Consider the following 54,774-nt stretch of genomic DNA (forward strand, 5'->3'; position numbering starts at 1 on the left):
ACACCCCATCCGCCCCGAGGGGCCCGCGGACGAAGCCACGGAGTCACGGGCGGGCGGGTGGGAAAGCGCCCGGCGCAGCCGCCGGGGGCGGGGACGCCGGGGAGCACCCCATCCGCCCCAAGGGGCCCGCGGACGAAGCCACGGAGTCACGGGCGGGCGGGTGGGAGAGGGCCCGCCCCGGCTAGGGGGCACAGGGCTCAGCGGGGCGCACCCCTCGCGGGGGCCCGGGGGCGTTCACCGTCCGACCCGCACATCTCCCCGCTGAGCTCCGCCACGAGCCGCATCAGATCGGTCGGCCGCCCCGGGGCCCACCAGTCGCCAAGCAGCTCCGCCAGGGACTCCTCACGGGCCCGCGCCAGCCCCGCGGCGACCTCCCGGCCCTCGGGCGCGAGCCGCAGGCCAAGGCCTTCGCGCACGGCCAGGCGGCGCTCCTCCAGCTGCCGCGCGGCCTGCGTGACGACGGTCAGCGGCACCATGCTGCGCTCGGTGAGCGTGGCGGGCTCCACGTGCCCGTGGCGGGCGACCCGAAGGAGCAGCCAGCTGGCGGCGGGCAGCAGGTCGTACCCGGCCCGCCGGGTGATGTCCTCGTAGACCGCGCGCCGCCCCTCGCGGGTCCCGAGGACGGACAGGGCCCGCGCCACCTCGTCGTACGAGGAGCGCTCGACGGGGTTGCTGGCGAGCGTCTGCGTGGGGTCGGGCGCGGTGACCGCGCCGCGCAGCCTGTCCTCGCGCAGGAACCAGGCGAGGGCGAAGGCGACGACGGCGACCGGGGCCGCGTACAGGAAGACGTCGGTGATCGACGTCGCGTACGCCTCCACGACGCCGGGCCGCAGCGCGGCGGGCAGCTCCGCGATGCCGCGCGGGTCGGCCTTGAGGGAGTCGACGCTGACGCCGGGCGGCAGGTCCTGGCCGCCGAGGGACGCGGCGAGCTTGTCCCCGAGCCGGCTGGTGAAGACGGTGCCGAAGACGGCGACGCCGAACGACGCCCCGATGGAGCGGAAGAAGGTCGCGCCGGAGGTGGCGACGCCCAGGTCCTCGTACCCGACGGCGTTCTGCACGATCAGCACGAGCACCTGCATGACGAGGCCGAGCCCGAAGCCGAAGACGAAGAAGTACGCGCTCATCTCGAAGGTGGGGCTGTCCGGCTTCAGCTGGTGCAGGAGGAGCAGGCCGAGGGCGGTGACGCCGGTGCCCGCGATGGGGAACACCTTCCAGCGGCCGGTGCGGCTGACGATCTGGCCGGAGCCGGTGGACGAGATCAGCATGCCCGCGACCATGGGCAGCATGTGCACGCCCGACATGGTGGGCGACACGCCCTGGACGACCTGGAGGAACGTCGGCAGGTACGTCATCGCGCCGAACATCGCGAAGCCGACGACGAAGCTGATGACCGCTGACAGCGCGAAGGTCCGCACCCGGAACAGCCGCAGCGGGATCACCGGTTCCGCGGCCTTCCGCTCGACGGCGACGAAGCACACCGCGAGGACGGCGCCGAGCACCGCGAGCCCGATGAGCTGCGGCGAGCCCCAGTCCCAGGTGGTGCCGCCGAGGGAGGCGACGAGGACCAGGCAGGTGGCGACGGAGGCGATGAGGAAGGTGCCGAGGTAGTCGATGGTGTGCCGGGCGGAGCGGGCCGGGATGTGCAGCGCGGCGGCGATCACGACGAGCGCGACCACGCCGACGGGCAGGTTGACGTAGAAGACCCAGCGCCAGCTCAGGTGCTGGGTGAAGAGCCCGCCGAGCAGCGGCCCGAGCACGCTGGTGGCGCCGAAGACCGCGCCGAACAGGCCCTGGTACCTGCCGCGGTCGCGGGGCGGGACGAGGTCGCCGACGATCGCCATCGACAGGACCATGAGCCCGCCGCCGCCGAGTCCCTGCAGGGCGCGGAAGGCGATGAGCTCGGTCATGTTCTGGGCGAGCCCGCACAGTGCCGAGCCCGCCAGGAAGATCACGATCGCGGCCTGGAAGAGCTTCTTGCGCCCGTACTGGTCGCCGAGCTTGCCCCACAGCGGCGTGGCCGCCGTGGCGGCGAGCAGATACGCGGTGACGACCCACGACAGGTGCTCCATGCCGCCGAGGTCGCTGACGATCGTCGGCAGGGCGGTGGCGACGATGGTCTGGTCGAGGGCGGCGAGCAGCATGCCGAGCAGCAGCGCGCCGATGGAGACCAGTACGCCGCCGGACACCTGGCCCTCGGGCCCGCTTCCGCGCTCCGGACCTGCCGGGCGCGCGCTCACGTCCTGCGTCATGGACACCTCCCCGGGTGCTCCTCCTCTCCATCGTGGTCCGAGTCACTCGTTATGGCCTGTTGAGCCGCGACGGCTCGTCGCGCGTCATGGCCCCGCGCGCCGTGCGGCTGCATACTCCAGAGGAGCTCCATGGGGCCACCGAGGGAGGGAGCACCCAGTGAGCGAGGCGAGCGGGAGGCCCAGGAGGCCTGAGGAGCCTGTCTTACCTGAGGAGCCTGCCTTAGGGGCCGGGCCCGGATCAGGGCCCGGCGGGGCGGCGGGCGCGGGCCGCCGAAGGCCGGACGCGGCGGCCGCGGGAGCCGCCGCGCGGGCGCCGGAGGGGCTCTGCCCCGGCTGCGGCGCGGCGCGTACGCCCGAGGGCGCCCCCGCGTGCGGCTGCGCGCGGCGGACCGCGGCCGCGGTCCTGCGGACGCGCTCGGCGCAGGCGGCGGCAGCGGAGGACTTCGATCCGCTGCGCATCCGTCCGTACGTGACGCTGCCGGAGCCGCGCACCCCGCTCCCCGCGCTGTCGTCGGCGCCGCCGCCCGAGCCGCGGACCGCCGAAGCCGGGGGCGCGTCCCCGGCGGCTTCGGCGGCCGGGCCGCGCAGGCGGGCGGCGCGGCGGGGCAGGACGGCGCTGCTCGCGGGGGCGGGGGCGCTGGTCGCGTCGGCGGCGGTGTTCGCCACGGGGATGCTCTGGGGGCGCGACGGCGGCGACGGCTCCGACCGGGCGCTGCCGGACACGACGGCGAGCACGGACGACCCGCCGCCCGAGGAGCCGACCGCCCGGACGTCGGCCGAGCGGATGCCGGTCCCGACGGCCGAACGCGCGTACCCGGCGCGCTCCGCGTCGCCTTCGCCGCCGTCACCCTCGTCGTCGGGGTCGGCGTCGCGGCGGTCGGACCCGCGGCCCAAGCACGCGCCCGCGACCTCGCCGACGCGCACGACGGCCCGCGCCACCGGCTCCGTGCTGCTTCCGCCGTCGCCGCGCCCGTCGGCGCCGCGCGCGCTGCGCCCGGGCGACCGGGGCGGCGAGGTCACCGAACTCCAGCTCAGGCTGCGGCAGTTGTCCTTGTACGCGGGCCCGGCGGACGGGGTCTACTCCCCGGCCGTCACCGCGGCCGTGGCCCGCTTCCAGTGGGCCCGCGGAGTGTCAGGGGACGTGCCCGGCACATACGGAAAGGCCACGCGCGCGGCCCTTGAGGCGGAGACGGAGGCGCCCTGAAGCGGCGGCCGGTAGGCGGCGCGGGTTCAGTCGATGGCGAGCCGCAGCGTCCCGTCCGCGGCGGCGGTGACGCGCACCTGGGTGAGGTCGTCCACGCACACCGTCGGCTCGTACGCGGCGGCGCGGGGGCCGATGCCCACGACCCGCATGCCCGCGGCCAGCCCGGCGGCTATGCCCGCGCCGGAGTCCTCGAACACGACGCAGTCGGCGGGGTCGAAGCCGAGCTCCGCCGCGCCCTTGAGGAAGCCCTCGGGGTCGGGCTTGCTGGCGCCGACGCTCTCGGCGGTGACGCGGACCGCGGGCATCGGGAGCCCGGCCGCGGCCATCCGCCCGGTGGACAGGGGCACGTCGGCGGAGGTCACCAGGGCGTGCGGGAGTCCGGCGAGGGAGGTGAGGAAGGCGGGGGCGCCGGGCACGGGCACGACGCCGTCCATGTCGGCCGTCTCGCGGGCGAGCATCTCGCGGTTCTCCGCGTGGTTCTCCGCCATGGGCCGGTCGGGCAGGAGCAGCGCCATGGAGGCGTACCCCTGGCGGCCGTGCACGACGTTCATCACCTCGTCCGGGTCGAGCCCGTGCAGGGCCGCCCAGTCGCGCCAGCAGCGCTCGACGACGGCGTCGGAGTTGACGAGGGTGCCGTCCATGTCCAGGAGGAGGGCTCGGGCGGTCAGTTCGGTCACGGCCGTCATCGGCGTACTCCAAGCGGAAGGAGGCCCGCACCGGGACGAGGGAGCGGGAGCTGGGGAGCAGAAGGGTGGGAGACAGCGACGAAAGGACAAGGCGGCCCCGCCCGCCAGGTCAGGGATACGGGCGGAGCCACTTTGTTTCCCCACGGTACAAAACAAGTCGCCCAAGCGGCAACAACCCAGGTCAGAGCGGCAATGAACGCCACCGCACCCCTCCCGCCGCCCGGCCCACGCAGCCCGTACTCCCCGCACGGCCCGTACTCCCCGCACGGCCCGTATGCCCCGCACGGCCCGTATGCCCCGCGCGCCCCGCGCGCCCGGCACAGCCGACGCCGTTACGCGATCGCCTCGTACAGGCTCCACGCGCCGAGCCCCAGCATCAGCAGGGCCGCGATCCGCGTGATGAGGGCCAGCGGCACCCGCTTCATCAGCGCCTTGCCGCCGACGATGCCGAGTCCGGCGACGGCCCACAGGGCGAGCACCGCGCCGAGGCCGACCGACAGCGGGTCGTCGTAGCGCGCGGCCAGGTTCGCCGTCATGATCTGCGTCAGGTCGCCGAACTCGGCGACCAGGATGAGCATGAAGCCCGCGCCCGACACCCGCCAGAAGCTCTGGTCCTTGGGCGCCTTGACCTCCTCGTCGTCGTCGCCCTTCTTCATCAGGAGCATCGCGGCGCCGCCGAGGAACAGCACGCCGGTGAGGGCGTGCACGAGCCGCTGGGGCGCCAGGGTCAGGACGCTGCCCGCCGCCACGGCGAGCACCACGTGCACCGTGAACGCGGCGGCGACGCCCGCGAAGACGTAGCTGGCGCGGTAGCGGGTGCCGAGGACGAGTCCGGCGAGCGCGGTCTTGTCGGGCAGTTCGGCAAGGAAGACGACGCCGAAGACGAGCGCCGTCACACTCAAGCTGATCAAGGTTCCTCAATCGGTCGGGCCACCCCACCGAGAGCCTCGCAGCAGCCTTCGCGTACGACACCTCGGCACGGCAGCGCACACGCGCGTACACGGATGCGTACGCGGGCACTGCTTGCCGAAGGTCTCGCTGGCCGCCCACCTGGGTGGGCTGCCTCCGGGCGCCGGCCCAGCTTTCGCTGAGCAGTGTGTCGACGGTCCGGCGAAGAGCTACTCCCCTTCTGCTCCGGTCATCGTACGTGATCCCCCCGGGCCCGCGAACAGGGACTTTGGTCCGCTTGCTGGCGGTGCGCGAAGTGACCTGGGCCACTCGACGGCAACTCCCGTGGCCGCACGCAGATATGACAAGCCGTGACATACCGCGAGACCCCTTGCCCCGGCCACCCTTTTGACGCGACCCTGTCACCGCTCGGGCACCTGCTGGCAACCCCACACCGCCAGCCTGTCCACGCCCGAGTGGACAACGTCCCCCCACTGCAAGGGAGTTCGCATGCCCGGAATCTACGCGCGTCGGCGCCTCACGGCCCTGGCCGGCGCCGCCGCCCTCGCCTCCGCAGCCACCCTCCTGACCGGCTCCCCCGCCCAGGCCGCGCCGCCCACCCCGGTCAGCGCCGCCACCGCCCGCACCTACCTCGGCCAGCTCACCGTGCGCGCCGAGGGCTCCTCCGACGGCTACAGCCGGGACAAGTTCCCGCACTGGATCACCCAGTCCGGCACCTGCAACACCCGCGAGGTCGTCCTCAAGCGCGACGGCGAGAACGTCCAGCAGGACGGCAGCTGTGCCGCCGTCTCCGGCACCTGGCGGTCCGCGTACGACAACGCCACCTGGACCCAGGCCTCCGACCTCGACATCGACCACGTCGTGGCGCTGTCCGAGGCGTGGAAGTCCGGCGCCAGCACCTGGACCCAGTCCCAGCGCCAGGCCTTCGCCAACGACCTCGGCCAGCCCCAGCTCATCGCGGTCACCGACAACGTCAACCAGGCCAAGGGCGACAAGGACCCCGCCGAGTGGCTGCCGCCCCTCTCCTCGTACCACTGCTTCTACGCGCGCATGTGGGTGGACGTGAAGCAGCACTACAACCTCAGCGTCGACCCGGCCGAGAAGAGCGCGCTGTCCTCGGTCCTGAACGGCTGCTGACGCACCGCCCGTCCCTCTGATCCGCCCGGTCTCGCGGAACCGTCCCGCCCGCCTCCGTCGTTCCGTACCGTACGGGGCGACGGAGGAGGGTGATCACTGTGGCACGGCTGCGTCTGGGCCCACTGCTGAGACACGTCGACGAGCGGGCGGCGACGGTGTGGGTGGAGACCGACCGCCCCTGCACGGCCGAGGTCCGCTGCGCGGACGGCGCGGGCGGCTCGGCCCGCACGTTCCAGGTCGCCGGGCACCACTACGCGCTCGTCCCGGTGACGGGACTGCGCCCGGGCACTCAGACCGCGTACGAGGTGACGCTCGACAACGCCGCCGTCTGGCCGCTGACCGGGACGCCGTTCCCGCCGAGCACCATCCGCACGCCCGCCGAGGAGCGGGACACCGTCCGCGTCACCTTCGGCTCCTGCCGCTGGGCCGCGCCGCCCGCCGGGGAGCACGACCCCGTCGGCCCGGACGCCCTGGACGCGCTCGCCGCGCGGCTCGCCGCCGACCCGGCCGCCGCGCGCCCGGACGTCCTGCTCCTGCTCGGCGACCAGGTGTACGCCGACGAGACCTCCAAGGCCACGCGCGCCTGGCTCGCCGCCCGCCGCGACCTGTCCGAGCCGCCGGGCGACCAGGTCGCGGACTATGAGGAGTACACCCACCTCTACTACGAGTCCTGGCTCGACCCCGAGGTGCGCTGGCTGCTCTCCACCGTCCCCAGCTGCATGATCTTCGACGACCACGATGTCATCGACGACTGGAACACCAGCGCCTCCTGGCTCGCCGAGACGCGGGCCACGCCGTGGTGGCGCGAGCGCATCCTCAGCGGCCTGATGTCGTACTGGGTCTACCAGCACCTGGGCAACCTGCCGCCCGCCGAGCTCGCCCGCGACGAGCTGTACGCGGCCGTGCGGGCGGCGCCCGACGGCACGGACACCCTGCGCGCCTTCGCCGCCCGCGCCGACGCCGAGCCCACCGCCGTGCGCTGGAGCTACCGGCGCGACTTCGGCCGGGTGCGCCTGCTGATGGTCGACACCCGCGCCGCCCGCGTCCTGGAGGAGGACCGGCGCGCCATGCTCGACCCCGAGGAGGCGCGCTGGCTGCGCGAGCAGGCCCTGGCGGGCGACTGCGACCACCTCCTCATCGGCACGTCTCTGCCCTGGCTCCTGCCGCATCTGATCCACGACGCCGAGGGCTGGAACGCGGCGCTGTGCCGGGGCGAGCGCGGGGCCCGCTGGGCGCGCTTCGGCGAGAACCTGCGGCGGCGCGCGGACCTTGAGCACTGGGCGGCGTTCCCCGCCTCCTTCGACGCGCTCACCGCGCTGATCGCCGAGGCGGGCTCGGGCCCGGGCGCCCCCGCGACCGTGTGCGTGCTGTCCGGCGACGTCCACCACGCGTACGTGGCCGAGCCGTCCTGGCCGGACGGGACCGGGCCCGACGCGCGCGTCCTCCAGCTCACCTGCTCGCCGGTGCACAACTCCATCCCCGCGTCGATAAGGGCCGGGTTCCGCTTCGGCTGGAGCCGGGCCGGGCGGGCGCTCGGCCGCCTCTTCGCCCGCCACGGCCGGCTGCGGGGTGCCCGGGTGCGGTGGCGGCGCACGGGTGGGCCGTGGTTCGGCAACCAGCTGATGACGCTGACGCTGCGGTCCCGCGACGCGGAGCTCCGCCTGGACCAGACCCGGGGCAAGGCCCCCCTGACCCCGACCCACGAAGCCACCCTGAACGATTCCAGCCCGTCCGGCGTTTGAGGACGAGGCGCGGAGCGCCAATGGCTTTGAGCGGGGGAACGGGGGCGGCAGCCCCCGGAGTGGGAAGGGGCGCCCGCGCGCGAAGCGCGCTGATGGACACAGCGGGGCGCACCCGCGAGGGGCACAGCCTCATATCGATCCCCCCAACCACCAACGGCCCCCCACCCCCCACCGGCATGATGCGGACCGTCCGCTTCCCCCACCCCGCCGCCAAGGGAGCCCCGTTTGCCTGCCGCCCCCACCCCCTCCCCCACCGCCGCCATAGCCGTCGTCGGCGCGGGACCACGCGGCACCAGCGTCCTGGAGCGCCTCTGCGCCTCCGCCGCCGACCTGCTCACCCCCGGCACCCACCTCACGGTGCACGTCGTGGACCCCGCCCCGCCGGGCCCCGGCCGGGTGTGGCGCACCGCGCAGGCGCCGGAACTCCTGATGAACACCGTGGCCTCCCAGGTGACCCTGTTCACCGACGCGAGCGTCGACTGCGCGGGGCCGGTGCGGCCGGGCCCGAGCCTGTACGAGTGGGCGGCGCGCGGGCACATACCGGGGCTCGGCCCCGACGACTACCCGACGCGCGCCGACTACGGCCGCTACCTGGAGTGGGTGTTCGCCGAGACGATCCGCGCGGCCCCCGGCACCGTCCGCGTCGTCACGCACACGGCCCGAGCGGTGCGCCTGCGTGACGAACCCGCCGCGGACGTACCGCCCGAGAACAGGCGGACCGAAACCGACCCCGAGCCCCGCCCCACTCCCTTACAAACCCTCACCCTCGACGACTCCCGCACCCTGACCGGCCTCGCGGCCGTCGTCCTCGCGCAGGGCCATCTCCCCGCCGCCCCCGACCACCCCCTGGCCGGGCTCACCGCGTACGCCAGGCGCCACGGCCTGCGCCACATCCCGCCCGCGAACCCGGCGGACGTCGACCTGACGCCCCTCGCCCCCGGCGAGCCCGTGCTCCTTCGCGGGCTCGGCCTGAACTTCTTCGACCACGTGGCGCTGCTGACCGAGGGCCGCGGCGGCCGCTTCGTCCGCGCGGCACAGGGCGCGCTGCGCTACGTACCGTCGGGAGACGAGCCGCGCCTGTACGCCGGGTCGCGCCGCGGCGTGCCGTACCAAGCGCGCGGCGACAACGCGAAGGGCCCCTACGGGCGGCACGAGCCCGCCCTGCTCACCCCCGAGGTGATCGCCCGCTTCCGCAAGCGCGCGGACAGCGGCGAGGCGCCGGACTTCCTGGCGGAGGTCTGGCCGCTGATCGCGAAGGAGGTCGAGACGGTCTACTACGGGGCGCTGCTGAGCGCCCGCGGTACACCGGGGCGGGCCCGGGCCTTCCGTGACCGCTTCCTCGACCTGCCCCACCAGGGACCTCAAGAGGCCGCGCTCCTCGGCGAGTTCGGGATCGACACCGTCGACCGGTGGTCGTGGGAGCGCCTCGCCCGGCCGTACGCGGGGCGGCGCTTCCGCTCGCCGCGCGACTTCCGCGCCTGGCTGCTCGGGCATCTGCGCGCGGACGCCGCGCAGGCGGCGCTCGGCAATGTCGCGGGACCGCTGAAGGCCGCCCTGGACGTGCTGCGCGACCTGCGCAACGAGCTACGGCTCATCGTCGACCACGGCGGCATCGCGGGCGCCTCGCGCCGCGCGCACCTCGACGGCTGGTACACCCCGCTCAACGCGTTCCTGTCCATCGGACCGCCCCGGCGGCGCGTCGAGGAGCTGGTGGCGCTCGTCGACGCGGGCGTGGTGGAGGTGCTCGGGCCGCGCCTCGCCGTACGGACCGGGGGCGGGGCGTTCCACGCGCACTCGCCGGACGTGCCGGGTTCGGGGGTGCGGGTGACCACGCTCGTGGAGGCGCGGCTGCCGGAGCCGGACGTGCGGCGTACGGGGGACGCGCTGCTCGGGGACCTGCTGCGGACCGGCCGGTGCCGCGCGCACGCCGTGGGCGGCTACGAGACGGGCGGTCTCGACGTGACCCCGCGCCCCTATCGGCTGATTGACCGTCAGGGGTGCTTCCACGCGCGGCGGTTCGCGTTCGGGGTGCCGACGGAGGGCGTGCACTGGGTGACGGCAGCCGGGGCACGCCCCGGGGTGGACTCGGTGACGCTTTCGGACGCGGACGCGGTGGCGCGGGCCGCGCTGCGGGCGGTGGAACACGCCTCCGAGGGAACGAACTTGGTCCAGACCATCGACAGCACGCCGGGGCAGGGCGCACCATCGGAACCGGCCGAAAGCCGCGAGGCCAGGGGCCCGCGGGGCGGCCCGATACAGGGGATTCTCATGAAACCCTTAGATGTTGAAGTTGCAAGCACTACTTAGGCACACCTATCTTGAGGAGTCAGTCGGTTCCACGTCCCCGAACCGAATCAAGACCGAAGGAGTCCCCCACCATGACTGAGCGTTTGAACAGCGCCCAGCCCTACGTCCTCGGCCTCTTCCGCATCGTTGTAGGACTGCTCTTCTTCTGCCACGGCGCCTCCTCGCTCTTCGGGGCGTTCGGCGGCACGGACGGCAACGGCGCCACCGTCGACGCGGGCACCTGGCCGGGTTGGTACGCGGCCGTCATCCAGCTCGTCGGCGGCGCCCTGGTCGCGCTCGGCCTCGGCACCCGCGCGGCGGCGTTCCTGTCCTCCGGCTCGATGGCCTACGCGTACTTCAAGGTCCACCAGCCCGAGGAGCTGTGGCCGATACAGAACGGCGGCGAGGCCTCGGCCATGTTCTGCTGGGCCCTGCTGCTGCTCGTCTTCACCGGCTCCGGCGCGTTCGGCCTCGACCGCCTCATCGCGGCGGCGCGCGGCGAGCGCGAGCAGAAGGCGACGGACTCCGACCGCTCCCCGATCGCGGCCTGATCCACGACTGGTCCACGGCTGTTCCCTGGCCTGATCCACTGTTCCATGGCCTGCCCCAAGGCCTGAGCCGCGGCCCGCGCCCTCTCGCGCCGTCCGCGTCCGCTCCGAACGGAGCCCCTGTCCCACCCGCTCACCGCGGGTGGGACAGGGGCTCCGCGCCGTCTACGCCGCCGGTGGCGGCGCGAACGGCACGCTGAAACAAGCCAGCCGCTGCCCGGCGCCGCCCTGTTCGCGGTGCAGCACGACCGCCGCCGCCTCACCTCGCCGGAAGCCCCACGTGTGGTGCGCGGACGCCGCTCCCGAGCCGTCCTTCCGGGCGGTGAAGTCCAGCCACACTTCGTTGTCCGGATTCATATCGCCGGGGTGGTGGGACGGCTTGTCCTGGTAGTGCCCTCCGGCGTCGGCCGGGTCCGCGCCGCACGGCTTCTGGTGCACGTGCACGCCGTACGCGTAGCCCGGCTCCAGTCCTTGTACGCGCAGGTCGACCCGCGTGCCGCGGCCGTCGCTTCGCTGCTTCACCTCGATCCGGGCGGCGGCGGGCACGAGCTGCTGCTCGTACGTGATCGCGGACGACGGCACGAAGGCCGTCGGCGGCGCGAACCGCCCCGCCGCGCGGACCTCCACTTCGTCCGTCCCACCGGTCGTGCCGCCCGCGGCGAGCACAGTCGCCGCGAGGGCCGAGGCCAGTACTCCTGCCACCATGGCAAGCTCCTCGTATCGCCAGGTCAGGCCCCGATTGGGGCTCTCTGTCACTGTTCGTACGGGCCGCACACCACCGTACGCCGCGACCGGGAAGCCCGCCGGTCGAACGAGCCGACTCCCGGTGAACGTGACGTAGCGAACATCTGAGCCCCCAGTGGATCTCTGGCCGACGCTCCGGCGTACGCTGTACAGCTGTCGTCAGGCCGCCACCCGCCGCTCCCCGCGAAATCGCGGCGATGAGTTGCCGACCGGGGAGTTACGGGGAGATTCGGTGTTTGAGAGTGTGGGGGCGCTGACCGGTAGCCCATGGATCTACGCGGTCGTGGCCCTCTCCGTCCTGTTCGACGTGTTCCTGCCGCTGCTGCCGAGCGGCGTGCTCGTCATCACCGCGGCCACCGCGGCCGCCGCGGCGGGCTCCGGCACCGGGCGGGTGCCGCACGACGTGCCGGACATCCTGCTCCTGATGCTGTGCGCGGCCACCGCTTCGGTCCTCGGCGACCTGGTGGCGTACCGGCTCGCCTGGCGCGGCGGCGAACGCCTCGACCGCGCCATCGCCCGGTCCCGGCGCCTGACCAGCGCGCAGGAGCGGCTCGGTACGGCGCTCTCGCGGGGCGGCGGCGTCCTCGTGGTCATCGCCCGCTTCGCCCCCGCCGGGCGCTCCATCGTCTCGCTCGGCGCGGGGGCCGCGCACCGGCGGGTGCGCGAGTTCCTGCCCTGGTCCGCGCTCGCGGGCGTGGCCTGGGCCGGGTACAGCGTGGGGCTCGGCTACTTCGGGGGCCAGTGGCTGGGGGCGACGTGGCTCGCCACCGGCGTCTCGGTCCTCGCCCTCGCCGCGGCCGGGGCGGGCGCCGCCTACCTGGTCCGCCGCCCCGCGGAGTCCCCCACCACCTGACCCTCCCGGGACCCTCCGCGCACCGGAGTCCCCCACCCACCCGCCCCTCCATCGCCGCTCCGCGCCTCGTCCTCAAGCGCCGGACGGGCTGGTTCTTGCTCCTGCCGTCTTTCGGGTGCGGGTGGCTTCGCGCTAGCGCGCTCGCTTTCTCCCCGCCCGCCCGCCCCTTTTAGGGGCGGGCGGGCGGGGAACCTCCGCCGCGAAGCGGCGGAGCACATCAGCCGACGCAGACCGGAAGAGGCCCATCCAGCCCGTCCGACGTCCGAGGGGCGAGCCGCGAAGCGGCTGAGCGCGTCAGCCGACGGTGGCGGGAGCGGACCGTGAAGCCCGTCCGGCGCTTGAGGACGAGCCGCGAAGCGGCGATGAAGGGGCGGGCGGGCGGGGGAAGAGGGGAGCCCGATACAGCCGGGGGCTACCGGGGCGCGCCCCGGACCTCCAGCGACCCGAGCAGCTCCGCGGTAGCCGCGGCAACCGCGTCGACGGCCCGGTCGAACACCTCCCGGTTATGCGCGGCGGGCACCCGAAACCCGGACACCTTGCGCACGTACTGAAGCGCGGCCGCCCGGATCTCGTCCTCGGTGGCCGTCTCGGGGATCGCGGGCGGGCGGAGCGTCTTGATGCTGCGGCACATGCATCCAGCCTGCCCCCTCAAGCCCCCGAACGAGAACTCTCGAACACACCCCGCACCCACACCCCGCACCCACACCCACACGCACACCCCTCGCCCCCCAAATTCGAACAGGAGTACTATCGCAACGTGCCCGAGTCGACCCCACCCGAGTTCCCCCATGACCTCCTCGCCGCCCAGGAGGAACTGCACCAGGTCAGATCCGAGCTCCACGCGCTGCTGCGGCGGCTGCCGTGGTCGGTCGAGCCGCACGAGGGCTTCGGCGACGACCACGGCTGGCGCAAGACGGAGCGCCCGGCCTCCCCCGGCTGGACCCCGGACGAGCAGGCCGAGGTGGAGAAGCTGCGCGCCCGCGAGCGCGACCTCGCGGTGTTCGTGACGTGCCACCGCTACTGGGAGCGGGTTTCGGGGCCGGAGGCGGTGGATACCCGGATGAGGCTCAAGCACGCCCACGAGCCGCCGCCCGCCGCGCCGGAGGAAGGCTGACCACCAGTTGCCAAGGTGCTTCGCGGAGCATTGACAGGCTCCGGCGACGGGCGTTGACTCCCCGTACGAGGGGCGAGTGAGCCCTCGTACGACCCCGCAAGTGATGAGCCGCGCTCCGGCGCCGCCCCGCCTCATGCCGCGCGGCCCCGCCCACCGTCAGCAGAGCACCGCGCCCGGCCCCCGCGTCCAGCGTGCGGAGGTACGCCCATGAATATCCTGATCGCAATCTGTCTTCTGGTCCTGATCGCCCTCGGCTTCAACGAGCCCGTGTTGTGGCTGGCCGCCGCGGTGATCGTCTACTTCCTGCTCCGCTTCCGCGACCGCGGCCCCGCACGGACCGGCTCCCCTGGAACCGGGGGCTCCGGCGGCTCCGGCTCCGGCTCCGGTAGCTCCGGCGGCACGCCCGCCTCCTACCGCGACTACCGCATCCGCCGGTCCCGCCAGGAGCGCTGGGACCGCAGGTACCGCCGTACGCACCCGAACTCGCCGACGCGGCGGGCGTAACCACGGCCGGTCGTACTTCTCACCGGTCCGGGTGACACCGCGGTTAGCCACGCCGGAGGCGGAAAGGCCTGTGCGGACACCGGGCGCCCACGGCCCGGAGAACCACGCCTCCCGCCGCCCGGAAAGCCACCCGCATGCGCCCAAGCCCCCACACCCGCCTACCGTTCCTCCCCACACTCCCCGCCCTGCTGACCCTGCTCGCCCTGCTCGGCGGCTGCGCGAGCCCCGCACCACGCCCGGCCCCGCTGCCGCCCAACGAAGTGATCAAGGCCGCCCAGCAGAAGCTCACCGACCGCTGCCTGACCCGCCAGGGCCTCACCCCGCCGCGCCCCGACGGCCACCGCCCGTCCCCGGCCGAGCAACGCCGCGTGGCCCGGGCCCTGTTCGGCACGGGCCGCACCGAACTGTCCCTGACACTCCCGACGGGCCACACGGTCCGCGCCCACACCGACGGCTGCCTCGCCGCAGCCCAACGCGAGCTGTACGGCGACCAGAAGCGCTGGTTCCGCGTCTCCACGGTCGTCAACAACCTCAAGCCGGAAGCAGCCCACACCCACCGCACCCTGACCGAGGTCCGCGCCCGCCACCGCGATGACCTCACCGAATGGCACCGCCTACGCGCCACGGCCCTCGCCCACGCCAAGACCCACCTCAGCACGCGCCCCACCTAGCCGAACCACCCAAGACGCCTCAGGCCCCCTCTGTCTTCGGGCGGGGGTTGGGTTCGACGCAGCCCGCGTGGTACCGACAACGCCGCCACGCGGGCGCCCTGTTGCCCACGATCCGGCCGCGGCTACCGTGCCCGCACCACCCAGCAGAGGGGAGTCGGTCATGGCCCGACGCCTGTGGAAGGTCGGCACGAACAGCGGCAACGACGGATGCCCCACCCTGTACGAGATCCCCGGCACGGACCGGTACGTCGTCCAGGGAGAGGCCCTCACCGACCCGAGTGAGATCGACCAGTTGGAGACGCTGACCGAGGGGGAAGGCGCCGTCATCGTCCCCCGCGAACTGCTCGCGAACTTCGGCCCCAAGGAGCCGCTGCACGTGCCCCAGTTCATCAGCTTCGACGAGTTCACCAGCATGTTCACCACCCTGAAGCACTCCGCCTGGCGGCTGGAGACTCGCCGCCGATACGCCTCCGACGAGGGCACCGACACCTACGCGCAGTTCGTGGCCGAGGGCCGCGTGGACTGGGACCTCGACGATCCGTGGTGCTGGGGGCGCCGGGAGCAGACCGCGCTGGGCAAGAGGTTCGAGCGGGCCCGGATCCTCGACGAACCGCCGACCGAGGGACAGCTGTACCTGCTCGACAACGCGCGCCGGAACGTTGCCGTCGGCGAGGACATCCGCGTCCTCACGCGCGGCAAGGCCATCGAGCTCAGCCTCCCAGAACAGGACTTCTGGGTCTTCGACAGCCGCGTCGTGGGCCTGCTGCACTTCGACGGCGAGGACGAGATCGCCCGCGTGGAGCTGATCACTGATCCTGTGCAGGTACTGCGCTACGCCCAGGCCCGTGAGGCCGCATGGCACCATGCCGTCCCCTACGACCAGGCGTGACGGTAACTTGCCCGTGTGACCACGGACTTCCAGCAGGCCCGCGAGGCCCTCGGCCGCCGCCTGCGCGAACTGCGTGGGCCGAGTAGGCAGCGGGAACTGGCAGCCCGCTTGGGGTGGCCGCAGGCCAAGGTCTCCAAGCTGGAGACCGGACGCCAGACGGCCACCCCTGAAGACCTCGCGGCGTGGGCCGAAGCCACCGGGCAACCGGCGGCCGCCGTGGAACTCACGGCGCGACTCCAGGGCCTGGAGACCCACACCAGATCATGGCGGCGCCAGCTGAGTGCGGGGCACCGGCCGGTGCAGGACGTGCTCACCATCGAGTACGAACGGTCCAAGGTCCTGCGCGCGTGGCAGGGCGCCATGGTGGTGGGGATGCTCCAGACTCCCGACTACGCCCGGAACGTCTTCTCCCGCTTCGCTGATCTCCAGCAGTCCCCTCGGGACATCGAAGAGGCCGTACTGGCTCGGGTGCGCCGTCAGGACTTGATGTACCAGCGGGGCCGCGTCTTCCACATCGTGCTGTGGGAGGCCGCCCTCCACGCTGGCCTCGCCCCGCCGGATGTGCTGGCCGCGCAGATGGACAAGCTCACCAACGTGATCGGCTTAGACACGGTGCGGTTGGGCATCGTGCCGTTCGGAGCTCAGCTCGCTCTGCCTCCGGCCACGGGCTTCTGGCTGTACGACGAGCGCCTCGTGATCGTGGAGGAGTGGCACGCAGAGCTGTGGCTCGACGATCCTGACAGCGTGGGCGTGTACCAGCGGGTGTGGGACAAGCTGAGTGCGGCAGCGGTGTACGGCACGCACGCACGAAGGCTGATCACGCGGGCTCGGGCGCACTTCACGGACACGTGAGAATCAGCGCGAATCAGCAGGCGCGGTAGGCGAATATTCGAGAATCGCGGTGAGCGCTGATTCTCGCTCATCCCTAACGTGCTGGTCATGGACGCACCGACGCGCGCCGCGCACTGCTCCGCGGACGACGCCTGGCTCACCGCCTGCTCGCTCCGGCCCGAAGTGATCTGGGAAGTACGGGACATAGACGGCCTCGCCCCCCTCGCCAGCGGCGCCCACGGGCTCGCTGCAGAAGCCTCCCTCACCGTCGCGCTGAACGCCTTGCAGCGCATCCCCGCGCACCACCGCGGGCCCTACTCGCCGACGCTTCCCGCGGAGGCATTCGGATGACCGTGCGCCAAGACCACACGCCACCCGGTCCCCCGCCCGTCGTGGAACGCCTCCGGGCCTGGGAGGCAGAGGATCATGAGCGCATCGCGGTGGCGATGCTCATCGAGGAGCGGGAACTGCTGGCCTGGCCCGCCGTACAGCGCATCCTCATCGTACCGACCGAAGACGCGGTGTACGCGGACTGGACCCACCTGTCCCTCCGCCTTTCCGAGCTGGAGCTGAGCGACGGCGAGTACGCCTTCCTGGAGGTGGTCCTCGCCATCGCGCTCGGGCGGCAGGTCCTCGTCGACCGCGTCCTGCCGCTGGGCGAGCGCCGCCTGGCGATCGTGCTGCGCGCGCTGGCCGCGTGGGCGGGCGTCGACTCCCTCGCCGTGGGGACCCGCTCATGACCCTCACGGCGGACCAGCTCGACGCCCTGCTGGAGGCGGCGTTCTCGGCGTGCGCCGAATTGCCCCCGGCGCAAGAGACCGGAGAGGTGCACCGGAGGCTCGTCACCGAGATCGAGCTGCGCCTGCCCACCGCCGAGCAGGCCGCAGCCACCGCGCGGGAGGGCAGCGACACCTGGCACGCGCACCGGAGGGTCATAGACGCCACACACGACGCACTGACCTTCGAGGGCACCGAGCCCACGCCGAGCGACAGCCCGCTCAACGCCGCGCTCCGGGTGGCCGAGCTGGGGCGCCGTCTGCGGGACCTCTCGGCGTACCCAGCTGCTGACGGAGGGCGCGCTCGTGCGTGACGTGACCCGGGAACTGCGCCTGCTCGTGGTGCCCGCCATCAACACCCTCGCCCCGGAGCAAGGGTGTGGCGCCGTCTGTGTCTGGTGCCCGCGCGCGCTACCTCCCGGCGACGGCGTCGACCTCCGCCCCGACGGGCACCTGCGCGCGTGCACGCCCTGTCACACCGTCCAGACCCGGGCCCTGGCGACGTACCTCGACTGGTACGACCACGGCATCGCGTGCACGCGCTGCCCCCTCGGCCCCTGCGACCGCGGCCAGGCCCTCGGCATCCAGCACCTGACCGCTCGGGAGCAAGCAGGGAAGTCGGAACTGCCGTGCGTGGGCTGCCGCACCGTCATCGCGGCTGGGGATCCGGTCCGCCCGCACCTCTGGCAGGGCCTGAACGGCCCCGTACTCGACTACCTCCACGCCCGCGCGTGCCCGCGATAGCGGTCGGGGTCAGCGGACGAAGCCGGCGGGAGAACGGGCAAGGGACCTGGGGATGTGGACTCCTCGTGGACTCCGGACACGGCAACGGCCCCCCGGATGCTCTCCGAAGGGCCGCTGACCCGCTCACTGGCTCTGGTGGGCGCGGACGGTTTCGAACCGCCGACATTCGCCTTGTAAGGGCGACGCTCTACCCCTGAGCTACGCGCCCAGAACGAGTGGCCAGCCTACCTTGCCGGTGGCACTGTCCCGCAAACCCGGGGGCGGGTGGGGTCCTACCCCCGTGCGGGCGGGGGCTAGCCCCACCTCGGATGCGGGAGTGGCCCGTATCCCCAGGGAGCGCGGCTTTGCCTACCGTCGAAGGGCGCTCGCGGTGGACGCCGCGAGGGGGCCAGAGGGAGAGCGTCATGAGCAGCACCGTGCACAGCCGTCGTCCGGGGCCGCGCCGTCCGCGGGGCGTGCGGATCGTCGTCGGAGTCGGCTCGACGGCGGTCGTGTTCGGGCTCGTCGCCGCCTGCGGTGCCAGCGCCGACGACGACAAGACCCCCGAGCGGCGGACGTTCGCGCTCGCGGGGCGGACGCTGACCATCGACTCCGACGACTCCGCGCTGCAGGTGGTGTCCTCGGACCGCGTCAAGGACGTGCGCGTGACCCGGTGGTTCGACGGGCGGACCGTGCTCGGCGAGGGCCCGAAGGTGACGTGGAAGCAGGACGGCGACCGGCTCACGTTCCGGGTGAAGTGCGGCGGCCTGATCAGCAACTGCTCCGCGAAGCACCGCGTGGTCGTGCCGCGCGGCGTCGCCGTGACCCTGCTCAACCAGGACGGGGCGGTGACGGCCAGCGGGTTCCGAGAGGCGCTCACCGTGCGGTCGGCCGACGGGAACGTCACCGTGCGGGACTCCAGCGGGCCGCTCGACCTGCGCAGCACCGACGGGTCGGTGCGGACCGACGGCGTCAGCTCGAAGCGGGTCACCGCGCGCGCCGAGGACGGTGACCTGCGGATCACGCTGGACGCCGTACCGGACCGGGTGGACGTGGGCAGCCGCGACGGCTCCGTGACCGTCGGTCTGCCCGAGGCCTCGTACCGCGTGGACACCAAGAGCGAGGACGGCGGCGTCGACGTGTCCGTGCCGCGCGACGACCGCAGCCCGCACCGCGTGTCCGCGCGCAGCGTCGACGGCCACATCACCGTGCGCGGGGCGAACTGACCGGCCCGTGTGTTCGTCCTCTACCGGTGGGAGAATGTGACACCGGTCGGGCAGGGCGAACGACAGCACGGGAGAGGGACAGTGACGGCGACACCATCGCAGCCGCACGTGTGCGGCACGCGGGCCACACCAGCTTCCCCACCGGCTTCCCCACCGCCGCCGGTGCCCGGCGCCCCGTCCGCGCCCTTCCGCGCCGCCCTGGCCCTCGTGCTCCTTCCGCTGCCGCTGTTCGCGGCCCTGCTGCCCGCCGCGTTCGCCGGGGGCGGCACCCGGCGGTGGTTCGGCGGGCGCGGGGAGAGCGTGCGGGCCGAGGCGCAGGCCGCCAAGGACGCGGCCGCCGCCGCGTTCTACGAGCTGGACACCGCGCAGCGCGAGCTGCGGATCTCCATCGAGACGATCGCGGCCGTCGACTCCTCGCCCGCCGCGCGCAAGGCCGCCACGGACTTCGAGGCGTTCGGGCGGCGCATCGACGAGGTCAGCCACCAGTACATCGCCGCCGTCGACGCCCACGACCTGGACCGGGACGGCCTGGAGGCGGCCGCCGCCGCCCGCGCGCGCACCGAGCTGACCGCGGCCAAGGACGCGCTCGGCACGGCCAAGCAGGACCTGGACCGGTTCGCGCGAGGCCTCGGGCCGCTCCTCGACAAGGCGGAGACACAGCTCGCGCGGCTCGCCCCGGCCGTGGAGCGGGCCCGCCAGACGCTCCTGGCGGCCAGCGAGGCCCTGGACGCGGTGCGCGGCGCGGGCCTGAAGGCCGACGACCTCGCCGGACGGCTCGCCGCGCTCGCCCCCGAGCTGACCAAGCTCAACCAGGGCGCGGGGCGGCACGGCGTCACCGACACGCTGCACCGCGCCGACCGGGTCGCGCGCGACGCCGAGGCGATCCGCGCGGAGGCCGAGCGGCTGCCCGAGCGGGCCCGCGAGATCGACCGGCGCCTGGTCTCGCTTCGCACCCGCGCCCAGGCCCTGACCACCCGCGGCGAGCAGGTCGAGCCCGTCCTCAGCGAGCTGCGCCGCCGCTTCACCGCGGCCTGCTGGCAGGACCTCCAGCGGGTGCCCGAGCAGGCCGAGGAGAACGTGCGGCAGGCGGAGACCAAGCTGAAGGAGGCGCAGCGGGCCCGCGAGGACCAGCGCTGGCCGGACGCGACGGCGCTCCTTGCGACCGTACGGGCACTCCTCGACTCCACCGACGAGGCCGTGTCGGCCGCCGGTGACCGGCTCCAGCGCCTCAACGCGGTCGCCAAGGACCCGCAGGCCGAGATCGAGCGCACCCGCTTCGCCGTCCGCGACGCGCAGCGCCTGGCCATGGCGGGCCGCCAGCGGCCCGACCCCCGCCACGCCCGGCCGCTCGACGACGCGGTGGCCCGCCTGGACCGGGCGGTGGCCGCCCTGGAGGGCCGCCACCCCGACTACTGGCACTTCCTGACCGAGCTGGAGGCGGTGCGCGCGAGCGCCGCGCGCGTGGTCGCGGGGATTCGTGAGGAGCGCGGGCAGGGCGCGGGCTGAGGGCGGATCCGCGGCCCGTGGCGGCGGGCCCGGGGGCCTGTGCGAGCCTGAGATCATGACCGACTTCCTCACCGCCCTGCGGGCCAGGCGGCTCGTCGCCATCGTGCGCGGCACCGACGCGGAAGCGTCGTTCCGTACGGTCATGGCGCTCGTCGAGTCCGGTGTCCCCCTCGTCGAGGTGTCCCTGAGCGGCTCCGACGCGCTCGGTGTGCTGCGCCGGGCGCGCGCCGAGCTCGGCCCAGAGGCCTGGCTCGGCGCGGGCACGGTCCTGACGGCCGCCGACGCCCGCGCCGCCGCCGACGCGGGCGCCAACCTGATCGTCACCCCCGGCCTCGGCCCTGGCGTCGACGCCGCCGCGCACCTGGGCCTGCCCGTGCTCGCCGGGGTCCTCACGCCGACCGACGTCATCGCCGCCACCGCGTCCGCCGCCACCGCCCTGAAGGTCTTCCCGGCCTCGGCCGTGGGCGGCCCCGCCTATCTGAAGGCCCTGCGCGGCCCGTTCCCCGACGTGCCCTTCGTGCCGGTGGGCGGCGTGGACGCGGCCGCCGCCCGGGAGTACCTGGCGGCGGGCGCCCTCGCGGTGGGCGTCGGCTCCCCGCTGACCGGCGACGCCGCGGACGGCGGCGACCTGGGGGCGCTGCGGGAGCGGGCGGCGCGGTTCGTGGCGGTGTGCGGGTGAGCGGCGTGGAGGTGTGCGGGTGAGCGGCGTGGACGTGTTCACCCTGGGCGAGAGCATGGTCGCCCTGCGCGGGAGCGGGCCGCTGAAGCTGGGCGGGGCGATGGAGGTGTCCGTCGCGGGCGCCGAGTCGAACGTGGCCATCGGACTCGCCCGGCTCGGGCACACCGTGCGGTGGGCGGGCGCGGTCGGTGCCGACGAGGCCGGTGAGCTGGTCCTGCGCACGCTGCGGGCCGAGGGCGTGGACGCCTCAGGGGCGAGCCGCGACGCCGGGGCGCCCACCGGCCTCATCCTCTTCGAGCCGCGGCTGCCGGACGTGACGCGGGTGCACTACTACCGCTCGGGCTCCGCCGGTTCCCGGATCACGCCCGACGCCGTCGAGCGGGCCTTCGGCGCGGGGCCGCCGCCGCGGCTGCTGCACCTGACCGGCATCACCCCGGCCCTGAGCGCGACGGCCCGCGCCGCCTGCGAGCGCGCCCTCGGCCTGGCGCGCGACCACGCGGTGCCGGTCTGCCTGGACGTCAACTTCCGCTCCCGCCTTTGGTCCCGCGCGGACGCGAGCGCCGTGCTGCGCTCCTGGGCGCCGCGCGTCGACGTCCTCATCGCCTCCGACGACGAACTGCCGCTGTGCCTGCCGCCGGACGGCGCGCCCGCCGCGCTCCCCGGGCAGGCCGGAGCGCTGCTCGGCCTCGGGGTCCGCGAGGTGGTCGTCAAGCTCGGCGCGGACGGCGCCACCGCGTACACCACGGCGGGCGAACTGCACCGCCCCGCGCGGCCCGTGCGGGCGGTGGACACCGTGGGCGCCGGGGACGCGTTCGTCGCCGGATACCTCTCCGCGCTGCTCGACGGCGACGACCGCGCGGGGCGCCTGGAGCGGGCGGTGACCTGCGGAGCGTTCGCGGTCGCCGGGCGGGGCGACTGGGAAGGGGCGCCCACGCGCGCGGAGTTGGGGCTCCTCGGCGCGGGCGACGTGCTGCGCTAGGGCCCTTCTCAAGGGCCCTAGGGCCTCTTAGCCGCAGCGGCCGCCGCCGCAGCAGCCGCCGGCCGCCGGGGCGGGGGCCGGGGTGGCGGCGGTGCCGCCGACCGCCACGGTCGAGAGCAGCTTCACGGTGTCCTCGTGGCCGGACGGGCAGGTGGCGGGGGCCGAGGCCTCGGCCATCGGGCGGCTCAGCTCAAAGGTGTCGCCGCAGGGGCGGCAGCGGTACTCGTAACGAGGCATGCGCAAAGGTTACGTCGCGCTGCGCCCCAGACCCACCCCTTCCCGAACCGGGTGCGGCTGCCCCCGTTCCCCCGCTCAAAGCCATTGGCGCTCCGCGCCTCGTCCTCAAACGCCGGACGGGCTAAATGCCTGCCGCAACCGGCACGATTCAGCCCCTCCGGCGTTTGAGGAGCGGGGTCTGGGGCGGAGCCCCAGTTCGGGAAGGGGCGCCCGCGCGCGGAGCGCGCTAATGGACACAGTGGGGCGTCCCACGCGGGCTACGGACCGGCCAGGAACCGCCGCAGGATCTCCTCCCCCGCCGCCACCCCCGTCTCCGGCACCACCGTGAGCCCCTCCCCGCTCCAGCCGACATCCGCGAGTTCCCCGTGCGAGGGCCGCCAGGAGCGGTCCGCCGCGGCGAGGAGGTCGGCGTCGAGGAGGGAGTCCCCGGCGGCGAGCGTCTCCGCGGCGCCGACGCGCCGCGCGACCTCGCGCATCGCCGCGCTCTTGGTGAGCGGCCGGGGCACGGCGTACACCTTGCGCCCCTGCAGGGAGACGGTCCAGCCCCGTTCCTCGGCCCACGCGCCGAGATCCTTGACCCAGCCGTCGGGGAGCAGCGCCCGCTCGACGACGAGGTAGGCGAAGAGGTCCTCGGCGACGCGCTCCTTGAGGAGCCAGGACGGGTCGGCGGCGCGCACCAGATGGGCGCGCACCTCGTCCAGGGGCGCGCAGGCGGCGGCGATGCGCTGGTCGACGGCCGCGCGCCAGTCGGGGTCGGAGACGCCGTCGACGAGCAGGTGCCCGCCGTTGGCGCAGATCGCGTACCGGGGCGCGGGCCCGGGCAGGTGGACGCGGTGGTACTGCTCGCGGGTGCGCGTGGTCGTGGGGACGAACACGGCGGCGCGGGCCAGCTCCGTCAGGAGCCCGGCCGCGGCCTCGGTGACGTACGAAAGGGGCTTGCCCTCGTACACCTCGACGCACAGCAGTCGTGGCGCGTCGGCGTCGGGCATGCGCAGGCCGAGCGCGGCGGCGGAGTAGATGAGGGTGCGGTCGAGGTCGCTGGCGACGAGCCGGACGGGGGCCGGCGGGTGGGTGCTCACGCTCCGGTCACCGCCTTGCCGTCGGCGCCGGTCGCCCCGCGCGTGTAGCGGGGGTGGATCAGTCCGACGCAGGTGTACGGCAGGTCGTCCACCTCTTCGACGGGCACGCCGCGCTGGGCGGCGAGGAGGCGGACGTGGTCGAGGTCGGCGCCCGCACCGGCCCGGGCGAGGATCTTCCAGGGCACGCGGCGCAGCAGGACGCGCGTGGTCTCGCCGACGCCGGGCTTGACGAGGTTCACGTCGTGGATGCCGTACTCCTCGCTGATGCGCTCGACGGCGGCCCAGCCCTCCCAGGTGGGGGTGCGGTCGGCGGCGAGGATGTCCTTGACGCGGGCGTCCACGGCCTCGCCGACCTCGTCGAAGCGGTCGGCGACCGCGTCCACGAAGGCGCGTGAGAGGTCGGCGCCCGCGAGCTCGCGGTAGAACTTCGCGCCGTGGAAGTCGGCGGGCCCGACGAGGTCGGCGCGCAGCACCGTGCGCGAGATCAGGCCGGAGACCGTGGAGTTGAGGCAGGCGGAGGGGACGAGGTAGTCCTCGCGGGTGCCGTAGGTGCGCACGCAGGAGCCGGGGTCGGCGAGCACGGCGAGCTCGGGGCTGAAGCCGGTGACGCCGTCGGACTCCTCGAACTCCCGTATCGCGTCGGCGAGTTCACGGGTGATGGCGCCCTTGCCGGTCCAGCCGTCGACGAACACGACGTCGGCCGGGTCGTGGTGCGCGGCGAGCCAGCGCAGCGCGTTGGCGTCGATGCCGCGGCCGCGCACGATGGAGACGGCGTAGTGCGGCAGGTCGAGGCCGTGCCGGTAGCGGGCCCAGCGGCGCATCAGGACGCCGACGGGGGTGCCCGCGCGGGCCAGGGACACCAGGACCGGGCGGGGCGAGCGCTCGGCGAGCACCGTCTCGGTGACGGTGCCGACGGCCAGCGCGACGCGGGCCGCGGACGCCCGCAGGGCGCTGTGGAACAGCTCCTGGTACTGGTCGCTCGGCTGGTACTCGACGGGCAGCGACTCCGCGTAGTGCGCGCCCCCGCTCTGGATCGCCTCCTCGCGCTCCTCGGTGGGCGCCTCCAGGGTGACCGCCGACAGGTCCTGGAGGAGCCAGCCGACGTCGTCAGGCGCGTACGAGGAGAAGGCGGGGCCGCGGAGGGGCTCGGGCAGCACGTGCGGGGACCTTTCGGGGGCGGCGGGCGGGGGCTCGGGTACGTACGAGGGGACGACGGCGAGCAGCACGTGGCCGGTGTGCGCGGCGAGGCGGTCGAGGAGGCCGCCGGGGGCGTGCAGGGCGGGGGTGTCGGCGACGGAGTCCACGACGGCGACGACCGCGTCGAAGCCGCCGCCCGCCACGTTGTAGGCGTAGCGGTCGCCGGGTCCGTCGGCCGGGTCGTCGTGGGCGGGGAAGACGAGCCGGGTGCGGATCGCGTAGCCGGGGTCGTCGACGGCCAGGACGGGCGAGCGGGTGGTGGTGGAGTAGCGGACGTCGACGGCCTCGCCGAGGCAGCCCTCCAGGGCGACGCCGAGCGCGAGCGGCGCGTACATCAGCTCTTCGAAGCCGAGGACGAGCACGCGGCGCGCCCCGGCGGGCAGCGCCGCCGCGATCCGCTCGGCCATGCCGGGCAGCGCGGCCTCCAGGCGGGCGCGGTGCGCGGGCGTGAAGCCGTGCCGCCCGCCGTCGGGGACGCCGTCGGGCCAGTTCAGGGGGGTGCGGGTGAGGGGGGTGGCGGGGGCGCGTTCGGCGCGCGGCGCGGGCACAGGAGCCGTCACGCCCCCGCGCTCGCCCGCGCCCTCGCCCTCGTGCTCGTGCTCGCGCTCGGCGACCAGCGCCTGCCCCTTCTCCAGGACGCCCTCGGGCAGCCGAACCGTGCCCGACGCGAGCGCCACCAGGTCGACGCGGGCGCCGATCTCCGCGGCGAAGGCGGCGAGGCGGTCCTGGTCGGCGGGGGCGCGCATGTCGATCAGGGCGACGATCACGTACCGCTCGCGCGGGAAGCGCTCGTGCAGGGCGCGGATGGTGTTCAGGACGGTGTTGCCGGTGGAGAACTCGTCGTCGACGAGCACCAGCGTGCCCGCGGTCGCGAGCAGCCGCGGGTCCTCGGGAAGGAGCAGGTGCGAGGTGGCGTGCGAGTGGGACTCCTCGAAGCCGCCCGCGCGCGCCACGCCCGCGACGGGGCGGCGCGTGGAGTGCAGATAGGGGGCGAGGCCGACGCCGTCGGCGACGCAGTGGCCGAGGCCGGTCGCCGTCTCCGCGTACCCGAGGACGACGGCGCGCGCGGCCTCGTCCGGGCCGAGCAGCTCCCTGACCCGCAGGCCGAGCTCGTATCCGGAGCGCCGCACCACGGACGGCAGCTGCGGCACGTGCTTGCCGAGCACGTTCGACACCAGCAGGTGCGCGCGCTTGGGGTTGCGCCGCAGCGCGAGCCCCAGCAGGCCGTGCAGCCCGGGATCCCCGTCGAGCTCCACACCGAGCCGCTCGGCGACCCACGTACCCGACCACACCACGTTCTCAGCCACGCTGTTCCCAGAGATCCCTACGTCGTTCGGCACATCGTTCGCCACGTCGTTCAGTGAGGCGTTCATTACGTCGTTCGTCGCGCCGTTCGTCACGTCGCCCATCACATCGTCCATCAAGCGGGCAGCCCCGCCGTGAGCAGCTCCACGAAGCCGACGTCCTCGCGCGCGACGCCGAAGGCCTCGGCGCGGCGCAGGGTCCGCTCGGCCCAGGCGCGGTGCGGCTTCACCTCGTTCATCTTGTTCGTGTACGCGGACCGCAGGACTCCGCCGCCGTCCCGCTCGGGGCGCAGGATGTCCTGCGCGTCGCTGTACTCCTCGTGGCTGACCACGGAGAGCGCGTGCACGGGTGGCACGTGTGAGGGGTGGATGCAGGTCTTGCCGAGCAGGCCGTTGGCCCGGTCCAGCTCGATCTCGCGCAGGAGGCCGTCCAGGTCGTGCTCGATGAGGGCCTGGCGCAGTTCCTCGGCGCGGACCTGGAGGAAGGGGCTCTGCCGCAGCTGCGGCTTGAACATCCGCTCCTGGACGCGGAAGTACTCCCACACCGGGCCGGTCACGACGAAGCCGGTGCCGTCGGCGCGGCCGAGGTGGTTCACGACGTCGGCGATGACGGAGGCGACGATCTGGACGTCGTACGCCGTCATGTGCGGGGGTCTGCGCAGGCCGTACGCCGAGCAGAAGTCGGTGACGCCGAGGCGCAGGGCGAGCACCCGGTCGCGGTACTTGTCGACGGTGCGGGCGATCCCGCTGATCGTCTCGGCGCGGCTCTCCAGGTAGAGCAGCTGCGGCGACTCCAGGACGGGCATCGCGAACAGGCGCCGCCCGGAGGCCGCCTCGGCGACGCCGAGCGCCTCCAGGAACGGCACGCCGCGTTCCTCGGTGAACTTCGGCAGTACGAATCCGGACAGGAGCCGGATCGCGGGGCCGAGCCTGCGGGCCAGGTCGGTGATCTGTTCGGCGCTGCGGACCCGGATGAAGAGCAGCGGCGGCTCGGTGCCGGGGCGGCCCGCGAGATCCACGAAGTGGCGGACCAGGTTCTCCTCGGCGTCGACGACCTCGGTGTCGTCGATGGAGTCCTCCAGGCAGATGACCATCGAGATCACGCCACGCCCGGCCTGCTTCAGGATGTCGTCGGCGAGGCGCGGCCGGGTGGCCGGGCTGTAGAGCGTGGCGCCGAGCGCGGCCGCGATGAGCTGCGGCGGGGAGTCCGCGGTGAAGGCACACGGCTCCCGGTGGAAGAGGCGCTCTCGCACCTCTGGGGCTATGTGCCCGAAGTGACGCATGGGGTTCCCCTGGGATTCTCCTGGTATGGGCGTATCGCGCACGCGATCCGAAGCGATGTGGCCGGTAATAGTACGTAAGAGCGGGTGTCCAGGGTTCCCTCCGGTCGTGAAATTCAGGTAACCCGGCCATGTCGCACACGTCTGCACCACACCGGCACAGTCGCATGTCATAGGACAAAGGGGACGCGGTGCGGGCGGACCGCGCGGATGTCCGAAAGAATTCGGTCGGCGGGCGACGCCTGGCCGACGCCGGTCCGGGGAAGGCCGGAGTCGAGGGGTGGGCCACGGGCCCCGCGTTGTCCCGGCCCGGACGAGGAAGGCAGGATGACGGCATGACGCACGCGATGTTGAAGGGGTCGAACGTCCCGCTGGACGCCACCGCGGTCCGCGCGGTCCTGCGCTGGACGCTGAGCCAGGGCTCCCCCGTCGTCGACGCGTCGGCGCTGCTGCTCGGCACCGACGGCCGGGTGCGCTCCGACGAGGACTTCGTCTTCTACAACCAGCCGCGCCACCCCTCCGGGAAGGTCTGGCGCCTGGGCCAGAAGCGCGTCACGGAGGGCACCACCGTCTGTCTGACCGACACCGTCCAGGCGGACCTCACGGGCCTCGACCCGGCCGTCGACCGCGTGCTCCTGGTCGCCTCCGCCGAGGACGTGCCCTTCGAGCGCGTACGGGGCCTGCGGATCCTCCTGTACGACGCTTCGGCGGCCGCCGCCGAGCCGCTCGCGTACTTCGACGTCACCCCGCAGACCGGCGCCGAGACCGCGCTGATCTGCGGTGAGCTCTACCGCCGCGGCGAGGGCTGGAAGTTCCGCGCCCTCGGCGAGGGCTACTCCAACGGCCTGGTGGGCCTCGCCACCGACTTCGGCATCTCCGTGGACGAGTCCGAGGCCGTGCCCGAGCCGAGCCCGGACGCCTCACTGCCCCGGCAGCCCGAGGCCCCCCGGCCGACTGGGGCCCCGCCGGGGCCCCAGCCCTCCGCAGCGCCCTCCGCCGCCTACCCGGTCGCGCCGCCGCAGCCCTCGATGGCCCCGCAGCCCGCGTACGGCTACCCGCCGGAGCCGCCGCGCTACCCCGCGCCGCAGCCCGCCTACGGCTATCCGCAGCCCGCCGCCCCTGGCACCACCCAGCCCCCCGTGCCCGCGTACGGCTATCCGCACCCGGTCGCGCCCGCGCCCGTGCCCGACCCGAACTTCCGGCTGCCCCCGCAGGGGCCCCAGTTCCTGACGCGCTGAGCGGGGGCGGCGCTCAGCCGCCGCCCACCTTCGTCTTGTAGCCGCGCCCCCACTGCAGTCCCCAGCCATACAGCCGGTCGAGCTCGGCCTGGAAGCCGTAGACGAACCGCACCTCGCGGCGCACGATCAGCTCGTCCTTGACGTTCTCGATCAGGACCACGGCGCAGGAGCGGGCCTGCGGCGCCCGCTCGTCCAGGTCGATCTCGATGCGCGGGCCGTTGCTCGGGTAGAGCGTGACCTTGGCGTGGGTGCGGTCGAAGGCCGGAGTCTGGTCGTAGATGTAGACGAACACCAGGAGCCGCTTGATCGCCTCGCGGTGGTCGAGGTTGACGTAGAGCGTCTCGCCGGTGCCCGAGCCGAACCGGTCGTCGCCGCTGCCCTTGACGTACGGCGGTGAGTTGAGGCTCCCGAAGAAGTGGCCGAGGGGCTGCACCACGCCCTTGGCGCCGTCGGTGAGCTCGTACAGACAGCCCAGGTCGAGGTCCACGTTGACCATGCTCTGGGTGTGCGCCTGCACCGGCTCCGGCTGGAACATCCGCAGCGGGTGGCGCAGCAGACCGCCGCCGGCGCGCTTCCTCCCGAGGAGGTCGGAGGTCCGCATCTGCCAGGAGAGGTTGACGCGGAGGTTGCCGGTGGCCGCGTCCTGTTTGGAAAGGGACACCGCCGGATGCCGCTTGGTCAGCTCGATGGCGTTGGCGGCGGAACCCGCCGCGAAGTCCATCGCCCGCCCGGGCCGCAAACCGTCGAAGAAACCCATGCACACACCCCCCACACCCTGCCCCGCTCACCGGTTGCCCTCACTGCGGGGCGGCCCGCGGGCCGCGGGCCCCAACTGCCGCCCCGCACAAGAGGTTTCCTCGCCGGAGCGGCTGTCACACGTCGCTTCCAGTGATCCGGATCTCACCGTACGGCAGCGCCCGTACGCCACTGGCGGCGCCCCCGTGCAGGGGACGCCGCCAGTGCGGTGCTCGTGGTGCGGGCCTGGGCCCGGGAGCCGTCAGACGCCGGAGGAGACCTCAGTCTTCTCGTCCGAGCCCGAGCCCTTTCCCTCGGCCGCCGCCAGTGCCCGGTTGCGGCGCACGGACGACCAGAAGGAGGCGCCGATGAGGAGCACGCCGATCGAGCCGGTGATCAGTTCGGGGATCTCGTACTGGATCGTGATGAGCAGCACCGCGGCGAGGGCGCCGATGGCGTAGTGCGCGCCGTGCTCCAGGTACACGTAGTCGTCGAGGGTGCCCTGGCGGACCAGGTAGACGGTGAGCGACCGGACGTACATCGCGCCGATGCCGAGGCCGAGCGCCATCAGGACGATGTCGTTGGTGACCGCGAAGGCGCCGATGACGCCGTCGAAGGAGAACGACGCGTCCAGGACCTCCAGGTAGAGGAACATGAAGAACGCGGCCTTGCCGGCGAGCTGGATCGCGGAGACCTGCTTGCCCTTGGCCCTGGCCTCCTCCTCGGCCTCGTGCTCGCGCTCCTCCTCTTCCTCCAGCTTGTCCTCGAAGTAGCTGGAGAGGCCGCCGACCACGAGATACGTGATGAGGCCCGCGACTCCGGAGATCAGGACGGTCTCCGCCTTGTCGGCGTGGCTGCCGCCGTGCTGGTGCGCGTTCTTGGCGAAGGTCATCGCGGAGACGAGCAGCACGACGAGCGCGATGCACACCGACAGCATGTCGACCTTGCCGAGCTTGGCCAGCGGGCGCTCCAGCCAGCCGAGCCACTTGATGTCCCGGTCCTCGAAGACGAAGTCAAGGAAGATCATCAGCAGGAACATGCCACCGAAGGCGGCGATCGACGGGTGCGCGTCCGTGACCAGCTGCTGGTACTGGTCCTTGTCGTTGAGCGCGAGCTTGACCGCCTCGATCGGGCCCATACTCGCGCTGACCGCGACGATCACGACCGGGAAGACGAGGCGCATGCCGAACACGGCGATGAGGATGCCGATCGTGAGGAAGATCTTCTGCCAGAAGGCATTCATCTTCTTCAGGATTCCGGCGTTGACCACCGCGTTGTCGAAGGACAGCGAGATCTCGAGGACGGACAGGATCGCCACGATGCCGAACGCGGTCCACCCCCCGAAGAGCACCGCTGCGACCAGGCCGAGCGCAGTGACTGCGAACGACCAGCCGAAGGTTTTCAGTACCACTGGCTACCCCATCGTGTATGTACGGGTCTCCCCCGCGCCGTCCCCGGCAGCTTCCGCTTCCCGGGGGCTTCCCGGGAACCCCGGCGGACTGACCTCGTCAGCCGTTTGGGGAACCCGGGCAGAGTCCTTTAGGAAACATTGACTCCGAAGTCTAGAGCGATGCCCCGCAGACCGGACGCGTACCCCTGGCCGACGGCGCGGAACTTCCACTCGCCGCCGTAGCGATACACCTCGCCGAAGATCATCGCGGTCTCCGTGGACGCGTCCTCGCTGAGGTCGTAGCGCGCGAGCTCCTGGCCGTCGGCCTGGTTGACCACGCGGATGAACGCGTTGCTGACTTGGCCGAATGTCTGTCCCCGGTTGTCGGCCTCGTGGATCGAGACGGGGAAGACGATCTTGTCGCAGTGGGCCGGGACCTTCGACAGGTCCAGGAGCAGGGACTCGTCGTCCCCGTCGCCCTCGCCGGTGAGGTTGTCGCCGGTGTGTTCGACGGACTCGTCCGGGCTCTTCAGGTTGTTGTAGAAGACGAACCACTCGTCGCCGAGGACGCGGCCCGACTGGCACATCAGGGCACTGGCGTCGAGGTCGAACGGGGCTCCGGTGGTGGAGCGCGCGTCCCAGCCGAGGCCGACCATCACCTGCGTGAGGTCGGGTGCGGCCTTGGAGAGGGAGACGTTTCCTCCCTTGGCGAGCGTGACGCCCATGATCGTGTCCTCCCCGGGGTGGTGCTGGGCGTTGGGCCGCCGCCCGCGCGGGCCCGGCGGCCGGGGCGGGGCGGCGGTGGTGCCGAGCACGTCCGGCGCCGCACCCTTCGAGTGCGGCGCCGGACGGCTCGTACTGCGGACTGCTCGGCTCAGACGTTGACGCCGAAGTCCTGCGCGATGCCGCGCAGGCCCGAGGCATAGCCCTGGCCGACGGCGCGGAACTTCCACTCCGCGCCGTGGCGGTAGAGCTCGCCGAAGACCATGGCCGTCTCCGTGGAGGCGTCCTCGGAGAGGTCGTACCGGGCGATCTCCGCGCCGCCCGCCTGGTTCACGACGCGGATGAACGCGTTGCGGACCTGGCCGAACGACTGCTGGCGGTTCTCGGCGTCGTAGATCGAGACCGGGAAGACGATCTTCTCGATGTCGGCCGGAACGCCGGCGAGGTTGACCTTGATCGCCTCGTCGTCGCCCTCGCCCTCACCGGTGGTGTTGTCACCGGTGTGCTCGACGGAGCCGTCCGGGCTCTTCAGGTTGTTGAAGAACACGAAGTTGGCGTCACTGCTGACCTTGCCCTCGGCGTTCGTCAGAATGGCGCTGGCGTCCAGGTCGAAGTCCGTACCGGTGGTGGTGCGGACGTCCCAGCCGAGGCCGATCAGAACTGCGGTCAGACCGGGCGCCTCCTTGCTCAGAGATACGTTGCCGCCCTTGCTGAGGCTGACTCCCACGAGTCCTCCCAAATTCCGTGTCCAGGGGCGGGGAGCCCCAGTCGTGCTTGCCATCGGATCAACGTGTGGATCCTAGTGACCGGTTCCCGGCCGCCACAGGCTCCGCACCTGAAGAATCCCGGGGTGTCGTCACGGACGCCCGGCCCCGGGTGGCCGGGGGGCTACAGATCGCCGAGGGCCTTGACGTACTCGTTCAGGTCCCGGGCGTCGGGCAGGCCGTTCACGACGGTCCAGCGCACGACGCCCTCCTTGTCGATGATGAAGGTGCCGCGCACCGCGCAGCCCTTGTCCTCGTCGAAGACGCCATAGGCCCGCGAGACCTCGCCGTGCGGCCAGAAGTCGGAGACCAGCGGGTATTCGAGGCCCTCCTGCTCGGCGAAGACGCGCAGGGTGTGGATGGAGTCATTGGAGACGGCGAGCAGCTGGGTGTCGTCGTTGACGAACTTCGGCAGCTCGTCGCGCAGGGCGCACAGCTCGCCGGTGCAGACGCCGGTGAACGCGAACGGGTAGAAGAGCAGCACGACGTTCTTGTGCCCCCGGAAGTCCGCGAGCCGCACGGTCCGCCCGTGATTGTCCTTGAGCTCGAACTCCGGAGCCTTGACGCCGACCTCGATCGCCACGAGGACCCACTTCCCTTCGCTTAGCCCATTGGGGTGCCCTCAGCCTACGGGGGGCCTGCCGGCCCGCTTCCGGGGGCTCCCCCGCGCTCTGCCCCCTGGCGCCCCCCTTGATCGGCCTGCGGCCTCGTCCTCAAACGCCGGACGGGCTGAGTCTTCCGCGTCCGGAGCGCGTGAGGCCCCCCGACGGGACGTCGGGGGGCCTCACGGGTGCCTGCTCAGGGCCTACGGCCGGCTACCTCTTCTTGGCGGCACCCTTGGGCGTGCTGAGCCGGCTGCCGTTCCAGTCCTTGCCCGCGTTGATGCTCTTGGTCTGAGACAGACCCGCGGTGGTGGACGCCTCACCGATCTCGCTGGGCTCGACATATCCGTCGCGGCCCGTCTTCGGTGTCAGGAGCAGGATCGAGCCGCCCTCCTCCATGTACGCGATGGCATCCACCAGCGCATCAGTCAGGTCCCCGTCGTCCTCACGGAACCAGAGCACCACGGCATCAGCCACGTCGTCGTATTCCTCGTCGACGAGCTCCGTGCCGGTAGCCTGCTCGATGGCCTCGCGGAGCTCCTGGTCGACGTCGTCGTCGTAGCCGATCTCCTGGACCACCATGTCGGGCTGGAAACCCAGCCTTACGGCAAGGTTCGTCTCCGCGTGGTCCGCGGTCGCGCTCACGGATTGCCTCCTGATCATGTTTTTGGGAATGCCTTCAGCCACGCGCGTGCGCGGGGCATTGGCCGTAGTCCACACGGGCGGGACGGATCGCGCAAGTACCCGGCCGTCGAGACCGCCGAAACGGTGACGTTCCCGGCCGTGTCACCGCAACTCCCGCCACACCCGTCGGGCCTGGACAGCCCGCGCCTTCACTAGGCGGGATGGGCGTATCGTTGCGATTTGACCGAGCCTACCCCAGGGCTGGCAGCCGTCGTTACGGTTACCTCAGGGTAGAGATGACGTATCCACCACCTGGGTACACGATGGTGAACGTCATACGTACCGGTACAGCGCACGTCCATACGGCACACGCACAGCGCAGTCCACAGTCACAGGCACCTTAAGCCAAGGCAGAGCACGAATCCGTTCGCGCGCACCGCGCGAGAACCGCGACAACAGCGAAGGAACAGCGTGGCTTCCGGATCCGATCGCAACCCGATCATCATTGGCGGTCTCCCCAGCCAGGTCCCGGACTTCGATCCCGAAGAGACCCAGGAATGGCTCGACTCCCTCGACGCCGCCGTCGACGAGCGCGGCCGGGAACGGGCCCGCTACCTGATGCTCCGCCTGATCGAACGCGCGCGGGAGAAGCGCGTCGCCGTGCCGGAGATGCGCAGCACGGACTACGTCAACACGATCGCCACCAAGGACGAGCCGTTCTTCCCCGGCAACGAGGAGATCGAGCGCAAGATCCTGAACGCGACCCGCTGGAACGCGGCCGTGATGGTCTCCCGCGCCCAGCGCCCGGGCATCGGCGTGGGCGGCCACATCGCCACCTTCGCCTCCTCCGCCTCGCTGTACGACGTGGGCTTCAACCACTTCTTCCGCGGCAAGGACGAGGGCGACGGCGGCGACCAGATCTTCTTCCAGGGGCACGCGTCCCCCGGCATCTACGCCCGCGCCTTCCTCCTCGACCGGCTCTCCGAGCGGCAGCTCGACGCCTTCCGGCAGGAGAAGTCCAAGGAGCCCTACGGCCTGTCGTCATATCCGCATCCGCGGCTCATGCCGGACTTCTGGGAGTTCCCCACGGTTTCGATGGGTCTCGGGCCGCTCGGCGCGATCTTCCAGGCCCGTATGAATCGTTATATGGAGGCGCGCGGCATCGCCGACACGACCGCGTCGCACGTATGGGCGTTCCTCGGCGACGGCGAGATGGACGAGCCGGAGTCGCTCGGCCAGCTGTCCCTGGCCGCGCGCGAGGGGCTCGACAACCTCACCTTCGTCGTGAACTGCAACCTCCAGCGCCTGGACGGCCCGGTGCGCGGCAACGGCAAGATCATCCAGGAGCTGGAGTCGATCTTCCGGGGCGCGGGCTGGAACGTCGTCAAGCTGGTGTGGGACCGCAGCTGGGACCCGCTGCTCGCCCAGGACCGCGACGGCGTGCTCGTCAACAAGATGAACACGACGCCCGACGGCCAGTTCCAGACGTACGCCACGGAGACCGGCGCGTACATCCGCGACCACTTCTTCGGTGAGGACCAGCGCCTTCGCGCCATGGTCGAGAACATGACCGACGACCAGATCCTGCACCTGGGGCGCGGCGGTCACGACCACCGGAAGATCTTCTCGGCGTTCTCGGCGGCCAAGGCGCACAAGGGCCAGCCGACGGTGATCCTCGCCAAGACGATCAAGGGCTGGACCCTCGGCCCGAACTTCGAGGGCCGCAACGCGACGCACCAGATGAAGAAGCTGACGGTCGACGACCTCAAGCGCTTCCGGGACCGGCTGCACCTGCCGATCACCGACCGGCAGCTGGAGGACGGCGCGCCGCCGTACTACCACCCGGGCCGCGACTCCGAAGAGATCCAGTACATGCACGACCGCCGCAAGGGCCTCGGCGGATACGTGCCGACCCGGGTCGTGCGCGCCAAGCCGCTCCAGCTGCCGGACGACAAGGCGTACGCGTCCGTGCGGAAGGGCTCCGGCCAGCAGTCCATCGCCACCACCATGGCGTTCGTACGGCTGCTCAAGGACCTGATGCGGGACAAGGAGATCGGCAAGCGCTTCGTGCTGATCGCGCCCGATGAGTACCGCACCTTCGGGATGGACTCGTTCTTCCCGAGCGCGAAGATCTACAACCCGCTCGGCCAGCAGTACGAGGCCGTGGACCGGGACCTGCTGCTCGCGTACAAGGAGTCGCCGACGGGCCAGATGCTGCACGACGGCATCTCCGAGGCGGGCTGCACGGCCTCGCTGATCGCCGCGGGCTCGGCCTACGCCACCCACGGCGAGCCGCTGATCCCGGTGTACGTCTTCTACTCGATGTTCGGCTTCCAGCGGACCGGCGACCAGTTCTGGCAGATGGCCGACCAGCTGTCACGCGGCTTCGTGCTCGGCGCGACCGCCGGGCGCACGACGCTGACCGGCGAGGGGCTCCAGCACGCGGACGGCCACTCGCAGCTGCTCGCCTCGACCAACCCGGGCTGCGTCGCCTACGACCCGGCGTTCGGCTTCGAGATCGCGCACATCGTCAAGGACGGCCTGCGCCGGATGTACGGCGAGAGCGCCGACGGCAAGCCCGGCGAGGACGTCTTCTACTACCTCACCGTCTACAACGAGCCGATCCAGCACCCGGCCGAGCCCGCCGACGTGGACGTCGAGGGCATCCTCAAGGGCATCCACCGCTTCCGGGCCGGCGAGCGGGGCGCGATCCCCGCGCAGATCCTCGCCTCGGGCGTCGCGGTGCCGTGGGCCCTGGAGGCGCAGCGCGTCCTGGCCGACGAGTGGAACGTACGGGCGGACGTCTGGTCGGCGACCTCCTGGAACGAGCTGCGCCGCGAGGCCGTCGAGGTGGAGCGGCACAATCTGCTGCACCCGGAGGAGGAGCAGCGCGTGCCGTACGTGACGCGCAAGCTGTCTGCGGCCGAGGGCCCGTTCGTGGCGGTCTCCGACTGGATGCGCAGCGTGCCGGACCAGATCTCCCGCTGGGTGCCGGGCACCTATCAGTCCCTGGGCGCGGACGGCTTCGGCTTCGCCGACACCCGGGGCGCGGCGCGCCGCTTCTTCCACATCGACACGCAGTCGATCGTGGTCGCGGTGCTCACGGAGCTGGCCCGCGAGGGCAAGGTCGACCGGTCCGCCCTGAAGCAGGCGATCGACCGCTACCAGCTCCTGGACGTCGCGGCGGCCGACCCCGGCGCGGCGGGCGGCGACGCGTGACAGCTGACGCATAACACCTCATCAGTGCGAAGGGCGGTGGCCAAAGGGGCCGCCGCCCTTCGGCCTTTCCTACGATGCGGTCATGACGGAAAAGGCGGTGGGGGCCGCGGCGGCGAAGCGGGCGGGGCGGATGGGGCGGATAGGGCGGGCGATGGGGGCGGGGCGGCCCGTGGAGGCGACCGAGGCGGAAGCCGGGGCGAGGGCTGGGGCAGAGGCTGGAGTGGAGGCTGGAGTGGAAGCCGGGGCGGAGTCGGCTGCGCAGGCCCGCTGGGAGCGCCGGACGCAGCGGCCCCTGCTCGTCCTGGCCGTGGCCTTCGCCGTCGCCTACGCCGTGCCGATAGTCCGGCCCGAGGCGAGCGCGTCGGTGACGCGCGCGTGCACCGGGGTGGAGTGGTTCGTCTGGGGCGCGTTCGCCGCCGACTACCTGGTGCGGCTCGGCCTCGCCGAGCGGCGCGCGCGGTTCGTGCGCACGCACTGGCTCGACCTGTGCGCCGTCGTCCTGCCGATGGTGCAGCCGCTGCGGCTGCTGCGCCTGGTGGCGACGCTGCTCCTCGTCGGGCGGCGGGCGCGGATGGCGTCGCAGATACGGCTGACGACGTATGTCGTGGGCTCGGTGGTGGGGTTGCTGATGTTCGGCTCGCTGGCCGTGCTCTCGGTGGAACGGGAGTCGCCGGAGGGCAACATCAAGACCCTGGGGGACGCCGTGTGGTGGTCCTTCACCACGATGACGACCGTGGGCTACGGCGACCACGCGCCGACGACCGGGCTCGGCCGGGTCCTGGCCGTCGGTCTGATGCTGTCGGGCATCGCGCTCCTCGGTGTGGTCACCGCCAATATCGCGGCCTGGTTCATCGCCCGCTTCGAGAAGGACGACGTGGAGGAGCGGCGCCAGACCGCGGCGATCGAGGCGCTGACGGCGGAGGTGATGGCCCTGCGCGCGCAGGTGAGCGCGCTGTCCGGCCCGAGCGGGCCCTCCGGGGCGGCGGGCGGCACCGCCCCGGAGGCGCCGGTCCTGACGGTGCCGCGACAGGCGTCCGGCGGCGAGCCCGCCACCGGCGCGGAACCGCTGCCGCGGCCGTGCGGGCCCTGAGCCGGGGCCGGCGCCAGCGGGCCGGCCCCCGCCCTCAGCGCTCCCAGATCTTGAACGCTCTGATCTTGTAGGGCGATTCGGGGGCCCAGGTGCCGCCGCCCGGATAGGTGTGGAACTCCGCGGTCTCGGCGCACTCCCGGGACTGGTGGACGGTGACGGGGCGGCCGGTGCGGTTGGCGAGGGCCTGCGCGCTGCTCCCCTCCGGCAGCGCGACGCAGCTCTCGATGTCGACCCCGTCCAGTTCGTACACGTGCCGTTCGCCCTTGAAGCCCGCCTTCTCCCACAGGCAGAGCTCACCGGGTCCGCACGCGCCGAGCCTGCCCGGAGGCGCTGCACCGGCCCGTGCGGAGGCTGTGGTGGCGCCCGCGTGCGTGGTCGTGAGGACCGTCGCGGCGAGCGCGGCCGCGGTGAGCGCCATCAGGGCGGCGGCGGGCATGGTCGTACGCATGTGCATCAACCCCCGTGTCGTTTCGATCACTTGTCGCCACTCTCGGCGGTGAACACCGCAGGCGAAAAGGGGTTCCGGCGCGGCTCACCCGGATAGGCGAAAACCCCCGGAGCACACCCGGAGGGCCCGCGCCCGTACCCCCAGGGGATGCCCCTGACGCCGGGCGCGGTATCCCTGACAGGGGCCCTGGACATGCCCGCCCGCGAACGCCCAGCGGGCGAGGCGCCGTTCGCCGCGCCGGGCGGCGGACGCGACGGGCTCCGAGCCGCGGACGCGACAGGCCCCGCGCGGCGGACGCGACGGACCCCGTCAGCGGGCGCCGCACCTCCCCCTCCCCTCAGCCCCGGCAGGCACGCCCTCAACACCCCACACAAGCCCCCACATTGAGTAACGAGTACGCACCCAGAGTGACGACCCCCACCCCCTCGCCCGCCGGGACCGCCCCCCGCTCACCCCTCCCCGCCCCTCCCCACCCCCCTCCACTCCCCCTCGCGCCCCATGCGCGCCACCCACGCGCCCCTCTACGCAGCGTGACGACAACGCACCACATGTGCCCGCTTTGCCGCAAATACCCATCAGGAAACGTGATCTGCCTCACCCCGTGCACGGTGGGCTTCGCGCTTCTCCTAGGGTGTCCCGCAGTGACTTCCTTCGACTCCTCCCCTCAACTCGGCGTCTGGCGCGCACTGCTCGCGCTCACGGTCGTGTTCGTCATGCTGGCGACCACCGGCTGGACCGCGGTGCGCCAGAACAGAGGCGCCGCATCGCCGCTCGAAGCTTCGCTCGCCGCCTGGGAGCGGGGCCACTTCGACGGCAGGCGCCTGCCCGACCCGTACGCCCCCGCGGACCGGCTCGCGCGGTTCTTCGCCTCGCTCACCAGCCAGCAGCGCGCCCGGCTCGCCGCCCGCTACCCGCTCGCGGTCGGCAACATGAACGGCGCCCCGGTGCGGCTGCGCTACCAGGCCAACCGCGTCGCCCTCAAGCAGGCCCGCGCGATCGAGCGGCGGCGCATGCACGACGACCGCCTCTCCCCCGTGGGCAAGCAGGCGGCGGAGCGCAGGATGAAGCGCTTCGGCGTCATGATGAGCCCCGGGCGCCAGGTCCTGGCCTTCGACCCGATGGGCTCGGGCCGCATGGCCGAGGTCTACGGAGACCTCGACCGGGCGAGCCGCGTCTCGGTCGTCGTCCCCGGAGTCGACACGAACGTCCTCACGTTCGAGCGCACCCAGCGCAAGTACGCGGCCCCCGTGGGCATGGGCAGGGCCCTGTACGGCGCGGAGCGCGCGGCGGACCCCCGCACCCGGACCGCCGTGATCGCCTGGGCCGACTACACCGCGCCCGTCGGCCTCGGCGTGGACGCCGTCACGGCCATGCGGGCCGACGACGGCGCGGTCCGCCTCGACTCCCTGGTCCGCGCCCTGCCGGGGCGGGCGGGCGTGGCCCTGTACTGCCACAGCTACGGCTCGGTGGTGTGCGGCGTCGCGGCCCGGCGCCTGCCCCCGCGGGTCACGGACATCGCGGTCTCGGGCAGCCCCGGGATGCGCGCCGACAACGTGTCCGGCCTCGGCACCCGCGCACGCGTGTGGGCCGCGCGGGACAGCGACGACTGGATCCAGGATGTGCCGCACATGGAACTCGGCGGGATCGGCCACGGCGCCGACCCGGTGTCGGCGGGCTTCGGCGCCCGCGTGGTCTCCGCCGACCGGGCCCGGGGCCACACCGGCTATTTCGAGCCGGGCACGGACAGCCTGCGCAACTTCGCCGAAATCGGCGTCGGCGCGTACGACGCCGTGCGCTGCGCCGAGGGCGACGCCTCCTGCCGCGACGGGATTTCCGGTACGACGGCGGCCTGACGCGCGTAGAAATCGGCGAAACAGCGGCCCGCAGCAGGAGAGACGGAGGAGCGCGTGCCGCATACGATGAGCCGCATGGGTGATGTACTGGCCGGTTTTCACGCCGCCTGGGAGTTCGAGTCCGACTCCGTGCTCATCCGCTTCGAACGGGGGATCCGTACGCCGAAGCTGTTCCAGGCTCTCAGCGAACGCCGCGTCCCCCATGAGGCGATCGCGGGGGTCACACTCACACCGGGCAAGCGCGGCACCACGGTGCTGCACATGGTCCCGAGACCGGGGGCCGATCCACTGATGGAGGCCGCGGCGGGACAGCTCAAGGACGGGAGCGACCCGTACCGCCTGGTGCTGCCCGCGGAGCGGGAGACGCTCGCCGAGTACTACGCGGACGAGCTGCGCGCGCTGCTGCCCGCCGAAGAACCGGGGCCCGCGGACCGCTACCTGGTGGCCCCGCCGGAGGCGCCGCTGCAGTTCAAGGCGTACGACGGGAAGGCGTCCTTCGACGGCAAGGCGGTGGCCTTCCGCTGGTTCTGGACCGGCGCGTCCTCGGCCAAGTGGAAGGCCGGTGACCAGAGCTTCCTGGTCACCGACCTGATCGGGGTCGAGTGGCGCTCGCCGGAGGTCTTCGAGGGGCACCTGCGCCTGCTGCGCCGCGAGACGTCGGTGCCGCAGCCCGCGCAGGCCGACCAGGACCCCGCGGCCGTCGTCTTCGGGCTCGGCTACGGCCCTGTGCACGAGTCACTGCCGTTCGCGGCGGCGGTGCTCGCCGCCGTCAGGACCTCGGGCCCCGCCCCGTCCGGGCCGACGACGACGGCGGCGGCGCCCGCCGTGCGGCGCGACCCCGCCGACATCGCCGAGCGCATCCGGCACCTGGGCGAGCTGCACCAGGCGGGCCTGCTCACGGACGACGAGTTCACGGCGAAGAAGACGGAGCTGCTCGCGGAGCTGTGAGCGGTCAGGGCGCGGAGCTGTGCGGGTTAGGACGTGCGGGTCTAGGGCGTGCGGGTCCCGGCGGCCGCGTCCGCGCCGACGGCGGCCTCCGCCCGCGCCACCGCGTACGAGCCGATCTTGTAGTCGAGCACGGCGAGGGTGTCCTGGAGCTCGGCGACGCGGGCGCGCACGTCGCGCCGGGTCGCCTCCAGGAGCTCCTGCCGCTCGGCGAAGGTGTGGTCGCCCGCGCGCACCAGCTCCGCGTAGCGCACCATGTCCGCCACCGGCATGCCGGTGCGGCGCAGCTTGCCGACGAAGTCGAGCCAGCGCAGATCGCGGTCGCGGTAGCGGCGCTGGCCCGTGTGCGAGCGGTCGACGTGCGGCATCAGGCCGATCCGCTCGTACCAGCGCAGGGTGTGCGCGGTCAGCCCGGTCGCCTCGACGACCTCGCTGATCGTGTAGTCGCCCGCGGCCGCCGCGGCTTCCACCGGCCTTGTCTCCGTCACCGTCATGGCCCCACGCTAAGTCCTTGGAGCGCACTCCAGGCAACCGGATTCCGCCGGGCCCGCGAGGCCGACCCCGGCCGCGGCCACGGCCGCCGGGCGCTTACGCTCGTACCCATGCAGAGCCTGGCGTTGATCGAGAACTGGCCGGTCCCGACCGCTGCCGCCGCCGTCGTCCGCGCGGACGGCACCGTGGCCGGAAGCAGGGGACCCACCGCGCACCGCTTCGCACTCGCCTCGGTCACCAAACCGCTCGCGGCGTACGCGGCGCTGGTCGCGTACGAAGAGGGCGCGATCGAGCTCGACGAGCCCGCGGGGCCCGAGGGGTCGACCGTGCGGCATCTGCTCGCGCACACCAGCGGGCTCGCGTTCGACGAGCACCAGGTGGCGGCGGCGCCCGGGACGCGGCGGCTGTACTCCAACGCCGGGTTCGAGGTCCTCGGCGACCACATCGCCAAGGCGACGGACATCCCCTTCGGGGACTATCTGCGCCAAGCGGTGCTCGCACCGCTCGGCATGACGTCCACCTCCCTGGAGGGTGCGGGCTCGCCCGCCAAGGACGGCGTGTCCACCGTGGACGACCTCGTGCGGTTCGCCGCGGAGGTGCAGGCTCCTAGGCTGCTCGACCCCCGGACCGTGGCCATGGCCATGTCCGTGACGTATCCCGGGCTCAAGGGGGTGCTTCCTGGGTACGGGCACCAGAATCCCAATGACTGGGGGCTCGGGTTCGAGATCCGGGACGGGAAGGCTCCGCACTGGACCGGGGCCTCGTCCTCGCCCCGGACCTTCGGGCACTTCGGGCAGGCCGGAACGTTTCTGTGGGTGGATCCGGACGCGGGGGCCGCGTGTGTCGCGCTCACCGATCGGGCGTTTGGGCCGTGGGCGGTTGAGGTGTGGCCGGTGTTCACGGACGCGGTGGTGGCCGAGCTCTGAGGGGCCGCGGGGGTGCCGTGCGGGAGGGATGTTGCCCGGCGGCGGGGTCCGCCCCTGTGCCCGCCCGTTCCGCCCCCTGGGCGGACCAGCCGCCCACAGGAGCGGCGGCCGCGGTGCCCACAGGAGCGGCGGCAGGCGCCCTCAGGGGCGGAGGGCGGTTATGTCATCTCCCAGAGGAGCAGCTCCGCCGGGCCCGCGTACGACACCGCGTCCAAGGTCTGCTCGTCAGTGATGCGTGCCGAGTCGCCCGGGCCCAACTCCTCGTTTCCCAGGGCCACTTCTCCTCGTACGACATGGACGTACACGAAGGGGGACCCTGGGATCGCCGTCCTCTCCCCCGGCGAGAGGCGGCGTACGTGGAGGAGGGCTCCCGCGGCGGGGATCGCGTACGGGGTGGAGTCGGCGATTCCGTGGACGACCTGGTAGGTCGGGGTGCCGCCCGGCTCCCGGGGGGCCAGCCACATCTGGAGGAAGGCCAGGGGCTCGGGGCCCGCGTTGCGCTCCACGTGGCGGACGCCCGCGCCCGCGCTGAGGTGCTGGACGTCGCCGGTCCCGATCACCGACTCGTGCCCGGCGGAGTCGCGGTGGGTGAGCTCGCCCTCGACCACCCACGTGACGATCTCCGTGTGGCTGTGGGGGTGTTCGTCGAAGCCCGAACCGGGGGCGAGGCGCTCCTCGTTGCAGGCGAGTATCGCCCCGAAGCGCAGGTTGTCGGGCTCGTAATAGGGCCCGAAGGAGAACGCGTGGTAGGAGTCGATCCCCGCCCCGGGGTCGCCGCCGGGGTACCGCTCGCCGGAGCGCCGTACATCAATCACGCCCCCACCGTAGACCCGGCCCGGCATGCCGCCGTCCCGATAAGGCAGTCTTGTCCCCGTGCCCGAACCCTCAGCGAACGAAGCCCACCAGGACGCAGGCGCCGGCTCCGCGCGCGGCGGCCGCGCCCACGCGCACGCCGCGACCCTGCGCCGCCTGGAGAAGTCGTCCGGCAGTCTCGCGGCGCAGGCCATCGCGCGCATGGACGAGACGCTGTCCTGGTACCGGGCGATGCCACCGGAGAACCGCTCGTGGATCGGCCTGGTGGCGCAGGCCGGTATCGCCGCGTTCACCGAGTGGTTCCGGCACCCCGACGCCCCGCAGGCGATCTCGACGGACGTCTTCGGCACCGCCCCGCGCGAGCTGACCAGGGCGATCACGCTGCGCCAGACCGTGGAGATGGTGCGCACCACGATCGAGGTGATGGAGTCCGCCATCGACGAGGTGGCGGCCCCCGGCGACGAGGGCGTGCTGCGCGAGGCGCTGCTCGTCTACGCCCGTGAGATCGCCTTCGCCACCGCTCAGGTGTACGCCCAGGCCGCCGAGGCACGCGGTGCCTGGGACGCGCGCCTGGAGTCGCTCGTGGTGAACGCGGTGCTCTCCGGCGAGGCCGACGAGGGCGCCGTCTCGCGCGCCGCCGCGCTCGGCTGGAACTCCCCGGACCATGTGTGCGTGGTGCTCGGCACCGCCCCCGACGGCGACAGCGAGCTCACCGTCGAGGCCATCCGCAGGGCCGCCCGGCACGCCAAGCTCCAGGTCCTCACCGGAGTGCTCGGGACCCGTCTGGTCGTGATCGCGGGCGGCAACGACAACCCCCTGGCCGTGGCCAAGGCCCTGATCGGGCCGTACGCGGCGGGCCCTGTGGTGGCCGGGCCCATCGTGCCCGACCTGCTCGCCGCGACCCGCTCGGCGGGGGCCGCCGCCGCGGGCCTGAAGGCCTGTGCCGCCTGGCAGGACGCGCCGCGCCCGGTCCTCGCGGACGACCTGCTGCCCGAGCGCGCCATGGCGGGAGATCCGGCCGCGCGCGAACAGCTGGTGGAGGAGATCTACAGACCGCTGGAGGAAGCGGGCTCCGCGCTCCTGGAGACCCTCAGTGTCTATCTGGAGCAGGCGAGCAGCCTCGAAGGCGCCGCCCGGATGCTCTTCGTGCATCCCAACACCGTCCGTTACCGGCTTCGACGTGTGACCGACGTCACCGGATGGTCTCCATCGGACGTCCGCTCCGCCTTCACACTGCGGATCGCACTGATCCTGGGACGCCTCGCGGACAGTGATCTCCCCGGTTAAACCCTTGTCGGACCCCTACAATTCCCTTAGCGGTTCTTCGTCCCTGTCCCCACGGGCGGTTCGTACTGTCCACAAGAGAGAGTGTGAGAGTGCTCGTACTCGTCGCTCCCGGCCAAGGCGCTCAGGCGCCCGGCTTCCTGACCCCCTGGCTCGACCTTCCCGGTGCCGCCGACCGCCTCGCCGCGTGGTCGGACGCCATCGGGCTCGACCTCGTTCACTACGGTACGCAGGCGGACGCGGACGCTATCCGTGACACCGCCGTGGCGCAGCCGCTGCTCGTGGCCGCCGGGCTGCTGTCCGCCCAGGCACTGGGTGACATCGCGCCGGGCGCCGTCGCCGGGCACAGCGTGGGTGAGGTCACGGCCGCCGCGTACGCGGGGGTTTTGTCGGAGGACGCGGCACTCGGGTTCGTCCGCAAGCGGGGCCTGGCCATGGCCGACGCCGCCGCGATCACGCGCACCGGCATGGCCGCGCTGCTCGGCGGCGACCCCGAGGTCACCGTGGCGCACCTGGAGAAGCTGGGCCTGACCCCGGCGAACGTGAACGGCGCGGGCCAGATCGTGGCCGCCGGCACCGACGAGCAGCTGGCCGCCCTGGCCGAGGACAAGCCGGAGGGCGTCCGCAAGGTCGTGGCCCTGAAGGTCGCGGGGGCGTTCCACACCCACCACATGGCGCCCGCGGTCGCCGCGCTCGAGGAGGCCGCCAAGGACCTCGAGATCGCCGACCCGCGCCTGACGTACGTCTCGAACCGGGACGGCGAGGTCGTCACCAGCGGCATCGAGGTCGTCTCCCGCCTGGTCGGCCAGGTCGCCAACCCGGTCCGCTGGGACCGGTGCATGGACACCTTCCAGGAGCTCGGTGTCACGGCGCTGATCGAGGTGTGCCCCGGCGGCACGCTGACCGGCATCGCCAAGCGCGCCCTCAAGGGCGTGCGGACGCTGGCCCTGAAGACGCCGGACCAGCTCGACGCCGCCCGTGAGCTCATCGCCGAGACCGCCGCCCACGCCGCCGACGCGGCGGGTGCCTGAGAGGAGCCGGGAGCATGGCGAAGATCAAGCCCAGTCAGGGCGCCCCGTACGCGCGCATCATGGGAGTCGGCGGCTACCGCCCGGTCCGGGTGGTGCCCAACGAGGTGATCCTGGAGAAGATCGACTCCTCTGACGAATGGATTCGCTCCCGCTCCGGCATCGCGACCCGCCACTGGGCCTCCCCCGAGGAGACCGTGGCGGCGATGTCCGTGGAGGCCGCGGGCAAGGCGATCGCCGACGCGGGCATCCAGCCCGAGCAGATCGGCGCGGTGATCGTCTCCACCGTCTCGCACTTCAAGCAGACCCCCGCCATCGCCACGGAGATCGCGGACAAGCTCGGCACGGGTCGGCCCGCCGCCTTCGACATCTCCGCGGGCTGCGCCGGATTCGGCTACGGCCTGACCCTCGCCAAGGGCATGATCATCGATGGCTCGGCGGAGTACGCCCTGGTCATCGGCGTGGAGCGGCTGAGCGACCTGACCGACCTCGAGGACCGCGCGACGGCCTTCCTGTTCGGTGACGGCGCGGGCGCGGTCGTCGTCGGCCCCGCCAAGGAGCCCGCGATCGGCCCGACGGTCTGGGGCTCGGAGGGCGATAAGTCCGAGACCATCAAGCAGACCGTGGCCTGGGACGAGTTCCGCGACGGCGACTCCACCAAGCTGCCCGTCGGCCCCGACGGCGAGGTCAAGTTCCCCGCCATCACCCAGGAGGGCCAGGCGGTCTTCCGCTGGGCCGTGTTCGAGATGGCGAAGGTCGCCAAGGAGGCCCTGGACGCGGCCGGGGTCAGCCCGGACGACCTGGACGTCTTCATTCCGCACCAGGCCAACATGCGGATCATCGACTCGATGGTGAAGACTTTGAAGCTGCCGGAACACGTCACGGTCGCCCGTGACGTGGAGACCACCGGCAACACCTCGGCCGCCTCGATTCCGCTCGCGATGGAGCGGCTCCTGGCGACCGGCGAGGCCAAGAGCGGGGACACCGCTCTCGTCATCGGCTTCGGGGCGGGTCTCGTGTACGCCGCCACGGTCGTTACCCTCCCCTAGGCACCCGTTCGGATCTTCGGATCCGTACGGATGCCGTCACACCCTCTGGATAGATAAGAAGGAGCGCCACATGGCCGCCACTGAGAAGGAGATCGTCGACGGTCTCGCGGAGATCGTCAACGAGATCGCCGGCATCCCGGTCGAGGACGTCCAGCTGGACAAGTCCTTCACCGACGACCTGGACGTCGACTCGCTGTCCATGGTCGAGGTTGTCGTCGCCGCCGAGGAGCGCTTCGACGTCAAGATCCCCGACGACGACGTCAAGAACCTGAAGACGGTCGGCGACGCCACGAAGTACATCCTGGAGCACCAGGCCTGAGCCTGGCGGCCAACAGGCTCTTGCCAGCCGCCACCCGGCGGTGGCGCCGCCGCATCCGCACCTGAACGAAACGTGGAGAGAGAAATCCAGTGAACTCGACCAATCGCACCGTGGTCGTCACCGGTATCGGCGCAACCACACCGCTGGGTGGCGACGCAGCCTCGACCTGGGAGGGCCTGCTCGCCGGGCGCTCCGGGGTCGGTGCCCTCGAGCAGGACTGGGCGGCCGAGCTGCCGGTCCGCATCGCGGGCCAGATCGCCGTCGAGCCGACCGAGATCATCCCGCGCCCGCAGGCCCGCAAGCTGGACCGCTCGGCGCAGTTCGCGCTGATCGCGGCCCAGGAGGCCTGGAAGGACGCGGGCTTCACCGCCAAGGCCGGTGAGGACACCGCCGTCGACCCCGACCGGCTCGGCGCGGTCGTCGCCTCCGGCATCGGCGGCGTGACGACCCTGCTCGACCAGTACGACATCATGCGGGAGAAGGGCGTACGCCGCGTCTCCCCGCACACGGTGCCGATGCTGATGCCGAACTCGCCCGCGGCGAACGTCGGCATCGCGCTCGGCGCCCGCGCCGGGGTGCACACCCCGGTGTCGGCCTGCGCCTCGGGCGCGGAGGCCATCGGCTACGCGATCGAGATGATCCGCACCGGCCGCGCCGACGTCGTCGTCGCGGGTGGCACGGAGGCCGCGGTCCACCCGCTGCCGATCGCCGCCTTCGGCAACATGATGGCGATGTCGAAGAACAACGACGACCCGCAGGGCGCGTCCCGCCCCTGGGACGTCGACCGCAACGGCTTCGTGCTCGGCGAGGGCGCGGGCGTGGTCGTCCTGGAGTCCGAGGAGCACGCCAGGGCCCGCGGCGCCAAGATCTACGTGGAGGCGGTGGGCCAGGGCATCTCGGCCGACGCGCACCACATCACGCAGCCCGAGCCGTCCGGCAACGGCATCGCGCAGGCGCTGCGCCACCTGGTCGAGAACAACGACCTGAAGCCGTCCGAGATCGCGCACATCAACGCGCACGCCACCTCGACGCCGCAGGGCGACATCGGTGAGATCAAGGCGCTGCGCCAGGCGTTCGGCGACGACGTCGACCACATGGCCATCGCCTCCACCAAGTCGATGACCGGTCACCTCCTCGGTGGCGCGGGCGGCGTGGAGACCGTGGCGACGGTCCTCGCGCTCAAGCACCGCATGGCCCCGCCGACCATCAACATCGACAACCTCGACCCCGAGGTCGACGCGGACATCGTCCGCGGCGAGGCCCGCGCGCTGCCCGAGGGCACGATCGCGGCCCTGAACGACTCGTTCGGCTTCGGCGGACACAACGTGGTGCTCGCCTTCCGGACCGTCTGACACACCGTCTGACGGACCGTCATGGATTGACCGCGTACGTACGCGAAAGGGCCCCCACCGAGCGGTGGGGGCCCTTTCGCGTACGTACGCTCGGTCGGGGCGTCAGACGACCTGGTGCAGCCAGCGCACCGGGGCGCCCTCGCCCGCGTACCGGAAGGGTTCGAGCTCGTCGTCCCAGGGCTTGCCGAGGAGCCCGGCGACCTCGGCCTGAAGGTCGCTCTCGCCGCGCTGGGAGCGGGTCAGGGCCGCGCGCAGCCGGTCCTCGGGGATCAGGATGTCGCCGTGGATGCCGGTGACGGCGTGGAAGATGCCGAGGTCGGGGGTGGCGCTGTAGCGCTCGCCCTCGGCTGCAGCGGACGGCTCCGCGGTGACCTCGAAGCGAAGGAGCTGCCAGCCGCGCAGGGCGGAGGCCAGCTTGGACGCGATGCCGGCCGAGCCCCGCCAGGAGAACTCCGATCTCCAGGTGCCGGGCGCCGCGGGCTGCCTGATCCAGTCGAGGCTGACGCGTGCGCCGAGCACGCCCGCGACCGCCCACTCGACGTGCGGGCACAGCGCGCGCGGTGCGGAGTGCACGTACAGAACTCCACGTGTCGTCACCGGGACCTCCAGTGTGGGACGAGGCGCGCCGTTCGCCGGCGGCCTCGCGCCCCTGCCGAGCGGTATTCCAGGTATTCCTCAAAAGCGAGGAAAATCAAGAAAACGGGACAGATGTGACGTGATGTAATTTAGCGGAACCGAGAAGAAACGGGTGCCACTGGGTGGCGAGGCTACCGTGCGGTGAGGCAAGGAGTGTGACGTACCGTCGGTCCGCGGGCCGGGAAACACACAGGTTTCACCCGCTGGGAGGCGCGAAGCCCCCCGGCCGGGTGTGCGTCGGCCGCCGCCGGGACATCTCACCATGTGGGTGCGGGCAACCTGAAGGGCCTGTACGACGTCACGTTGGGCGACGCAGGGGACAGAGGGGACGAGGATGCGGAATTCACGGCACCGTGCACGCGCCGCGGCCGCCATCGCGGCCGCGGCTTTCACCGGCATCGCCACGCTCACCGCGTGTGACGCCACGGGCGGCGACGCCGGCGCCCCGAAGAAGGGGCCGTCCGCGCAGGACAAGGCGGGCCGCAAGACGGTGCCCGTGTGGAACACGAGCCCCCGCTCGCTGGCCGCGGTCGGCGACTCCATCACGCGGGGCTTCGACGCCTGCTCGATCCTCTCCGACTGCCCGGAGGCGTCCTGGGCGACCGGCAGCGACGGTGAGGTGCGCAGCCTCGCCCAGCGGCTGCTCGGCAAGCAGCGCGCCGCCACGCACAGCTGGAACTACGCCAAGACCGGGGCCCGCATGGCGGATCTGCCCGGGCAGATGGCGCGGGCCGCGGCCGAGCGGCCCGACCTGGTGACGGTCCTCGCGGGCGCCAACGACGCGTGCCGTTCCTCCGTCGCCGAGATGACGCCGGTCGCGGACTTCCGGGCCGACTTCGAGGACGCGCTGCGGACGCTGCGGAAGCAGCGGCCCAAGGCGCAGGTGTACGTGGCGAGCGTGCCGGACCTGAAGCGGCTGTGGTCCGAGGGCCGCACCAACCAGCTCGGCAAGCAGGTGTGGAAGCTCGGCATCTGCAAGTCGATGCTGGCGGACGCGGACGCGATGGACGCGGCGGCGAACGCGCGGCGGGCGTCCGTGCGGGCGCGCGTGGTCGCCTACAACAAGGTGCTCAAGGACGTCTGCGCCAAGGACGCCCGCTGCCGGTACGACGACGGGGCGGTCTTCGACTTCCGGTTCCGCACGGATCACTTGAGCCACTGGGACTGGTTCCACCCGAGCAAGGACGGCCAGGCGCGGCTCGCGGACATGGCCTACCGGGGCGTCACCGGCCGCCGGTAGGCCCCGCGAGCGGGAGGTCAGCCGAAGGCCGGGGCGTGGGCCGCGGCCCAGGCGGCGAAGGGCCGGGCGGGGCGGCCCGTGACGCGCTCCACCGTGTCGATGACCGTCCTGCCCTCCGGCGGGGTGTTCTTGTAGACGTCCAGGAGCCAGGCGATCGTGAACTCGTCCTGGCCCTGCGCCCGCATCTCGGCCGCGGCCTCCTCCTCGCTCAGCTCCACGAGCGTGATCTCGCGCCCCCTCGCCTCGGCGACGGCGGCCACCTTGTCCCGCACCGTCAGCGCCTGCGGGCCCGTGAGCAGGTACGTCTGCCCCGCGTGCCCCTCCTCGGTGAGGGCCACCGCGGCGACCGCGCCGATGTCGCCCTCGTGGACCATGGCGCTGACCCGGTCCACGAACGGGGCCCGCACGGTGTCCTCGGTGCGCACGGGCTCCGCCCACTCCAGGGCGTTGGCCATGAACTCGACCGGCATCAGGACCGTCCAGTCAAGGCCGCTCGCGCGCACCGCGTCCTGGAGCGGGGTGTCGCCGCCGCCGTTGAGGACGGTGACCCGCCGCACCCCGGCCTCGCGGGCCAGGCGGACGATCTCGGGTCCCGTCTCCAGGGGCTGGAAGGCGGCGCCGCTGAAGGTGATCAGGTGCAGTCCGGTGACGCCGCGCAGGGCCTTGGTCAGGCTCGCCGGGTCCGTGAGGTCGCCGCGCACGGCCTCGACGCCCTCGGGGAAGGACGCCCCGGCCGGGTCGCGGGTCAGGGCGCGGACGTGCTGGCCGCGCTCCAGGAGCTCACGGACGACCTCGCGGCCGACGGTTCCGGTGGCGCCGGAGACGAGGTGGGTCTGGCGGACGGGGTGCGGGGTGGGCGTCGTGCTCGTCGTGTTCGTCATGGGAAGGACGGTAGGAGGGCTTGCGGACAGGTTGTGTCCGCGATGTGGGGCGCGGTTCGGGGTCTTCTCATGCCACGGCCGCGACCACCTCGACCTCGATGAGCGCCTCCGGCCGGAACAGGCGCGGGACCGCCACCGTGGTGCTGGTCGGCGGCGTGCCGGTGAGGCGGGCGCGGCGGACGGCGGCGTATCCGGGCAGGTCGTCCATGTCCGTGAGGAACGTGCGGATGGTGACGATGTCGGCGAGGGTGGCGCCGTGCGCGGCGAGGAGGGCGGTGAGGGCCGCGAAGACGCCCTCGCTCTGCTCGGTGATGTCGGCGCCCTCGGCGATCTGGCCGGAGACGTACAACAGGGCGCCGCCGCCGTCGAGGTGGACGCGGGCGACCTGGGAGTAGGGGCCGAGCGGCTGGGGGGCGCCGGCGGGGTTGGAGAGGGTGAAGGCGGGGGTCATGGCGGGGCTCCTGTCAGGCGTTTCGGGGCGTGTGGGCGCCCGCGCGGATGCGGCCGACGGCGCGGGAGATGTCCTCGTGGGCGGTGGCCGGGTCGGCCGCGGCGGCCTGGAAGTGGGCCGAGACGGCGTCGGTGACGGGCAGCCGGGCGGCGCTCGCGGCCAGCGCCGCGTCCTTGGCGGCGAGGGCCGCGCCGAAGTGCGCGTCCGTGGCGAGGGCGCGGGCGAGGGCGCCGCCGAGCGGGCCGCGGGCGAGGGCGGTGCGGGCGGCGTCCTCGTCGACGCCGAGGGCGTCGGCCAGGCCGAGCGCCTCGGCGACCAGGGCCACGCCGCCGAGCACGGCGGTGTTGACGACGAGCTTGAGCGCGGCGCCGGAGCCGAGCGGTCCCGTGCGGGTCACGGTCCCGAGGCGGGCGAGCACCGGGGCGACGGCGTCGGCGTCGCCGCCCGCGAGGACGCCGAGCTCCCCCGCGGCGGCCTTGTCCGTGCTGCCCATGACGGGCGCGTCGACGAGGGTGACGCGGCCGCCCGCCCGCCGCCCCAACTCCCGTACGACGTCGGGCCCGACGGTCGACATCTCCACCCAGTGGGCGCCGTCCCGCAGCGCGGGCAGGATCGCGTCGGCGACGCGCAGGACCGCCTCGGGCCCCGCGAGCATCGTGATCGCGACATCGGCGTCGCGGACGGCGTCGGCGGGCGTCGACGCGCGGCGCGCGCCCGCCGCGACGAGCTCGTCGGCCTTGGCCGCGGTACGGTTCCAGACGGTCAACGGATGTCCGGCGGCGAGGAGTTGACGGGCCATCGGGGTGCCCATGTGACCGAGCCCCAGGAAGGCGACCCGCTCCCGGCGGCCGCCGGGGGACGGGAACTGCGGGTGCTGGGTGCGCTGTTCGTTCCGCTCGTGCTGCTCGTTCCGCTCGTGCTGTTTGTGACGCTCGTGCTGCTCGTGCTGTTCCATGGGGACGACGCTAGGCGCGGGATCGTCATGCCACAAGCGAATGTCTAGCATGGGGGGCATGCAGAATTCGCATGAGTGGGTCGACGGCGGCGGCCCCACCGATCTCTCCACGCTCTGGCTGCGCGCCTTCCTGGAGGTGGCCCGGCGGGGCTCGTTCACGGTGGCCGCGCGGGACCTGGCCCTGACGCAGTCCGCGGTGTCCCGCCAGATCGCCTCCCTGGAGGCGGCGCTCGGCGGCGCCCCGCTCTTCGACCGGCTGCCGCGCGGCGTGCGCCTGACCGCGCACGGCCGCGAGCTGCTTCCGCACGCCGAGGCCGTCACCGCCCGCCTCGCCGAGCTGCGCCGGGGGCTCGCGGAGCTGGACGGCGTCTCGCGCGGGCTGCTCAGGTTCGGGGCGTTCGCCACGGCGGACGCGGCGCTCGTGCCCCGGGCCATCGCGGCGTTCCGCGCCCGCCACCCCGGGGTGACCCTCACGCGCGAGGAGGGCCGCACCCGGCCGCTGCTCGCGCGCCTGGCCGAGGGCGAGCTCGACCTGGCCGTGGTGTCGACGACGGGCGGCCCGCTCCCCGAGGACGGGTTCGAGCTGCGCCATCTGCTCGACGAGACGCTGTACGTGGCGCTGCCCGCCGCCCATCCGCTGGCGGGCGAGGAGTCGCTGCCGCTCGCCCGGCTCGCCGACGAGGACTGGATCTCCGGCAGCCCGGAGCCCGCGGGCACCCTGCTCGACGCGGCGGCGCGGGACGGCTTCCGGCCGCGCGTCGCGCACGTGGTCGGCGAGTGGACGGCCAAGCAGGGGTACGTGGCCGCCGGGCTCGGCGTGACCCTCGTCCCTGCGCTCGCCGCGCACGGGGTGCGGCGGGACGTCGCCCTGGTCCCGGTCCGCGACGAGGGCGCGCCCGCGCGGGCGGTGTACGCGGCGACGGCGCGCGACCGGTCACCGGCGCCGAGTGTGGAGCCGTTCCTGGCCGCCCTGCGGGAGTCCGCGCGGCTGCTCGGCGGCTGAGGGCGGCGTCGGGAGCCCCGTGCGGCGCCGGTGGTAGGCGACCGTCACGGCCAGCAGGAGCGGCGCCCACAACAGGAGCGGGGCGTAGGCGAGGACGAGGACCGCGTCCTGGGCGGGCGAGCCCATGCCGCCAGGGCCTGTGCCCGAGTCCAGGTCCGCGCCCACGTTCCGGAAGGCGTACGCCCAGATCACGGCGAGCGCCACCGCGCCGAGCGCGGCGGGCGCGACGGCCGCGAGCGGGCGCACCCGGCGCCCTCCGAGCACCGGCAGCCAGCGGGGCACGACCTCGCCCCAGCCCCTGACCAGGCCGAGCGTCAGCAGGGCGAGGCCTTCCGACACGACGCTGAGCAGCAGGACGTACAGCGATTCGCCGGGCCCCGGAGCGTAGTCGGAGACGGGCAGGCGCAGCACGAGGGCGACGCGCCACAGGCCCGACGGCAGGACGACCCAGGGCACGGCGTGCGCGGCGAGCGCGGCCCAACGGGGCACGGTGGGAAGCGCGTTGACTCTCATCATGGTGACCATGCTGGTGCGCGGCCCCGGCCGGGGCGTCGGCACCGGTGGCGATCCGGCTCCGCCGCGCGGGGGAGGCGGGCTGCTCCTAGGGGGCGACCGGCTCGCCGTAGGGGCTGGAATCCCACCCGTGCCGCCCGCGATACTTCGGCCACCTCACCTGCAACGGAAGGACTCTCGTGGCTTCGTCTCACATAGCCGCCTCCCGGCTCGGGGCCCTCGGCGCCGCGCTGCTGCTCGGGGTCTCGGCGGCGCCCGCCCTGGCCGACTCCCCCGCCCGGCGCGCCGCCGCGCCCACCGTCGAGGAGCGGCGCCTGGAGCGCGCGGTGCCGCGGGAGATCCTGCGGCGCGGCGGATTCGACGACGTGGCGCCCGCGTTCACCCGCGCCCTGGACCGGACCCGCTCCTACGGGCAGGCCGAGCGCCTCGTCGCCCGCGAGGGGCGGGCGCTGTGGCAGCGGGCCGTGGCGCGGGCGCAGGGGCGCGGGCCCGTGGCCGGGGACCTGAGCCGGGACGACGACCGGCCGCTGTACTGGGCGCGGCTCGGCCTGACCAAGGCGCTGCGCGGCTGGGCGCCCACGGCGTTCGAGCTGGGCGAGCGGGGGCGGGCGCGGCTCCTCGACCGCCTTGAGGTGACGTCCCGGGGCCAGGACACGATCACGTACCCCAAGTGCCACGGCAAGCGGATGAAGCGGGTGCTCCTCACCGGCTTCGACCCGTTCACGCTGGACCGGGACATCCGCATCAGCAACCCGTCGGGCGCCTCCGCGCTCGCTCTTGACGGCACGGTGGTCAAGACGGCGGCGGGGCCCGTCCGCGTCGAGACGGCCGTGTTCCCGGTGCGCTGG

At 73.1% G+C, this 54,774-nt stretch carries 56 protein-coding genes and 1 tRNA gene (1 of these 57 only partly in view); 33 read left to right on the top strand and 24 right to left on the bottom strand.

Going from position 1 to position 54,774, the window contains the following annotated elements:
- Positions 1-197 precede the first annotated feature (197 nt).
- Positions 198-2,249 carry an MDR family MFS transporter gene (locus tag AC07A4_RS30825; RefSeq protein ID WP_478604856.1) on the bottom strand — a complete coding sequence of 684 codons (2,052 nt, stop codon included), beginning with the start codon at positions 2,247-2,249 and terminating at the stop codon, positions 198-200.
- A 157-nt stretch (positions 2,250-2,406) separates the two neighbouring features.
- On the opposite strand from AC07A4_RS30825, the gene AC07A4_RS30830 reads away from it, so the two are divergent.
- Positions 2,407-3,453, top strand: coding sequence for a peptidoglycan-binding domain-containing protein (locus AC07A4_RS30830; protein WP_478604859.1), 1,047 nt, complete (start codon positions 2,407-2,409; stop codon positions 3,451-3,453).
- 26 nt (positions 3,454-3,479) lie between these two features.
- Here the strand turns inward: AC07A4_RS30830 and AC07A4_RS30835 are convergent, their stop codons facing one another.
- Positions 3,480-4,139 carry an HAD-IA family hydrolase gene (locus tag AC07A4_RS30835; protein ID WP_478604862.1) on the bottom strand — a complete coding sequence of 220 codons (660 nt, stop codon included), beginning with the start codon at positions 4,137-4,139 and terminating at the stop codon, positions 3,480-3,482.
- 332 nt (positions 4,140-4,471) lie between these two features.
- A complete protein-coding gene (locus AC07A4_RS30840; RefSeq protein ID WP_478604865.1) occupies positions 4,472-5,050 on the bottom strand; it encodes a TMEM165/GDT1 family protein in 579 nt (192 codons plus the stop codon).
- Positions 5,051-5,537: 487 nt separating this feature from the next.
- On the opposite strand from AC07A4_RS30840, the gene AC07A4_RS30845 reads away from it, so the two are divergent.
- The 4 genes from AC07A4_RS30845 to AC07A4_RS30860 all read left to right on the top strand — a co-directional run bounded on the left by AC07A4_RS30845 (position 5,538) and on the right by AC07A4_RS30860 (position 10,764).
- Positions 5,538-6,185 carry an HNH endonuclease family protein gene (locus AC07A4_RS30845; RefSeq protein ID WP_478604868.1) on the top strand — a complete coding sequence of 216 codons (648 nt, stop codon included), beginning with the start codon at positions 5,538-5,540 and terminating at the stop codon, positions 6,183-6,185.
- 98 nt (positions 6,186-6,283) lie between these two features.
- A complete protein-coding gene (locus AC07A4_RS30850) occupies positions 6,284-7,927 on the top strand; it encodes an alkaline phosphatase D family protein (RefSeq protein ID WP_478604871.1) in 1,644 nt (547 codons plus the stop codon).
- Positions 7,928-8,152: 225 nt separating this feature from the next.
- On the top strand, positions 8,153-10,234 hold the full coding sequence (locus AC07A4_RS30855) for an FAD/NAD(P)-binding protein (RefSeq protein ID WP_478604874.1): 2,082 nt from the start codon (positions 8,153-8,155) through the stop codon (positions 10,232-10,234).
- A 71-nt stretch (positions 10,235-10,305) separates the two neighbouring features.
- Positions 10,306-10,764 carry a DoxX family protein gene (locus AC07A4_RS30860; protein ID WP_478604876.1) on the top strand — a complete coding sequence of 153 codons (459 nt, stop codon included), beginning with the start codon at positions 10,306-10,308 and terminating at the stop codon, positions 10,762-10,764.
- A gap of 162 nt (positions 10,765-10,926) precedes the next feature.
- Here the strand turns inward: AC07A4_RS30860 and AC07A4_RS30865 are convergent, their stop codons facing one another.
- On the bottom strand, positions 10,927-11,466 hold the full coding sequence (locus tag AC07A4_RS30865) for a superoxide dismutase family protein (RefSeq protein ID WP_478604879.1): 540 nt from the start codon (positions 11,464-11,466) through the stop codon (positions 10,927-10,929).
- Positions 11,467-11,737: 271 nt separating this feature from the next.
- Between AC07A4_RS30865 and AC07A4_RS30870 the strand changes: the two genes are divergently transcribed.
- Complete coding sequence (locus AC07A4_RS30870; protein ID WP_478604881.1) at positions 11,738-12,358, top strand: DedA family protein; 621 nt, start codon at positions 11,738-11,740, stop codon at positions 12,356-12,358.
- Positions 12,359-12,770: 412 nt separating this feature from the next.
- Here AC07A4_RS30870 and AC07A4_RS30875 read toward each other — a convergent pair whose 3' ends face one another.
- Positions 12,771-12,989 carry a DUF2277 domain-containing protein gene (locus AC07A4_RS30875; protein ID WP_478604884.1) on the bottom strand — a complete coding sequence of 73 codons (219 nt, stop codon included), beginning with the start codon at positions 12,987-12,989 and terminating at the stop codon, positions 12,771-12,773.
- Positions 12,990-13,115: 126 nt separating this feature from the next.
- Between AC07A4_RS30875 and AC07A4_RS30880 the strand changes: the two genes are divergently transcribed.
- The 9 genes from AC07A4_RS30880 (at position 13,116) to AC07A4_RS30920 (ending at position 17,887) form a co-directional block, all read left to right on the top strand.
- Positions 13,116-13,472, top strand: a complete 357-nt coding sequence (locus AC07A4_RS30880) for a hypothetical protein (RefSeq protein ID WP_478604886.1) — start codon at positions 13,116-13,118, stop codon at positions 13,470-13,472.
- A gap of 207 nt (positions 13,473-13,679) precedes the next feature.
- Positions 13,680-13,976, top strand: coding sequence for a hypothetical protein (locus AC07A4_RS30885; RefSeq protein WP_478604888.1), 297 nt, complete (start codon positions 13,680-13,682; stop codon positions 13,974-13,976).
- 134 nt (positions 13,977-14,110) lie between these two features.
- Complete coding sequence (locus AC07A4_RS30890; RefSeq protein ID WP_478604889.1) at positions 14,111-14,647, top strand: hypothetical protein; 537 nt, start codon at positions 14,111-14,113, stop codon at positions 14,645-14,647.
- Positions 14,648-14,807: 160 nt separating this feature from the next.
- Complete coding sequence (locus AC07A4_RS30895; RefSeq protein WP_478604891.1) at positions 14,808-15,536, top strand: DUF6879 family protein; 729 nt, start codon at positions 14,808-14,810, stop codon at positions 15,534-15,536.
- Positions 15,537-15,551: 15 nt separating this feature from the next.
- Complete coding sequence (locus tag AC07A4_RS30900) at positions 15,552-16,388, top strand: helix-turn-helix domain-containing protein (RefSeq protein ID WP_478604893.1); 837 nt, start codon at positions 15,552-15,554, stop codon at positions 16,386-16,388.
- Positions 16,389-16,475: 87 nt separating this feature from the next.
- Positions 16,476-16,718 (top strand): hypothetical protein, encoded by a 243-nt coding sequence (locus tag AC07A4_RS30905; protein WP_478604895.1) that lies wholly within the window; start codon positions 16,476-16,478, stop codon positions 16,716-16,718.
- Positions 16,715-17,107, top strand: a complete 393-nt coding sequence (locus AC07A4_RS30910) for a hypothetical protein (RefSeq protein WP_478604898.1) — start codon at positions 16,715-16,717, stop codon at positions 17,105-17,107. Before AC07A4_RS30905 ends, AC07A4_RS30910 begins: the two co-directional genes overlap by 4 nt.
- Complete coding sequence (locus tag AC07A4_RS30915) at positions 17,104-17,457, top strand: DUF6415 family natural product biosynthesis protein (RefSeq protein WP_478604900.1); 354 nt, start codon at positions 17,104-17,106, stop codon at positions 17,455-17,457. Before AC07A4_RS30910 ends, AC07A4_RS30915 begins: the two co-directional genes overlap by 4 nt.
- Entirely contained in the window at positions 17,450-17,887 is a 438-nt protein-coding gene (locus AC07A4_RS30920; protein ID WP_478604903.1) for a hypothetical protein, read from the top strand. The genes AC07A4_RS30915 and AC07A4_RS30920 overlap by 8 nt, the downstream gene beginning before the upstream one ends.
- A 133-nt stretch (positions 17,888-18,020) precedes the next feature.
- Here AC07A4_RS30920 and AC07A4_RS30925 read toward each other — a convergent pair.
- Positions 18,021-18,095: transfer RNA gene (locus tag AC07A4_RS30925), tRNA-Val, on the bottom strand.
- Positions 18,096-18,291: 196 nt separating this feature from the next.
- On the opposite strand from AC07A4_RS30925, the gene AC07A4_RS30930 reads away from it, so the two are divergent.
- The 4 genes from AC07A4_RS30930 to AC07A4_RS30945 all read left to right on the top strand — a co-directional run bounded on the left by AC07A4_RS30930 (position 18,292) and on the right by AC07A4_RS30945 (position 22,256).
- A complete protein-coding gene (locus AC07A4_RS30930) occupies positions 18,292-19,092 on the top strand; it encodes a DUF4097 family beta strand repeat-containing protein (protein ID WP_478604906.1) in 801 nt (266 codons plus the stop codon).
- A gap of 162 nt (positions 19,093-19,254) precedes the next feature.
- Positions 19,255-20,598, top strand: coding sequence for a hypothetical protein (locus AC07A4_RS30935; RefSeq protein ID WP_478604907.1), 1,344 nt, complete (start codon positions 19,255-19,257; stop codon positions 20,596-20,598).
- Between the two features lie 55 nt (positions 20,599-20,653).
- Positions 20,654-21,277: a bifunctional 4-hydroxy-2-oxoglutarate aldolase/2-dehydro-3-deoxy-phosphogluconate aldolase gene (locus AC07A4_RS30940; protein WP_478604909.1), complete on the top strand. Its 624-nt coding sequence runs from the start codon at positions 20,654-20,656 to the stop codon at positions 21,275-21,277.
- Between the two features lie 55 nt (positions 21,278-21,332).
- The gene (locus AC07A4_RS30945; RefSeq protein ID WP_478605051.1) at positions 21,333-22,256 is read left to right on the top strand and encodes a sugar kinase; all 924 of its coding nucleotides are present in this window, start codon (positions 21,333-21,335) and stop codon (positions 22,254-22,256) included.
- A 27-nt stretch (positions 22,257-22,283) separates the two neighbouring features.
- On the opposite strand, the gene AC07A4_RS30950 is transcribed toward AC07A4_RS30945, so the two are convergent.
- The 4 genes from AC07A4_RS30950 to AC07A4_RS30965 form a co-directional block, all read right to left on the bottom strand.
- Complete coding sequence (locus AC07A4_RS30950) at positions 22,284-22,493, bottom strand: FmdB family zinc ribbon protein (RefSeq protein ID WP_478604912.1); 210 nt, start codon at positions 22,491-22,493, stop codon at positions 22,284-22,286.
- 257 nt (positions 22,494-22,750) lie between these two features.
- Entirely contained in the window at positions 22,751-23,482 is a 732-nt protein-coding gene (locus AC07A4_RS30955) for an HAD family hydrolase (RefSeq protein ID WP_478605054.1), read from the bottom strand.
- Positions 23,483-23,568: 86 nt separating this feature from the next.
- The gene (locus AC07A4_RS30960; protein ID WP_478604914.1) at positions 23,569-26,142 is read right to left on the bottom strand and encodes a phosphoribosyltransferase; all 2,574 of its coding nucleotides are present in this window, start codon (positions 26,140-26,142) and stop codon (positions 23,569-23,571) included.
- 47 nt (positions 26,143-26,189) lie between these two features.
- The gene (locus AC07A4_RS30965; protein WP_478604917.1) at positions 26,190-27,356 is read right to left on the bottom strand and encodes an HpcH/HpaI aldolase/citrate lyase family protein; all 1,167 of its coding nucleotides are present in this window, start codon (positions 27,354-27,356) and stop codon (positions 26,190-26,192) included.
- 332 nt (positions 27,357-27,688) lie between these two features.
- Between AC07A4_RS30965 and AC07A4_RS30970 the strand changes: the two genes are divergently transcribed.
- On the top strand, positions 27,689-28,591 hold the full coding sequence (locus AC07A4_RS30970; RefSeq protein WP_478604919.1) for a TerD family protein: 903 nt from the start codon (positions 27,689-27,691) through the stop codon (positions 28,589-28,591).
- Between the two features lie 13 nt (positions 28,592-28,604).
- On the opposite strand, the gene AC07A4_RS30975 is transcribed toward AC07A4_RS30970, so the two are convergent.
- The 6 genes from AC07A4_RS30975 to AC07A4_RS31000 form a co-directional block, all read right to left on the bottom strand.
- Entirely contained in the window at positions 28,605-29,348 is a 744-nt protein-coding gene (locus AC07A4_RS30975; RefSeq protein ID WP_478604921.1) for a TerD family protein, read from the bottom strand.
- A 240-nt stretch (positions 29,349-29,588) separates the two neighbouring features.
- Complete coding sequence (locus tag AC07A4_RS30980) at positions 29,589-30,737, bottom strand: DUF475 domain-containing protein (RefSeq protein WP_478604924.1); 1,149 nt, start codon at positions 30,735-30,737, stop codon at positions 29,589-29,591.
- A gap of 128 nt (positions 30,738-30,865) precedes the next feature.
- A complete protein-coding gene (locus AC07A4_RS30985; protein WP_478605056.1) occupies positions 30,866-31,441 on the bottom strand; it encodes a TerD family protein in 576 nt (191 codons plus the stop codon).
- A 149-nt stretch (positions 31,442-31,590) separates the two neighbouring features.
- Complete coding sequence (locus AC07A4_RS30990) at positions 31,591-32,166, bottom strand: TerD family protein (protein WP_478453818.1); 576 nt, start codon at positions 32,164-32,166, stop codon at positions 31,591-31,593.
- Between the two features lie 161 nt (positions 32,167-32,327).
- Complete coding sequence (locus tag AC07A4_RS30995) at positions 32,328-32,786, bottom strand: peroxiredoxin (protein WP_478604927.1); 459 nt, start codon at positions 32,784-32,786, stop codon at positions 32,328-32,330.
- A 232-nt stretch (positions 32,787-33,018) separates the two neighbouring features.
- A complete protein-coding gene (locus tag AC07A4_RS31000; RefSeq protein ID WP_058845858.1) occupies positions 33,019-33,450 on the bottom strand; it encodes a DUF3052 domain-containing protein in 432 nt (143 codons plus the stop codon).
- Positions 33,451-33,900: 450 nt separating this feature from the next.
- On the opposite strand from AC07A4_RS31000, the gene aceE reads away from it, so the two are divergent.
- Together aceE and AC07A4_RS31010 are read left to right on the top strand one after the other, a co-directional pair.
- Complete coding sequence (aceE, locus tag AC07A4_RS31005) at positions 33,901-36,648, top strand: pyruvate dehydrogenase (acetyl-transferring), homodimeric type (protein ID WP_478604929.1); 2,748 nt, start codon at positions 33,901-33,903, stop codon at positions 36,646-36,648.
- Positions 36,649-36,730: 82 nt separating this feature from the next.
- Positions 36,731-37,738 carry a potassium channel family protein gene (locus AC07A4_RS31010; protein ID WP_478604932.1) on the top strand — a complete coding sequence of 336 codons (1,008 nt, stop codon included), beginning with the start codon at positions 36,731-36,733 and terminating at the stop codon, positions 37,736-37,738.
- 34 nt (positions 37,739-37,772) lie between these two features.
- On the opposite strand, the gene AC07A4_RS31015 is transcribed toward AC07A4_RS31010, so the two are convergent.
- The gene (locus AC07A4_RS31015) at positions 37,773-38,186 is read right to left on the bottom strand and encodes a peptidase inhibitor family I36 protein (protein ID WP_478604935.1); all 414 of its coding nucleotides are present in this window, start codon (positions 38,184-38,186) and stop codon (positions 37,773-37,775) included.
- Between the two features lie 641 nt (positions 38,187-38,827).
- Here AC07A4_RS31015 and AC07A4_RS31020 point away from each other — a divergent pair.
- Positions 38,828-40,039 (top strand): alpha/beta hydrolase, encoded by a 1,212-nt coding sequence (locus AC07A4_RS31020; protein ID WP_478604938.1) that lies wholly within the window; start codon positions 38,828-38,830, stop codon positions 40,037-40,039.
- Positions 40,040-40,105: 66 nt separating this feature from the next.
- The gene (locus AC07A4_RS31025) at positions 40,106-40,987 is read left to right on the top strand and encodes a DUF4429 domain-containing protein (protein ID WP_478605058.1); all 882 of its coding nucleotides are present in this window, start codon (positions 40,106-40,108) and stop codon (positions 40,985-40,987) included.
- 41 nt (positions 40,988-41,028) lie between these two features.
- Here AC07A4_RS31025 and AC07A4_RS31030 read toward each other — a convergent pair whose 3' ends face one another.
- Positions 41,029-41,478, bottom strand: a complete 450-nt coding sequence (locus AC07A4_RS31030; protein WP_478604940.1) for a MerR family transcriptional regulator — start codon at positions 41,476-41,478, stop codon at positions 41,029-41,031.
- Positions 41,479-41,586: 108 nt separating this feature from the next.
- Between AC07A4_RS31030 and AC07A4_RS31035 the strand changes: the two genes are divergently transcribed.
- Positions 41,587-42,402 carry a serine hydrolase domain-containing protein gene (locus AC07A4_RS31035; RefSeq protein WP_478604943.1) on the top strand — a complete coding sequence of 272 codons (816 nt, stop codon included), beginning with the start codon at positions 41,587-41,589 and terminating at the stop codon, positions 42,400-42,402.
- Between the two features lie 158 nt (positions 42,403-42,560).
- Here AC07A4_RS31035 and AC07A4_RS31040 read toward each other — a convergent pair whose 3' ends face one another.
- Positions 42,561-43,217 carry a pirin family protein gene (locus tag AC07A4_RS31040; protein ID WP_478604945.1) on the bottom strand — a complete coding sequence of 219 codons (657 nt, stop codon included), beginning with the start codon at positions 43,215-43,217 and terminating at the stop codon, positions 42,561-42,563.
- Between the two features lie 58 nt (positions 43,218-43,275).
- Between AC07A4_RS31040 and AC07A4_RS31045 the strand changes: the two genes are divergently transcribed.
- The 5 genes from AC07A4_RS31045 to fabF all read left to right on the top strand — a co-directional run bounded on the left by AC07A4_RS31045 (position 43,276) and on the right by fabF (position 48,247).
- On the top strand, positions 43,276-44,502 hold the full coding sequence (locus tag AC07A4_RS31045) for a PucR family transcriptional regulator (protein WP_478604947.1): 1,227 nt from the start codon (positions 43,276-43,278) through the stop codon (positions 44,500-44,502).
- An 89-nt stretch (positions 44,503-44,591) separates the two neighbouring features.
- Positions 44,592-45,530 carry an ACP S-malonyltransferase gene (locus AC07A4_RS31050; protein ID WP_478604950.1) on the top strand — a complete coding sequence of 313 codons (939 nt, stop codon included), beginning with the start codon at positions 44,592-44,594 and terminating at the stop codon, positions 45,528-45,530.
- Between the two features lie 14 nt (positions 45,531-45,544).
- Positions 45,545-46,576 carry a beta-ketoacyl-ACP synthase 3 gene (locus tag AC07A4_RS31055; protein WP_478604952.1) on the top strand — a complete coding sequence of 344 codons (1,032 nt, stop codon included), beginning with the start codon at positions 45,545-45,547 and terminating at the stop codon, positions 46,574-46,576.
- 70 nt (positions 46,577-46,646) lie between these two features.
- Positions 46,647-46,895 carry an acyl carrier protein gene (locus AC07A4_RS31060; protein WP_030358543.1) on the top strand — a complete coding sequence of 83 codons (249 nt, stop codon included), beginning with the start codon at positions 46,647-46,649 and terminating at the stop codon, positions 46,893-46,895.
- 89 nt (positions 46,896-46,984) lie between these two features.
- Entirely contained in the window at positions 46,985-48,247 is a 1,263-nt protein-coding gene (gene fabF, locus AC07A4_RS31065; RefSeq protein ID WP_478604954.1) for a beta-ketoacyl-ACP synthase II, read from the top strand.
- A 102-nt stretch (positions 48,248-48,349) separates the two neighbouring features.
- Here the strand turns inward: fabF and AC07A4_RS31070 are convergent, their stop codons facing one another.
- Positions 48,350-48,844 (bottom strand): DUF3145 domain-containing protein, encoded by a 495-nt coding sequence (locus tag AC07A4_RS31070; RefSeq protein WP_478604956.1) that lies wholly within the window; start codon positions 48,842-48,844, stop codon positions 48,350-48,352.
- A 373-nt stretch (positions 48,845-49,217) separates the two neighbouring features.
- Here AC07A4_RS31070 and AC07A4_RS31075 point away from each other — a divergent pair, with 373 nt between their 5' ends.
- A complete protein-coding gene (locus AC07A4_RS31075) occupies positions 49,218-50,123 on the top strand; it encodes an SGNH/GDSL hydrolase family protein (protein ID WP_478604958.1) in 906 nt (301 codons plus the stop codon).
- A 17-nt stretch (positions 50,124-50,140) separates the two neighbouring features.
- Here AC07A4_RS31075 and AC07A4_RS31080 read toward each other — a convergent pair whose 3' ends face one another.
- The 3 genes from AC07A4_RS31080 to AC07A4_RS31090 all read right to left on the bottom strand — a co-directional run bounded on the left by AC07A4_RS31080 (position 50,141) and on the right by AC07A4_RS31090 (position 52,410).
- Entirely contained in the window at positions 50,141-51,004 is an 864-nt protein-coding gene (locus AC07A4_RS31080) for an NmrA family NAD(P)-binding protein (RefSeq protein ID WP_478604960.1), read from the bottom strand.
- A 67-nt stretch (positions 51,005-51,071) separates the two neighbouring features.
- Positions 51,072-51,455, bottom strand: coding sequence for a RidA family protein (locus tag AC07A4_RS31085; protein ID WP_478604962.1), 384 nt, complete (start codon positions 51,453-51,455; stop codon positions 51,072-51,074).
- Between the two features lie 13 nt (positions 51,456-51,468).
- Positions 51,469-52,410 carry an NAD(P)-dependent oxidoreductase gene (locus tag AC07A4_RS31090; protein ID WP_478604964.1) on the bottom strand — a complete coding sequence of 314 codons (942 nt, stop codon included), beginning with the start codon at positions 52,408-52,410 and terminating at the stop codon, positions 51,469-51,471.
- 49 nt (positions 52,411-52,459) lie between these two features.
- On the opposite strand from AC07A4_RS31090, the gene AC07A4_RS31095 reads away from it, so the two are divergent.
- Positions 52,460-53,413, top strand: a complete 954-nt coding sequence (locus AC07A4_RS31095; protein ID WP_478604966.1) for a LysR family transcriptional regulator — start codon at positions 52,460-52,462, stop codon at positions 53,411-53,413.
- Here the strand turns inward: AC07A4_RS31095 and AC07A4_RS31100 are convergent.
- Positions 53,345-53,929, bottom strand: coding sequence for a hypothetical protein (locus tag AC07A4_RS31100; protein ID WP_478604968.1), 585 nt, complete (start codon positions 53,927-53,929; stop codon positions 53,345-53,347). The genes AC07A4_RS31095 and AC07A4_RS31100 overlap by 69 nt on opposite strands.
- A 176-nt stretch (positions 53,930-54,105) precedes the next feature.
- On the opposite strand from AC07A4_RS31100, the gene AC07A4_RS31105 reads away from it, so the two are divergent.
- On the top strand, positions 54,106-54,774 hold the 5' portion of the coding sequence (locus tag AC07A4_RS31105) for a pyroglutamyl-peptidase I (protein ID WP_478604969.1). The gene runs 603 nt beyond the window's last position; 669 of the gene's 1,272 nt are visible here — the first part of the coding sequence; its start codon is at positions 54,106-54,108; its stop codon lies beyond the right edge, outside the window.

The organism is Streptomyces sp. NPDC043996, assembly GCF_056435225.1.

What these genes read in the sequence shown, in the direction of transcription:
- AC07A4_RS30825 (WP_478604856.1), bottom strand. Translation starts at nt 2,249, where the DNA reads ATGACGCAGGACGTGAGCGCGCGCCCGGCAGGTCCGGAGCGCGGAAGC.
- AC07A4_RS30835 (WP_478604862.1), bottom strand. Translation starts at nt 4,139, where the DNA reads ATGACGGCCGTGACCGAACTGACCGCCCGAGCCCTCCTCCTGGACATG.
- AC07A4_RS30845 (WP_478604868.1), top strand. Translation starts at nt 5,538, where the DNA reads ATGCCCGGAATCTACGCGCGTCGGCGCCTCACGGCCCTGGCCGGCGCC.
- AC07A4_RS30860 (WP_478604876.1), top strand. Translation starts at nt 10,306, where the DNA reads ATGACTGAGCGTTTGAACAGCGCCCAGCCCTACGTCCTCGGCCTCTTC.
- AC07A4_RS30865 (WP_478604879.1), bottom strand. Translation starts at nt 11,466, where the DNA reads ATGGTGGCAGGAGTACTGGCCTCGGCCCTCGCGGCGACTGTGCTCGCC.
- AC07A4_RS30875 (WP_478604884.1), bottom strand. Translation starts at nt 12,989, where the DNA reads ATGTGCCGCAGCATCAAGACGCTCCGCCCGCCCGCGATCCCCGAGACG.
- AC07A4_RS30885 (WP_478604888.1), top strand. Translation starts at nt 13,680, where the DNA reads ATGAATATCCTGATCGCAATCTGTCTTCTGGTCCTGATCGCCCTCGGC.
- AC07A4_RS30890 (WP_478604889.1), top strand. Translation starts at nt 14,111, where the DNA reads ATGCGCCCAAGCCCCCACACCCGCCTACCGTTCCTCCCCACACTCCCC.
- AC07A4_RS30895 (WP_478604891.1), top strand. Translation starts at nt 14,808, where the DNA reads ATGGCCCGACGCCTGTGGAAGGTCGGCACGAACAGCGGCAACGACGGA.
- AC07A4_RS30905 (WP_478604895.1), top strand. Translation starts at nt 16,476, where the DNA reads ATGGACGCACCGACGCGCGCCGCGCACTGCTCCGCGGACGACGCCTGG.
- AC07A4_RS30910 (WP_478604898.1), top strand. Translation starts at nt 16,715, where the DNA reads ATGACCGTGCGCCAAGACCACACGCCACCCGGTCCCCCGCCCGTCGTG.
- AC07A4_RS30915 (WP_478604900.1), top strand. Translation starts at nt 17,104, where the DNA reads ATGACCCTCACGGCGGACCAGCTCGACGCCCTGCTGGAGGCGGCGTTC.
- AC07A4_RS30930 (WP_478604906.1), top strand. Translation starts at nt 18,292, where the DNA reads ATGAGCAGCACCGTGCACAGCCGTCGTCCGGGGCCGCGCCGTCCGCGG.
- AC07A4_RS30940 (WP_478604909.1), top strand. Translation starts at nt 20,654, where the DNA reads ATGACCGACTTCCTCACCGCCCTGCGGGCCAGGCGGCTCGTCGCCATC.
- AC07A4_RS30945 (WP_478605051.1), top strand. Translation starts at nt 21,333, where the DNA reads ATGGTCGCCCTGCGCGGGAGCGGGCCGCTGAAGCTGGGCGGGGCGATG.
- AC07A4_RS30950 (WP_478604912.1), bottom strand. Translation starts at nt 22,493, where the DNA reads ATGCCTCGTTACGAGTACCGCTGCCGCCCCTGCGGCGACACCTTTGAG.
- AC07A4_RS30955 (WP_478605054.1), bottom strand. Translation starts at nt 23,482, where the DNA reads ATGCCCGACGCCGACGCGCCACGACTGCTGTGCGTCGAGGTGTACGAG.
- AC07A4_RS30960 (WP_478604914.1), bottom strand. Translation starts at nt 26,142, where the DNA reads ATGAACGCCTCACTGAACGACGTGGCGAACGATGTGCCGAACGACGTA.
- AC07A4_RS30965 (WP_478604917.1), bottom strand. Translation starts at nt 27,356, where the DNA reads ATGCGTCACTTCGGGCACATAGCCCCAGAGGTGCGAGAGCGCCTCTTC.
- AC07A4_RS30970 (WP_478604919.1), top strand. Translation starts at nt 27,689, where the DNA reads ATGACGCACGCGATGTTGAAGGGGTCGAACGTCCCGCTGGACGCCACC.
- AC07A4_RS30975 (WP_478604921.1), bottom strand. Translation starts at nt 29,348, where the DNA reads ATGGGTTTCTTCGACGGTTTGCGGCCCGGGCGGGCGATGGACTTCGCG.
- AC07A4_RS30985 (WP_478605056.1), bottom strand. Translation starts at nt 31,441, where the DNA reads ATGGGCGTCACGCTCGCCAAGGGAGGAAACGTCTCCCTCTCCAAGGCC.
- AC07A4_RS31010 (WP_478604932.1), top strand. Translation starts at nt 36,731, where the DNA reads ATGACGGAAAAGGCGGTGGGGGCCGCGGCGGCGAAGCGGGCGGGGCGG.
- AC07A4_RS31015 (WP_478604935.1), bottom strand. Translation starts at nt 38,186, where the DNA reads ATGCGTACGACCATGCCCGCCGCCGCCCTGATGGCGCTCACCGCGGCC.
- AC07A4_RS31025 (WP_478605058.1), top strand. Translation starts at nt 40,106, where the DNA reads ATGAGCCGCATGGGTGATGTACTGGCCGGTTTTCACGCCGCCTGGGAG.
- AC07A4_RS31030 (WP_478604940.1), bottom strand. Translation starts at nt 41,478, where the DNA reads ATGACGGTGACGGAGACAAGGCCGGTGGAAGCCGCGGCGGCCGCGGGC.
- AC07A4_RS31035 (WP_478604943.1), top strand. Translation starts at nt 41,587, where the DNA reads ATGCAGAGCCTGGCGTTGATCGAGAACTGGCCGGTCCCGACCGCTGCC.
- AC07A4_RS31055 (WP_478604952.1), top strand. Translation starts at nt 45,545, where the DNA reads ATGGCGAAGATCAAGCCCAGTCAGGGCGCCCCGTACGCGCGCATCATG.
- AC07A4_RS31060 (WP_030358543.1), top strand. Translation starts at nt 46,647, where the DNA reads ATGGCCGCCACTGAGAAGGAGATCGTCGACGGTCTCGCGGAGATCGTC.
- AC07A4_RS31075 (WP_478604958.1), top strand. Translation starts at nt 49,218, where the DNA reads ATGCGGAATTCACGGCACCGTGCACGCGCCGCGGCCGCCATCGCGGCC.
- AC07A4_RS31080 (WP_478604960.1), bottom strand. Translation starts at nt 51,004, where the DNA reads ATGACGAACACGACGAGCACGACGCCCACCCCGCACCCCGTCCGCCAG.
- AC07A4_RS31085 (WP_478604962.1), bottom strand. Translation starts at nt 51,455, where the DNA reads ATGACCCCCGCCTTCACCCTCTCCAACCCCGCCGGCGCCCCCCAGCCG.
- AC07A4_RS31090 (WP_478604964.1), bottom strand. Translation starts at nt 52,410, where the DNA reads ATGGAACAGCACGAGCAGCACGAGCGTCACAAACAGCACGAGCGGAAC.
- AC07A4_RS31095 (WP_478604966.1), top strand. Translation starts at nt 52,460, where the DNA reads ATGGGGGGCATGCAGAATTCGCATGAGTGGGTCGACGGCGGCGGCCCC.
- AC07A4_RS31100 (WP_478604968.1), bottom strand. Translation starts at nt 53,929, where the DNA reads ATGATGAGAGTCAACGCGCTTCCCACCGTGCCCCGTTGGGCCGCGCTC.